We start from the raw sequence: 57,671 nt of genomic DNA, 5'->3' as shown, positions 1-57,671 counted from the left end.
TAGGATGCACGGCTTCGGCAATCCTTGGAGCTTTTGCTGCTGTTGCGGAAGATGCTTTCATGGCTGCTGTGAGTGCCACGTCTTTCATGGGGATATGCGGGGAGATAGCCGTGAGTATGTCTCAAGGTCCCGGGACCTTACAACTTTATCTTTATGACGTGATGTATAACCTGAACCGGGAGCAATTCATGCAAACGGTACGGATATCAGAATAAGACAAATATGAAATTATATTTGGTAACGGACGAGGAATTGTTACTCGGTAAAGATCTGTACCGAACCGTGGAAGCTGCCGTGAGGGGTGGGGTGAGTATAGTACAATTACGCGAGAAAGAATCTTCAACCCGAGATTTTATTGAACGAGCGATACGTTTGAAAGAGGTGTTGTCGCCTTACAGGGTCCCCTTGATTATCAACGATCGGGTAGACGTGGCCTTGGCGGCGGATGCCGATGGGGTGCATGTCGGACAAAGCGATATGCCTTACGAAATGGTAAAGCGCTTGTTGCCGGAGGGGAAAATGATCGGTCTATCGGTTGAATCCCCGGAACAAGTGCTGGAAGCCAACGATTTTGACTTGGATTACGTGGCGGCAAGTCCCGTTTTTTCTACCACGACCAAGACGAACACAATCGTGGAATGGGGATTGGACGGTCTGCGGTGGATAAAATCTGTGTCTAAGCACCCCCTAGTGGCTATCGGGGGAATTCATCCCGATAACGTGGCTTCGGTATTCCAGGCTGGGGCCGACAGCGTGGCGGTGATTTCGGCAATAGTATCGGCTAAAGACCCGGAGGCTGCGGCCCGGGAATTATTGAAAAAATCAACTTGTTTTTAAAATGTGATTATCCTAACTGGCGGCAAGCTAAAATGCCAGTCATCTTTGTGCTTCAAGGCACCTTTTCAGCTCCTGTTTTTCAATAAAAACTAAGAGTAATATTATAATTGGTTAATTTCTTCAAGAGAAAGACCGGTTATTTTAGCAATGTCATTTGGGGCTAAACCAAATAATTTCATATTCCGAGCAATTTGTTGTTTTCCTTCCTCCAGTCCTTCTTCTCGTCCTTCTTTCAATCCTTCTTTCAACCCTTCCTTTAGTCCTCTTTCCATCCCTTTTTCCATCCCTTTTTCTATTCCTTCTTCCATTCCTTTTTTCATCCCATTCTTCCATCCTTTCTGTTCAGCGCTATAATATAGCGTTTTCTCCACGCTGATAATATCCCAGAATTTCTCGTAGCCTAACAATTGAGCCGGGGTAAAGGCTGATTCCTCCACGGCTTTCACGGCCTTCTTAACCTCTGGATTTGCTAGCAATTCTTCCGGCACCTCCACGGTTTTCTCGTTGATTTCGGTCAGGTAGCGTAACCAAAGTACTTGCATTTTCTTCTCTGAGTAATTATGCGGGTGGAATTTTGGGAGCTCGACAAAAATTAGTTGTAGTCCGTCGATCACTTTATCGGAATTCTCCACGTGTACGAGTCTGTAATGATGATAATATCCTTCCAGTTCGGGTTCGAAGATATCGTTGACAATATTAAGCGAGTAGACGGGGTGCAGCAGGTGATAGTTTTCGCCACTGTCTATTTGTCGGGCGTAAGCTTTCGAGGCGTTGAACAGTACCCGTTGTTTGAACTCCGGCGACCAGATCATTTGCATTTCCACGATGAACTGGCGGTTCAGTTTATCCTTACAGCGCACGTCCACGATGCTGTTCTTACGCAACGGATTCTCCGGAACCATTTCCGAGGGGAGGTACTCGATATCGGTGATTTCTTCCCCGGGAGCGAGTGGGAGTAGGGCGTTGAGTAGACTCATCACTAAATCGGGGTGTTCTCCGAACACGCGTTTAAAAGTCAAATCAGCCTTTGGGTTCAAGTATCTCATGATGCATCATTTAATCTTTGGTTCAATAATTACAAATTTAGCAAAATAAATGGGAAGTTGTTTGTATTATGACGCTTTTTCTTTTTTCCTTGGAATCTTCCGTGCTTCATGATTTCTACATTTGATTAAAACAATCCCAGCGAATGTAATAATATCACTAGGATAAACAGCGGGGCCACGTACTTCAACACGAAGATCAGCGGCCGCAGGAACCACAATTTCAACTGGCCGTTATTTGTCAGTTCGGCTTCTAGCAGACGACGGTCAAATCGCCAACCCACGTATATGGATATGAGAATTCCACCCACGGGGAGCAGTATGTTGGAACTGATATAGTCGAATAATCCGAAAATGGACAGATTTCCGATATGAATTTCTTTCAGTGGCCCGAAGGAAAGGGTACACAGGATTCCGAATACCGTGACAATAATCGTGGATATGACGGTTGCCTTGCGGCGGCTGATATGTTTCTCTTCGACGAAGAAAGCCACGATTACTTCTAGCAGGGAGATCGAGGAGGTGAGGGCCGCCATGGTTAATAACAGGAAAAAAAGAATCGCCCATAATTGTCCGAATGCCATGCTTTGGAATACTTGCGGTAGGGTGAGGAATACCAGACCGGGTCCCGAGTCGGGTGCGATGTTAAAGGCGAATACGGCGGGAAATATCGCAACGCCTGCCAGTACGGCGATCAACGTGTCCGCGCAGATCACCTGCAAAGATATAGAAGTTAAGTTTTCATTTTTTTTGATGTAAGAAGCGTAAGTCAGTAGCACGCCCATGCCGATAGACAGGGAGAAAAAAGCCTGTCCCAGGGCCGAAAGTACGCCTTGGGAAGTGAGTTCCGAGAACTTGGGCAAGAAGAGAAAGCGAATTCCTTCCATGGCTCCGTCCAGTGTGCATGCCCGGATTCCAAGAATCACTATAAGCACGAAAAGTAGAGGCATCATGAGTTTGGTATAACGCTCGATTCCTTTCTTTACCCCAGCCAACACGATAAAACCGGTAAGTACCATGAAAACGATTTGCCAGAATACGGGTTTGTACGGGTTGGCGATAAAATCCGAGAATAGGACATTCAAATCAAGATTCGGGTCGGAATGAAACGAGAGGGTAAGTGATTTCACGACATATTCCAACGTCCAGCCGGCAACCGTGCCGTAGAAGGAAAGAATCATAGTGGCAGCCAGAAGCACAAGTACCCCGAAATAACGCCATGCCGTTTTGGGTTCCAGTCGATCGAAAGTGCCGAAAGCGTTTCGTCCCGAATAACGTCCCAGGGCGAATTCCGAAAGCATCACCGGGAGACCGATTGCCACGGTGAAAAAAATGTAAACCAACAGGAAGGCGCCCCCGCCATTGTTCCCTGCCTCGTACGGGAATTTCCAGATATTTCCCAAGCCGACTGCCGAACCTGCCAGTGCGGCGATAGCCCCGAATTTGGAACCGAAATTGTCTCTCGTGTTATGCATAGGTTTAAATTTAGAGTCATAAACAATACGAGTTCTTGATGTGTAAGTTAGTAATTTTTCGTGAAATGTGTTTAAAGTTTTGCTTGTTTTTTTCAATTGTCTATCTTTGTCAGTATCATTTTAATATCGGGTATGCTGGATGCAGGTGAGTTAAAGAATTTGGGTTACAGGATTAAGACGAGGGAAAATGCTGCTTTTCATGTGTTATATGTAGAGTACTTTGCCTCGATGCAAATTTATGCCCAAAGGTTTGTTTATAATTATCAAGATGCCCAGGATATTGTTCAAGATGCGTTTTTTGCATTATGGACGAATGTTCATTTATATGATCCGCGGCAGAGTATTGTTGCTTATTTATTGAGGATCGTGAGGAATAATTGCCTGAATTACCTCCGGGCTTTAAAGATCAGGGATGAACACAAGGATAAGATTATCGAGGCGATGATTTTTTCAGGTATGCAGGACAATAGTATTGATGATGAACTACAAGGTCGCTTGCATAAAGTATTAGCTTCTTTGCCGGAAAAAGGTTATAAAGTTTTGATCGCTCACGTCCTCGAACACAAAAAATTAAAGGAGATTGCCGGAGAGATGGGCATAGCCGAATCGTCGGTGAAAACTCATTTGAAGCGGGCGATCCGGGTGTTGCGAGAGCATTTTTATTTTGTATTATTCGGGATATAATAGTTTTTGAAAAGGTAATATTGAACGGAAAAAGTCCCTTGAATGTTGAAATGAAATTATTATCGCTGTTTTTTTTACACGATTTTGCAAGATAATTCATTGTAATACAGTGGTATATTTGAAATCTTTCGGTGATAACTACAAATTAAATAGAAAATAAATAAAAATCGTGTCCCCTATTTTGCAAGTTCATGTGTATTGTTTCTGAAAAATGAAATAAGATACTTATGGAGAATGAATATGTATCATGGCGATTGATTCTGCGGAAGATTACAGGAGAGAATTTGTCAGAAGCGGAAGAACGACAGTTGCAGGACTGGATGAAAGTTGATGTACGTCGTCGGGAATATGTTGAGAATGCACGGAAAGACTGGCTGGAGCCCGGGGAAGAAAATATACCCGATTTACCTCGGTTGATGGATCGCTTTGATCGTTTTACGGCACAAGCTACTCCCGGAAAGCCCGGGGAACACAAGCGCGGTTTCGTCCGCCTGAAAGTCTTTCTTCCTTATGCAGCGGTGGTTTTAATCCCGTTGTGCCTGATCATGATGATGGTGCGATTTAATAGGGAAGAGCCTCGACCTGTTTTGGCTGCTAAACATACCCCGGAGGTCATTTTACCGGGTAGTAGTCAGGCTAGTATCGTGTTGTCTGATGGTCAACGCTTGGTGTTGGACGGGAAGGTCGATTCTTTACTTTGTGTACAGGAGGGACTCACGATTCGCCAGCAAGCGGGTACGATATCCTATCAAGCGCGGAAGGATGTTCAAGAAGAACGTTTTAACCTGATTGATATTCCCCGGGGAGGAGAATATTGCTTGGAGCTGAGTGACGGAACGCGGGTTTGGCTCAATTCAAGTTCGAAACTCCGGTATCCCGAAAATTTTGTCCGGGAAGAACGCGTGGTGGAGTTGTCCGGGGAGGCCTATTTTGAAGTGGCAAAAAATGATCGAAAGCCTTTTATCGTGAAAACCGGACAACAGGATATCCGGGTTTACGGGACGGCCTTCAACGTGTATGCTTATCCCGGGGAAAAGATTCAGCATACCACGTTGAAAGAGGGGAGAGTGAGTGTCTCCCGGAAGGGAAGGGAATATTTTCTGCAACCAGGACAACAGGCTCGGATTGATACGCTTTCTCCCGGAATCGTGATAGAGAAAGTACGTCCCGAGCAATATTGTTCCTGGTTGACGGGGAAGATCCCATTGGAGAACGAGCGGTTGGAAGATATATTATTGCGGCTTGCCCGGTGGTACAATGTTGATTTCGTATTTAATGACGATCAGTTGAAGGACCTGCATTTCTCGGGTGATTTGGAACGATATGCCGATTTTTCGGAGATATTGCGATTAATACAAATGACAACTTCTGTCGAGTTTGTTATTCAAGGACGGCAAGTCATTGTTCAACCTTTAGAATAAAAAGAAGAACCGGTTATTGAACGGCGAAATTCTGATAGCCGGCTCTTTAAGTTCAATATAAACTTTTTAATTACACAAATGTATGAAAAAAAATCGAAAAACAAGACGTGCCGGGGGCACGTGGCTGGTATTTCTTTTCCTTTTGTTTCCCGCTTTGTCGTGGGCTCAGGAGAAGACGGTTTCATTGCAAATCAAAGATGTGAGCGTGGAGCGAGCTATTCAACAGCTTCGGGAAACTACGGATTACAAATTTCTTTTTAATCATGAAGAAATTACAAATGCTGGAAAAAAGACGTTGGATTTGAAAAATGTTTCTTTAGTGAAGGTGATGGATGCTTTGTTGCAGGGAACGGGCTTGACTTACCGGATTGAAAAGGATATCGTGGTTATCGTGCCTATTCGCAAGAAAGGTGAGAGTACAAAAAAAATCACGATCACGGGAAGCGTGCTTGACGAGACACGACAGCCTTTGCCCGGTGTTGCCGTGGTTTATTCTTCCACGCATCAAGGTACGGCCACGGATGTTGACGGGAAGTTTACTCTGGAAATTCCGGATGACGAGCATGGCGTGTTGGTTTTTTCCATGTTGGGAATGAAAAAGAAAGAGGTTGTCGTGGGAAAGAAGAAAGTGTTTAATGTTATTCTGGAGGAAGATCTTGTGCAACTTGGAGATGTTATCGTGACGGGTTACCAGACTATATCCAAAGAGCGTAGTGCGGGTTCATTCAGCGTGGTGGATGGTAATGATGTCGCTAAAAAGGCGGGGCTTTCCGGTAATATCATCGAGAGTATGGAGGGATTAACTACGGGATTGAGTGTGAATTTCAGTGACGGGCAGGAGAAATACCTGATTCGGGGAACAACCTCGATCAATTCAACCCAAAGTCCGCTTTTCGTGCTTGATGGGGTTCCTATTTCATCTTCTTCTTTCGAGGAATTGGTGAATAGCAATGATATCGAGAGTATCACTTTCCTGAAAGATGCGACGGCTGCATCTATTTGGGGGGCACAGGCGGCTAACGGTGTTGTCGTGGTCACGACCAAACAAGGGAAGAATACGGATAAGAAAGTGAAAATTTCTTACAGCGGCTCGTACACGTACAAGGGACTGCCTGATTACGATTACCTGCAATACATGTCGAGCGGGATGTTTATCAAAAATGCGAAGGAGATTTTTTCCCCGGAATTTTACACGTGGAATTCAATCACTACGACGGCAAATGGCATCAGCGGTAATATACCTATCGTTTATCCCCACGAGCAAATCATGTATAATCAAGAACTTACTGATACGCAACGGGAGGAAGCCCTGCAACAACTGGCTTCTCGTAACAACAGGAAGCAAGTAGAAAAATATTTTATGACTCCGGCATTTTTTACTACTCACAGTTTGTCGTTTTCCGGTGGAGGAGAGAAACATCGTTATTACGGTTCTTTCGGGTACGAGCATAATGCCTCTTCGAATAAAGATGTCTCGGATAAATATCAGTTGAACTTGAAACAGGATTTCACGTTCACGGAGTGGCTGCAAATGGATCTGGGAATAAATATGGCGATTCTGGATTCAGATTACGCGATGACGCCTTACCTGACGGATTTGAACAGTATATTTCCTTACCAGATGTTTTCTGATGAAGACGGCAATCCGTTATCTCACGCGGATTTATTGTATTACGAACCGGATCGTTTGGAGTTCGAGCGGAAGAGTCAGAAAGATTTGAACTTTATACCTTTGACGGATAACAAGGAGGGATTCAGCACGGCATTTAATTTTAATGCTCGTGTCAATGCCGGGCTCTCTATTAAGTTGTTCCGAGGGCTTTCTTATAACGGACGTTTTCAATATCAACGCGGAAATAATGGAACCGAATTGTTTTATGATCAGAATTCTCAACGCGTGAAAGAAGAATTGATTAAATACACTTCTTTTGACGAGAAGACCGGGGTGCCTGTTTACTATCTTCCAAGTTCCGGAGGGTATTATCGCACGACTCATGTTACCACGACAGATTGGACGATTCGTAATCAATTGGCTTTTGATCGGGTATTTGAAAACAGTGAGTCGCAAGTTACCGCGTTAGTCGGTATGGAAGTTAGGAGTAATAAAACAAAGAATCAAACGACAACCCGTCGGGGATATAATCCACAGACCATGGTTTCAGGTAGTTATGACGAGTTGTTCTTGTCGACGACAGGAGTGGCAAATCCGATATACCCGTCTACATCGGGAAATAGCAAATTATCTGGCGTGGGAGCAAGTTTCTCGGAAGTGGAGAAGCGTTTTGTGTCTATTTACGCGAATGCCGCCTATACGTGGCGTGGCAAATATTCGCTGAACGGGAGTATTCGCGTGGATCAGTCGAATTTATTCGGAAGTGATCCGAGCGTGCAGTTTAAACCGATTTGGTCTGTCGGGGGCGCTTGGTCACTTGGACAGGAAGAATTCATGCAAAATATGGAGATACTCAATCGTTTGAACGTGCGTCTGAGTTACGGGTTGGGAGGGAATTCCCCCGATCCCGGGTTAGGTGGTCCTTATGATATTCTTTATCCCGTTAGTAACAATAATTTTGCCTCCTTGGGACAAGGATATGTCGTTATCACGCCTGCAAACGATAAGTTAACATGGGAAAAAACGCGTATTATTAACGCGGGTATTGATTTTGCTTTGTTGGATCAAAGGTTGTCCGGTTCGATAGACGTGTATAGTAAGAAAACGACGGATTTGCTGGGAGAAGTACCCCTGCACCCGGCTACCGGATGGGAGAAGTCTTTGGCAAATTTGGGGACAATGAAGAATTCCGGTTTCGAAATATCGTTGAATAGCCATAATATTAAGGGAAAAGGGTTGAATTGGAGGACTGACTTCACGTTGACTTATAACAAAAATAAAATCACAGAGTTATATATTAATGACGGTTTATCTGCCAACTCTATCATAACGGAGAATTTCGTGGAGGGGCATGCGGCCCAGACTCTGTTCGCTTATCGTTGGGCTGGATTGGATGAATTAGGTGATCCGCAGGTATATAACGAGAGGGGTGAAAAGGTCAAATTGTCCAAAGATATACAGGACGTGAAAGCCGTGAAAGATGCCGGAACAATGCAGCCTCTTTGGTATGGAGGACTTACCAATGCTTTGACTTATAAAGGTTTCGAGGTTTCATTCATGTTTGTTTACAATCTTGGTCATAAGATGAGAAATGACCGGAATACTTTTTATAGTGGACGGTTAACGGGAAATATACACAAAGATTTCGATAAACGCTGGCGAAAAGAGGGGGACGAGAAATACACGAACGTTCCTTCTTACGTGGCAAACGGGAAAGAGTCGGTTGTCCGTCGGGAAATGAACTTTTATAATTATGCGGATGTGAATATTGAAAGTGCTTCTTATGTGAAGTTGAGGGATTTATCATTCTCTTATGCTTTGCCTCAACGCATTTGCAGTAAATTAGCGGCTGATAACATCAAGGTGCGATTCCAGATGGCCAACCTGTTTTATATCGCGGCAAATAAAGAAGGGATTGATCCGGAGGCTTTTAACTTGAAATACGGCAGGCGGACAACAACCTACGGTCCGTCTTATTCCGTGGGACTTACGGTGAATTTTAAATAGTGAAACGAGAAAAATGAATCTTATGAAGAAAAGTTTGAAATATACGTTTCTGGCATTCGCGTTGGTTGTTTCTTTCGGGATTGCCGGGTGTTCCGATTTTTTGGATTTGAAACCTAAAGGGAAAGAGGTTCCGACGAAACTGGAACATTACAATGGATTGTTTAATAATACGTTATTAATTAACCTTGCTTTTTCCGAGCAAAGACCGGACGGGAGTATTTCTCCCGGAACAGAGCCTTTACTCATGATTTACATGGGGGACGAGTTGATCGCGGATGCCTCTTCGTTTGCTTCTATGGACCGCACGGCGTTGGCTGCTTATAAGTTTGAAGCGGATATCTTTAATGAAGATGATGTGTCGGCCGAATGGAATGCGCCCTACCAGCAAATTTACACGTATAACGTGATCGTGAACGGGGTGATGGATGCCGATGACGGGACACGAGAAGAAAAACAACGTTTACAGGCCGAAGCCCGTGTCGGAAGAGCATACATGCATTTTTTGCTGGCTCAGTTTTTCGGAAAACCGTATAACGAGAGTACGGCATCCCAAGATTTATGTGTGCCGATCGTTACAAAAGCAACCTCGGCCGATCGCAATTTTAAGCGGGCTACTGTGGAGGAGGTGTATCGTTTTATTATCACCGAGTTGGAAGAGGCTTGTCCCCAATTGGATGAACAGACAAAACACAAGTTGCGGATTTACCGGGCCGCGGGATATTATATGTTAGGGAAGGTGTATTTTTCCATGGGAAATTACGGGAAGGCCCTTACTGCTTTGAAAGAGTCGTTGAAAGCAACGGAAAATAGCACGGTTCCTCTTGGACTTTTTGATTACAATACTTCTTTGGCAGAGTGGGGATATAATCCTATTATGGCAAATATGTGGGGATTAATGGGAAGTTATCCAAGTAATTTTGATTTGAATAATCAGGAGAATATTTGCACCAAACAGTATAATATCATGACAATCATGTTCGCTATTTATCCCCCGACCGTGTACGTGAAACCCGAGTATATGGCCTTGTTCGGGGAGTCGGATTTGCGACTAGCGTTTTTTAACACGAAAGATTACACGGGAACCACTCTTTGGCCCTATTCCCGTCGGATTCAGCGAATTACTTACTCTCTTGGGGGAGATATGCCTGATTTGTATCTTATGTTGGCGGAGTGTAAAGCTCGGTTAGACGATTTGTCTGGAGCGCGGGAAGACCTTTTAGCTTTGCGTGAGAAGCGTATAGCCGGAGCGGATGCCGCGATACCTGCCGAGGTTGATTCGAAGGACAAATTGATCCGTTATATCGTGGAAGAACGTAAAAGAGAGTTCATGATGAGCGGGATGCGTTGGTTTGATATTCGTCGATTGTGGAATGATCCTTTATTTCAAGAAGATAAACAGAATTACACGCACACGGATGGTCAGAATATCTACACGTTGACCGAAGATCGGTTGGTGTTCCGAATTCCACCCAAAGTACTGAGTTTTAGTACTGATTGGGAGAATAATAAATAATGGTCAAATATTTTAAATGCGATAAATAATGAAGCGATTTTTAATTTTTTCAATATTATGTTTCGGTTTAGGGATTTCTCTACGTGCGCAGGACTCTGTATTTACTATCCGTGGAGATTTTAAGCATTTCACGGGAGATCAAATAGTCGTTCTTTTTAATAGTGCAAACGGAGGTTTCACGATAGACACGATGGATGTCCGCAACGGTAAGTTTGTTTATTCCGGGCAATGTAACGGCAGAGAACGCCGCATGATGATGCTTGTGGATAAGAAACAACAAAAAGCATTTAACGAGAAAGGTAAAGGAAAACCCGTCGCCATGTACGGGAGTTTTGATCTTTCCTTTTTTGTACATCCGGGAGCGGATATCCGCTTAACGGGGGATGCGAGCGATTTTCCGCTGGTGAACCTGAAAGACGATAAGAATCCGATAAATGAGGATTACATATCATTGAAATTGTCAAATAAAAAAGAACAGCAAGAGATCAATCGCCTGCATTATAGTACGAACGAGGCGGTTTGGAATGGGGACAAAGAGACCGTGGCGGCTAATAAAAAACGAATGGATGAGCTTTCCGACATCATGTCGGGAAGAACGGAAACTTGGATCGCTGCCCATCCGGATCGGGAATATGCCGCTTTTCTTTATTTGAATTCCGGGTTGACATGGAAATCCGTGGATGAGCTTCGGGCACAATATAACAAGTTTGCTCTTGAGGTCCGGGAGTCCGAGTATGGTAAAAATTTGCTTTCGATCATCGAATCCCGGGAACGTATCATTCCGGGAGCCGTGGCTCCTAACTTCACGTTGACGGATGTGAGTACCGGAAAAGAAATATCTCTTTCAGATTACAAGGGAAAATACGTGATTATTGATTTCTGGGGGTCATGGTGTGGGCCTTGCCGGGCCAGTCACCCGCATCTCCGGGAAATATATAACCGTTACAAAGGCGAAAAATTTGATATCCTCGGTATCGCTTCGGACCGCAAAAGTGAGGTTATCCGGAAAGCAGCTTCCGAGGATAATATTACGTGGCCGCAGGTCAGTATGTTTGAAAAGCGGGCAGGACAGCAAGAGATAAATAAATTGTATGCCGTGTCTGCATTTCCCACGAAATTCCTGATTAACCCGCAAGGGGTGATTGAAGCTATCTATATTGGAAGTTCCGATGGACTGGATCAGAAATTAGAGGAACTACTCGGGAACAATAGCCTGTAATTTGCTAATTTGTAACTTGTAATTTTTTCCCCGTAACTTTTTAAAATTGTATTCTAAAAAGTTACGGGGAAAAAAATTATCTTTGCAACAAAATAAAATAAGCGATTCACATGCAAGAGAAAATTTTAATACTGGATTTCGGTTCGCAGTACACGCAATTAATTGCGAGACGCGTGCGCGAATTGAATGTCTATTGTGAGATTTACCCTTTCAATCATTACCCTGCACTTGATGCTTCCGTGAAAGGTGTGATCCTTTCGGGAAGTCCTTTTTCCGTACGTGACGAGAAAGCTCCACAGCCGGATTTGTCTTCTATAAAAGGAAAATTGCCGTTGCTGGGAGTATGTTACGGGGCTCAGTACCTGGCTCACTATTTCGGTGGTGAAGTTAAGGCTTCTAACAAGAGAGAATATGGTCGGGCGAACCTGTCATTTGTTAATGATACCTGCCCGTTGTTCAAGCATATCAGCCAGCACTCACAGGTGTGGATGTCTCACGGGGACACGATAGAAGTGTTACCTTCGCATTACACGGTGGTGGCAAGTACGGCGGACGTGGAAAACGCCGCTTATCGCGTAGAAGGAGAGGAGACTTACGGGATCCAATTCCACCCGGAGGTGTATCATAGCACCGAGGGTACGGCATTGTTGAAGAATTTCGTGGTGGATATTTGCGGGTGTAAACAAGACTGGACCCCGGATTCATTTATCGAGACAACCGTGGCCGAATTGAAGGAGAAAATCGGCGAAGACCGGGTGATACTGGGTTTATCGGGGGGGGTAGATTCTACCGTTGCCGCCATGTTATTGCACCGGGCTATCGGTAAAAACCTGACTTGTATTTTCGTGGATAACGGTTTGTTGCGGAAAGACGAGTTCTCGTCCGTGATGGAAAACTACAAGGAACTCGGGTTGAACGTGGTTGGCGTTGATGCCGGGGATCTATTCCTTTCTCGTTTGGCCGGAATCGAGGAACCGGAGAAAAAACGCAAAATCATCGGTGCCACGTTTGTTGACGTGTTCGATGAAGAGTCGCATAAAGTGAAAGATGCCAAGTGGTTGGGACAAGGAACGATTTACCCGGACGTGATTGAATCCTCGTCCGTGAACGGTCCGTCACAAACCATTAAATCACATCATAACGTGGGTGGTTTGCCCGATTATATGAAGTTGAAGGTCGTGGAGCCTTTACGCTTGTTGTTTAAGGATGAAGTCCGCCGGGTGGGTAAGAGTCTCGGATTGGCTGATAAATTCCTGCAACGTCATCCTTTCCCGGGACCGGGATTGGCAATCCGTATTTTGGGCGAGATCACGAAAGAAAAGGTAAGATTGTTGCAAGAAGCCGATCATATCTACATCTCGATGCTTCAAGAAGAGGGATTATATGACAAGGTATGGCAAGCCGGAACCATTCTTCTGCCGGTCAAGAGCGTGGGGGTCATGGGGGATGAGCGTACATACGAGAGTGTGGTTGCGCTACGTGCCGTGGAGTCCACGGACGGAATGACGGCCGATTGGTGCCACCTGCCTTACGAATTTCTGGCAAAAGTATCTAACAAGATCATTAATAATGTTCGTGGGATTAACCGGGTTGTTTATGACATCAGTTCAAAACCACCTGCCACGATCGAGTGGGAGTAACAAAAGTTTTTGTTAGTTGAAAGTCCATAAACTCAGTAAAGTTTATGGACTTTATAGATTTTAGCTATTTTTTGTCAGGAATTTCTCGAAAAAAGGCATATACTGTTTTGTCCTAAAATGACCTTAACGACTATTTACGAATACTTGTATTCATTGGGGGTACATCTTGTAAGTTTTTTAAATAGAGAACTGAAATATTGTACACTTGTAAACCCTAATTGCTGTGCTATAACACTTGGTGATTTTTCTGTTTTTAATAGCATATGTTTTGCTATCTCTAATTGCTTTAACTGGATATATTCCTTTAATGTCTTTCCCGTTTCAAATTTCAACAGGTCATTAAAATAAGCCGCGGATAAATTCAAAGAACAAGCAAAATATTCCGATAATGGTTGTTTACTTCCTTGTAATTTGCCGGAGATGATGTAATTATGAGAAAGCTCTTCAAATTTCATCAAGATAGTTCCATTCTTATCTTCTCGTGTTATGAATTGTCGTTCATAGAAACGAGTACAATAATCCAACATCAGTTCAATATGATGGGAAAGGATGGTGGCTGTATGCGTGTCAATCGGATGATACAATTCTTCCTTAATGTTTTCCAAACAACAGATTATGGTAGATGTTTCTCGTTCGGAAAGATGTAGGGCTTCTTCTTTACGATAGGAAAAAAATGTATAGTTTTTGATATGTTTTTTCAGCGAAGTTTGAAATAATAGCTCCGGATGAAAAGCCAACAACCAGCCTTTGTCTGGTAAAGCTCCAGATTCATCCATGCGGAAAATCTCGTCGGGTTTGAGAAATAGCATAGTGGCATAGGAATAGTCATAATACTTTCGTCCGCAACAGCAACAATCGTCAGCACATTCTTTAATCAATAAAATGGCATAAAAATCGAATTTTATTGCATATTGCAGCAAATCGGTTGTTTCTAAATTTATGATGCTTACTTGTGGATGTAAAGTCTTATTCCCTAAACAACGATTACACTCACACACGTTTTTTATGTTTAGCATTTCTTTTCCCATTGTTCACTTTTTGTTTTAACTATTGATTTGAGTACGATAAACATTAGGCGTACACCCCACTCTTTTCTTGAACAAACGACAAAAGTGTTGTGGATATTGAAATCCCAATGAATAAGCGATTTCACTGACAGTATCTTCAGTATTGGTGATGCGTTCTTTTGCCAATTCGATAACTTTGATCTGAATATATTCTTGCGGAGTTTTACCAGTTTCTTTTTTGAGCATATCTCCGAAATAGTTTGGTGAAAGACATAGTTTATCAGCCAAGTATCTTACTGTTGGAAGCCCTTCACGTTCGGCAGTAGAGCTCTCGAAGTATTCATCTAAAAAGCGTTCAAAACGAGTAAGCACATCACGATTTTGTTTGGTACGTGTGATAAATTGACGCTCGTAAAAGCGCATACAATAACCTAATATAAGTTCAATATAAGTGACTATCAGGTTACGGCTATGTCTATCAATGCCATGTTCTAATTCTTTTTGAATGATATTCAAGCAATCAAGTATAATGTCACGTTCTTCTTCCGATATATGTAGTGCTTCATTTATCTCGTAAGAAAAGAACGTGTATTTCTTAATAGACTTTCCAAGAGAAGTGCCACGTAACAAATCCGGATGGAAAATAATACCGTATGCATTCGTCTGTATATGCTCTGTAATAGGTGTTGTTTCTGCCGTTTGTCCGGGGGCAAAACAGACGATGGTTCCTTCCTCGTAATCATACGTTTGCCTGCCATACTTGATATCACATGCTTTCTCCAATTTTAAGAATAAAGCATAGACTCCATAGTTAAGACGAATAGAATCCACTCCGCGTGTTGCCTTATTTAAGTTAATGACACTAACCAATGGATGAAGCGTTTCGAGTCCATATAAATGGTTATACAATTTAACGCTGTCAAGATTAAGTATCTTATCCATATCTATAATTTCTATTTCATTCATTTTACAAAAGTAGGAAATTATATAAGTTTTACCATTACCCAAATTACAGATAATATAACCTCTGCTACAGAATTATACACTCCCATAGAACATCGGTTGCATACTGTATCAACATTTATTTTGCAACTTCACCGGAAATATGTAATTCGGGTTATAACACCTGTAATTTATCTACTGTATGATATTGGTTATCTCGCTATTTTTGTATTCTGAAAATGAATATGAAATCCTATAAAAATATAAATATGAAGAATGTTTTGATTTTATCTTCCAGCCCTCGTTGCGGAGGCAATTCCGATACACTGTGTGATGAATTTATGCAAGGAGTCATTGAAAGCGGTCATCGTGTAGAAAAGGTTTTTCTGCGAGACAAAACCATTCATCCCTGCACGGGATGTAGCGTGTGCAGTCAGTACAAGAAACCCTGTCCGCAAAAGGACGATGCGGAGGAGATTATCGAAAAGATGCTTGCCGCAGATGTTATCGTGATGGCTACACCGGTCTATTTCTATGCCATGAGCGCGCAGATGAAAATATTGATAGATCGTTGTTGCGGTCCTTATACCGAAATGAAAAACAAGGAGTTTTACTTCATTACCACGGCTGCCGAAGACGATAACAGCATTATGGATCGCATTGTAGCCAACTTTATGGGATTCCTTGACTGTTTAGAGAACCCGACTGTGAAAGGAACGCTGTTCTGCGGTGGTGTATGGCATGCGGGTGAGATTAAAGGAAATCCGGTTTTGAAGCAAGCATACGAAATGGGAAAATTGGTATAAAATGAACGAACTAATGACACTTACTGATTTTTTAATGCATACCGAGCAAAAAAAGCCACTCGATACACCTGATATATATGCTTTTATGAACAGGGCAAGTGATGAAGCACGCCGTATAACCTTTGCGTTGAACAATATCTATCATACTCCCGATGAGATACGTGCGTTGATGTCGCAACTGTTCGGAAAAGAAGTGGATGAAAGTTTTCGCGTATTTCCTCCTTTTTATACCGATTTTGGAAAGAATATAACCATTGGTAAAAATGTGTTCATCAACGCTTGTTGTCACTTTCAAGATCATGGTGGTGTTACACTTGGTGATGGTTGTTTGATAGGACATAATGTAGTGTTCGCCACATTAAATCATGGCATTGCTCCTGAAGAACGGGCTTCGATGAAGCCAGCTCCTATCCAATTAGGTAAAAATGTATGGATTGGTTCAAACTCCACCATTTTGCAAGGAGTGACAATTGGCGACAATGCCATTGTTGCAGCCGGTTCGGTGGTAACGAAAGATGTGCTGGCAAACACTATTGTAGGAGGAGTTCCGGCTCGTTACATTCGTTCCATAGAACAAGGCAATAGATAAAGACTAAAAGTTATTCTTTATTCAGAATGGCGAGAATATCAGGATTGCTTCAATCTTGGTTCTCGCCGTTCTGGCTTATGCAAGAAACGCTGTTTCTGATGGATCGCTATCTTGAAAGAATCTCATATGTCATATTTTCGAGAACTTCAATTTGCGAACCCTGTAATTGAGGTCATAACATCTGTAATTCATCTACCAAACTTTCTTGTAATCTCCTATAACTTTGTGATGTAAAAAGAAAACAAGAAATAATATTTATCAAAATCACATCTATTATGAAACGGATAACCTTTTTGACTACTGCTTTCCTTTGCCTTTTTGGTCTGATGGAAAGTCTGGCGCAAACTCTTCAAAGCAACAAGAATATGGAAGAATTGAAATTAACAAAAGAATGGGACAAAACATTCCCAAAGAGTGACAAGGTGAAGCATAGCAAAGTGACCTTTGTCAATCGTTTCGGCATCACGCTTGCTGCCGACTTATATGTACCGGAAACGACTATCGGGGGCAAATTGCCAGCTATCGCTGTCAGTGGTCCGTTCGGTGCAGTAAAAGAACAATCATCGGGATTGTATGCCCAGACACTTGCCGAACGAGGTTTCCTTGCCATCGCTTTTGATCCCTCTTTCACGGGTGAGAGTGGCGGACAACCTCGTGGAGTGGCTTCACCTGACATCAACACGGAAGATTTTTCGGCTGCGGTGGATTATCTTGCGACACGTTCTGATGTGGATGCCGAACGAATCGGTATTCTCGGTATCTGTGGCTGGGGAGGATTTGCCATTAATGCCGCAACTAACGACACACGCATCAAGGCAACGGTTGCTTCCACGATGTACGACATTAGTCGTGCCACTGCGAACGGTTACTTTGATGCCGCCAATAATGCAGATGCACGCTACAAGATGCGTCAAGAGTTCAACGCACAGCGTACGGAAGATTATCGTACTGGTACTTATCTTCGCACAGTGATGAACCCGAAACCTGCCGATGATGCACCGCAATTCATGAAAGATTATTACGACTATTACAAGACCGAACGAGGTTATCATCCTCGTTCCATAAACTCCGGTTTGGGTTGGAACAAGACCTCGTCACTTGCATTTGTCAATGCACCTATCCTTACCTACAGTGATGAAATCCGCAGTGCCGTATTGCTTATTCATGGCGAGAAAGCTCATTCTCGTTACTTCAGTGAAGATGCTTTTAAGAAACTAAAAGGTGACAATAAGGAACTGATTATTATTCCCGGAGCCGTGCATATTGATTTGTATGACCGCACGGACATTATTCCGTTCGACAAGCTGGAAAGTTTCTTCAAGAAGTATCTGAAATAAATCTGTCAGGTAATGAAACGTGTCCTACCATAACTCTAGGTTGTGTCTAACAAGTCCTTTTTCTACCAAATAACTACCCCCTCCAGCTCCCCCTTACACAGGGGGAGGGTTGATTACCAAGCATTTTCCCCTCCTGTGTAAGGAGGGGAGGGGGTGGTAGTTTCATATTAAGAAGTTTGTAAGCCTCTCTCTTTATAGATTCTTTCTATTTTTTGTCAGGAATTTCTCGAAAAAGGCATCCCGGTAGGTGTTGCCGATAGCGATTTCGTGGGTACGGATATAGACGTCGTTGTTGTCGAATGAGTTGATGTGACTGGTATTGATGATATATGATTTGTTGATTCTGAAAAAGAGATTTACGGGGAGTTGTTCGTGGATGGCTTTGAGATTCATCTTGGTGATGATGCGTTGGTCCTCCAATTGGAGTATCACGTAGTCTTTCAAGCCTTCGATAAAAAGGATATCCTCGAAATTGACTTTAAAATAACGGCGTTCGGACTTCACGAGCAGGTAGTTGTTCTCCACGTTCTCGATGTTTTCTTTCTCGCCTGTGGTTAATAAAGCATGATAATTAACGGCCTTTTTCACCGCTTTCCGGAAGCGTTCGAATTCTATGGGTTTTACCAGATAATCCACGGCATCGACTTCGTAACTATCGAGGGCGTATTCCGTGTAGGCTGTGGTGAAAATAATCAACGTGTTTTTGGGAATGTTCCGGGCGAACTCGATACCCGTGATCCCGGGCATTTGCACGTCAAGGAAAATCAGATCCACGGGTTGCCCGGTCAGGAAATTGGCAGCCGAGGAGGCGTTATTAAACATTTCTACCAATTCCAGTTCCGGAATCCGGGAAACAAGGGATTGAATGCCTTTCCGGGCAATAGGTTCGTCGTCAACAATAATACATTTCATAATTTCAATCGTAAATGAATGCGATATTTAGTTTCGGTTTCGTCAATTTGAAGGGAATGGTTGTCACCGTACAATAACTCCAGACGCCGCCGGATATTAGCTAGCCCCAGTCCCCCGAACTCTTTTTTTGCCGATACCGGGGGTTTTGAATTCTCGCAGGTAAATATCAATTCTTCCCGTTCCACGCGAAAGTAGAGGTAAATGTACGATAAATTCTCGCTATCGGTGTTGTGTTTGATCGCGTTTTCAACAAAGGGAATAAAAAGAAGCGGGGGAATCTTCACGTTATTCACGTCGCCTTCCTTCGAGATCAGGTACTCGAAATGATCCCGGCGCATCTTTTCGAGTTCGAGGAACCCGGTCAGGAAATGGATATCGGCGCTTAGAAATACTTCCTGTCGGGCACTGTCGTTCAACTGGTAGCGGAGCATATCATCGAGCTTGGTCAGGAGGCGGGAAGCCTCGTCCGGGTCTTCTTTCACGAGAATGTTGGCGTTATTCAGCATGTTGAACAGGAAATGCGGGTTGATCTGGTTTTTCAATTGCTGTAATTCCGATTGCATGGTATTCTTTTCGAGTTCCGTGATTTGCCGGTCATAGATCATCCAGCGACGAAATAATTCCACGCTTGTCGTGCCGATCGTGATCATGCCGATCATCACGATCGCGTAGAGAATATTGATTAATGAATAGGGGTTCTCGTTCGCGAGGATATCGGTTAACACCCCGTACTTCTGGAAAATATAATGCACGATCGGGCAATAGATCAGCAGCCCGATGGCAACCGTGGCGAACAGAGCCCACAAATAAAGTGACAATTTGTTCCTCACAAGCAAGCGCGGGATCAAGATATACAAGTTGGTGAATACCGGGAACATGAACATGGAGAGACTCGTGAGGTAGGCGTAGAACCAGCCTTCCCCGATGAAGTTGTCGTACACGTTCTGGTACGCGAAAAAGGAGATAATCAGGAACGTGATGACGTTTCTGACTTGGTTGAAATTGGGGGTCAACAGGAAGCGCGGGTTCTCGTGATTCTTTATAGACATATTTGCAAGCTGGTTATGTTATTTTTATCTCCCCGTTTGGTTTCAAGTGAAAAGTTGTCACCGTATAATAACTGGAGTCTCCGGTAGAGGTTGTCCAACCCGGTTGTTTTTACCCGCGTGTAGCTCGTCGGGTAGATGCAAGCAAAGTACAAGTGCCCGTCTTGCAGTTTGAAAAGCGTGTAGATGTCGGAGATTTGACTAGTGGACGTGCCGGGCAAGTGGCCGAGCGCGTGTTCTATGACGGGAATGAAAAGCAGGGGTGGAACGAGGATTTGCTCTATGTCTTCATCCGTGGTGATGCTAAAATTGAAACGATCGTTGTGAATTTTTTCCAAGTTCATGTAGTCCTTTATAAAAGCGATGTCCGCACTCAACAAAACCTTCTCCCGGGTACTGTCATACAACTGGTAACGGAGTACGTGGCTTAACCGGAACAGCAAGGAAGAGGTCTTCTCCGGGTCTTTCCGGGTCAACACGTTGGCGGTATTTAACATGCGGGACAGGAAGTCGGGCTGTATCTGGTCTTTCAGGCGGGCCAATTCCATTTGTACTTCATTCTTTTCGAGTTCGTGCAGTTGTCGGTTGTGCATGATCCAGCGTTGTAAGAATATGGTCATGGAGAAGGCCGATATATAGAAAAAGAAGCCCAGGAAGTTCATGAAAAAGAACACGAACCACCCACCCTCCGGTTTGACGGCTTCATAGAATATGGGAAAATGGTCTTTGGAGAAATAAATCACGCTTCCCATGAAGGATAGAAGAAACAGGGTGAGTATCAGTAAATAGAAAAGGTAAGTCCCGTATTTGCTTTTATACAGGAGGTTGGGGATCAACACGTAAGTATTCAGACAGATAATTCCCCAGAGCGTGAATATCAAGCCCATGTTGATAAAGGTGAGCGCGTTGAAGCCGAACAAGATGTCATAAGCTTCGAAAAAGCCCTTCATGACGACCACCCCGAGAAATAACAGGATGATCAGGTGTCTGAATATCCTGTACCGGGGATTCATCAGGAATTTTTCCCAGTATTGATTCCCGTACTTGTATAAATTTGGAGTTTGCATGGGTTTGTGAATCTAGGGGTAAAGTTAGCGATTTCTTTTTAGAATTTCCACGTTAGCCCGAGAGAACAATAGAATCCTATCTTGAAATATGGATCGGATTCGTCATCGTCCGAGAAAAGCTCTTTGAGGCTTCTTTTCGAGTAGAAAGCGCTTCGTACGGGCGTGATTCCGGCGGTTGCAGCGAGGGAGAGCGATTTAGCAATCGTGATTTCCGGTTGCAGCCCGACAATGACGTATTGTTGCGTGAAATACATGTCCTTCCCGTCTTTCTCGGTCAAGGCGAGAATCCCGTTCATCTCGGCGATCAGGCTTAATTTCAGGTACTTGTTTAAATGCATTCCCGCGGATACCCGAACAGCGTCGACGAAAGATACTTTTACATCGTAACGTCCCTCAAGGTTCCAGGTGAGATAGAATGCCGGGAGGATCATGGGAAATCCGAAGGTGTTACTCAAGGCGACCCCGGCCCCGAGGTCCAGATTCGGTCGTAGGTGCCGGATGAAAATCACGCCTCCTTGCCCCAGCACGTTGTTCCAACTTGCTTTCGACAGGTTGTCGTTGTCCATGTAGAGCCCGACCCCGACGGTCGCCAGCATCGACCATTTAGCGTTCAACGGTCTCGAATGTATCAGACCGAATTGCAGGTTTAACATTTTCGAGGGACATAGTTCTTTCGGCAGTTTTTTATTATCCATCGTGGCATGCGCCCCGCTGCACCCGATAGCCCAGACCGTGGGGCGTTTGTTCTCGTCCATTTTCAACGAGAGCGGGACGCGGAAGCCTCCTTGAATTACTTTCAAGTTACCTTTCGCGTGTAGGTTGTCTTCCTTTTCTCCCCTGTATGACGAAGAGGTGATGTATTCTGTTTTGAAATAGACCTGGGCATTTGTTTCTTGATAAGAGAGTAGAACAAAGAAGAGGATACAGTATAAGAAAAGTTTCATAAAGAATTGTTTTTTGGTTAACGGTGTAAAAGTAAAATATTACCCGATGGCAAAAACAAATAGTAGACGAAACGGCATTTCGAGTAGATGAACCGCCCGTTTTTGCTCGTTCCTGATCCACTCTCTCGCTTACATCTCTTCGTTATCTCTTCCTTATAGTTTCGATATCTCTTCGTTGCTATACACGGGAGTTTAAGCATAGTATAACGAAGAGATAACGAAGAGATGTAAGCCAATGTATTGATTTAATACGTGTTATTAGTTATTTTGAAGTTTTTTTGAAAAAAGTGGCATTTTCGTATTACACCAAACGGGTAGGTCCCCGTTTTGGTATTAAAAGCGAGAAAAAGATGATGCGAGAAACAAGAGAATATATCGTCCGGTTGATTGCCCTCCACGTGCAGGGGATGTTGGATGAAGCCGGGCAAAAAGAATTACGGGAGTGGAGAGAACGTTCGCCGGAGAACGAGGCTCTTTTCGGGAAGATGACTTCCCGGGCTCATTTCGACGAGAGTCTGAAAAATTGCGAGTTGACCGCAGAAGAGATGCGATCCGAATGGCTATTGATCCGCGGGAAAACGATCGGGCACCGTCGGGTGTGTTTGAGACGAGTGCTTCAATACGCGGCTGTTTTAATCGTGATCTTGTCGGTTGGAGGTGTTTGGATGCTGCAAGACAAAGAGAAAGATGCTCTTGATAATACCTTGATCGCGAAGGCTCGTCGGATCAAAAAAGTGGAGCCGCAAGCCGTGTTGGTTTTACAAGACGGTACGCTGGTTAATTTGAAGGACACGGCTTCTTTGTCGGAATTGGTTTCCACGAAAGTCGCACTTTCGGCAAATAAGGATGTTTTGAAGTACTCGGATAATCGTGTTGATACCGTGGTGGAGTATCACACGCTGAAAATACCCCGGGGCGGGGAGTACGTGCTGGTGTTGGCTGACGGTTCTACGGTCTATTTGAATGCTGAATCGAAATTAACCTACCCGGTTCATTTCACGGGCAAAGAGAGACGGGTTTATTTGACGGGCGAGGCTTATTTCGAGGTGCAACGGGACACGAGCAGACCTTTTATCGTGGCGGTCACCGATTCGTTGAAAATACAAGTCTTGGGAACGGAATTCGGGGTACGTGCTTACTCGGAGGAAGGATGTATCCGCACCACGCTTAAAAAAGGAAAAGTGAGCGTGGAAAATGGGGGATACGGGGTTATTCTTACCCCGAATATGCAGGCTTCTTTTGATAAAAAAACAACCCGGCTGGATGTCCGGAAAGTGAACGTGGATTTGTATCTGGCGTGGAAAGACGGGCGGCTCGTGTTTGATAATCGTCCGCTCGAAGATATCCTGAAAGATTTAGGCAAGTGGTATGATTTCGATGTCCGTTATGAACGTGAAGAAGCCCGGTTTATCCCGTTCTCGCTAAATATAAAGAAACACGACGCTTTTGCCGAAGTGCTTCACTTGATAGAAGATACGGAATGTGTAGAATTTGAAATAAAAGATAACACGGTTGTTGTAAAATAAAAAGTAGCGCGGGAACGCTACTTTATGTCTCTCCCTGAGCCAACAGGGATCGAATAATTATAAATTTGATTTACAAAGTTATGAAGAAAAATTGTAATCTTGTAAGGAAGAGGTGGTTTTTATTTCTCCTTTTCCTGGTATTTACCACGCAATTCAATCAGCGAGCCTACTCGCAGGAGATGAAGTTGTCCTTTAGTTTGAAAAACGCCACGTTGAAGGAAATTATCAACGAAATCAAGCGGATATCTGCCTATGATTTCGTGTACAGCGATCCCCAGTTGACCTCCTTCAAGCAAAGAGACGTATCGTTTAAAGAGGCCACGATCAAGCAGGTTCTGGACGAATGTTTGAAAGATACCCGACTGACCTATGCCGTTAACGGGAACACGATCGTGATCAAGTTAAAAGACTCGAAAACAGACGAAGAGAATCTAAAGTACGTGTCGGGAGTCGTTACCGACCTTGGAGGTAACCCGCTACCGGGAGCAACCCTGTTGATCAAGGGGACAACAACGGGGATGGCGACTAGTGTAAAAGGGGAATATAAAATCGGGGTACCTAAAGACGGGGAATGCACGCTGATTTTCTCTTTCATGGGAATGAAAACACAGTATATCAAGGTGGGGAATAAAACGAAGATTGACGTGAAGATGGAGGAGGATTTGGCCGAGGTGGGTGAAGTGGTGGTAACCGGTTATCAGAATATTGATAAAAGACACTTGACGAGTGCGGTTACTTCGGTTAAAGCTTCAGATATATTGACTCCTGGTATGACTAGTATTGATCAAGCATTGGAAGGTCGGATTCCGGAACTCGTTTTGATGACTAATTCCGGGGAAGTTGGAGCAACGCCTAGAATTCGGGTAAGAGGAACTTCCACGTTGTTAGGAAATCGGGAACCGTTATGGGTGTTGGACGGTTTCATCCTGCATGATCCCGTGGATGTGAGTAATGATGATTTGAATAATCCGGATTATATTAATATTATCGGTAACGCGATCGCCGGGATCAACCCGCAGGATATTGAGCGTATTGATGTTTTAAAAGATGCTTCGGCCACGGCTCTTTATGGAACAAGAGCGGCTAATGGTGTGATCGTGGTGACCACGAAAAAGGGGGCAATCGGTCCGGCTCGTTTCTCGTACAACCACTCGTCAAAGTATACCCGTCGTCCCCGATATTCGGATCGGAATATTAATTTGATGAATTCACAAGAACGAGTTCAGTTTGGAAAAGAACTCTGTGATCTACATTATAAGTTTCCTTCTGACATGACAATGGTGGGATACGAGGGAGCTCTGAATAGTTTTTATAAAGGATTATCCACGTATGATGAGTTTGTTGAGAATGTGAAAAGAAGCGAAACCGTGAATACGGATTGGTTTGACATTTTAACACGTGATACTTATTCACATGATCACACGTTTGGAGTTTCGGGAGGTAATGATAATATCCGTTATTATGTATCGTTGGGTTATAATAAAGAGAATGGGGTTTCCAAGACAACTTACACGGAACGTTACACGACCCGCGTGAATTTGGATATGACATTTTCAAAGCAGATCAAGGTGAATTTCTCGATCAATGGGAACGTGCAGAAGAAAAATCATTTGATGTCCGAGATTGATGCCATGGATTACGCTTATAACACGACGCGAGCATTGCCTTGTTTTAATTCCGACGGGACTCTTTATTATTATGACAAGGTCGCTTACGGGGGGATGAACAAAGCTTATAATAAATTTAGATATAACATTTTGAACGAAATAGATAACAGTTCTAACGAGTATGACGGGAATACGATCGGTGCCATGCTTGACATGAAATTAACCCCGATTACGGGATTAGATATTACGGTATCCGGAAATTATAACAGAAGCAACACTTTACAAGAGCAGTGGTGGGGAGAAAAATCGAATTACGTGGCACGTTTGAAGAATAGTGAATACGAAGAACTTCCCATGATTGGTACGGCTGGATCTTGTGTTTTGCCTTATGGTGGAATACTGAAAACTACAAATTCAATATCGGAAAGTTATACGTTTCGTACACAAGTGGATTATCGTAAATTTTTGGGCGAGAGTGATCAGCACATGATTATGGTTATGGGTGGATTTGAGTTAAGCGGGAATACTAGCCGACAAATCAGTGACGAGAATCGGGGATTCGTCAAAGATAGAGGGTTACAATTTATTGATGATTTACAAAATTTAGATGATTATCCTGAATATAAAAAATGGTTGAATAAGAATCATCGAAGCATAAGTCATGGAATTTCTCATCAGATATCCGGGTATTTTGTGTTGAGTTATAGTTATCAAAATCATTTCACGTTGAACATGAACGGTCGTTTCGATGCTTCCAACAAGTTCGGGAGCCGAAGTAATGAACGATTCCTGCCCGTGTGGTCTGTTTCTGGAAGCTGGAATTTGCAAGAGAATATATTAAAGAATGTCAAGTTTATCAGCGAACTCCGATTGAGAACTTCTTACGGTGTACAAGGAAATATGTTGGAGGACCAAAGTCCTAATTTGATTATCCATCAAGGGACGATCGACCCAATATATAATGAAAATGTATCCACGATAGCCCGTTATCCGAATCCGAATTTACGTTGGGAAGAGACGAGGCAGTTAGATGGGGGACTTGAAATCGGGTTCTTCAATTCTCGGTTAAGTGTAGACTTTTCCATTTATTCCAAGAAAACAACAAATTGCTTTACAAACGTGAAGGTGTCTTCCGTAAATGGGGTCTCGGGTCATACTTACGTGATGAATGGGGGAGACTTGGATAATAACGGGTATTCGGTTTTGGTTTCTGCAACACCCGTGAAAACAGAGAATTTTCAGTGGAAATTGTCCACGAATTATTCAGGCAATATTAATAAAGTTAGATCCGAGTCGGTAGAGAGTTATACTCTTGAGAATTATTTGAATGGAACTGCGCTAATAGATGGAAAGGCAATTGGTAGTTTCTACTCTTACAAGTATATGGGTTTGAATCCGGCAAACGGAACTCCGATGTTTGATGATTACAACGATCGACAACATCTGTTGGAGTACAAGTCTTTGGAAGAAACGGTTTTAATGACCATGGAGAAAAGCGGGCAACGGGATCCTATTTTTAGTGGAAACCTGTCAAACAATCTTACTTATAAGAATTTGTCTTTTTCCATGAATTTGTCTTATAGTATCGGTTCAAAGGTTAGATTATTCGCGTTATACGCTCCGGTCACTTCAGGCATCAGTTCTGAAACTAATGTAAGAAAAGAGTTTCTGAATCGCTGGATGGCTCCTGGAGATGAGAAATACACGGATGTTCCGGTAATCATGAGCCCGTCGGATCCCGATTACAGTAGATACTTCTCTCATTTTTCTCAATCTCCCACGATCGCTTCACACATACAAGCTTTTGCCAATAATATTTGGAATATGTATGATAATTCTAATCTGCGTGTCGTGAGTGGAAGTTATTTGAAATGTTCTTCCATGACAATCCGTTATAATTTTAATTCCGAATGGCTGAAAAGAACTCCTTTTTCTAATATTTCACTAAGCTTGAACGCGTTGAATTTATTCACGATATCAGCGAAAGAATTAAAAGGACAGGATCCTTCACAAGCAGGTTTTGCTAAGCCGAATCTGTCTGTGCGTCCTTCCTACACGTTTCAATTTAATGTAACCTTTTAATATGCACGAATATGAGAAGTTTTTTTTATACAATTGTTTTAATCTTATTCACCGGGTGCGGGCATTTTCTTGATGATTATTCGCAAGATTTGGTTGTTCCCAAAACGGTGTCGGATTTGAATGAAATTCTGTTGGGGAATGGGTATATACCTTCGTGGGAAGTTAAATATCTGAGGAATGGAAGTATTGGTTGGCAATTAAATATTTTGGATGACGATGTCAATACCGTGATTGCTTATAATGCCATGAAAGGATCGCCCGAGATGGATGGGACCTATTACGGGTATACAAGCTGGCAGATGGAAGTCGGGAGAAATCATAGTGGGAATAATTTGGCTGCAGATAATGCAAATTGGGATGGTTTATATCAACGGATCAATTCGATGAATATTGTTTTGCATGAACTTGGTAATGTGAGTCAAAATACGGAGCAGGACAAGTTAGATGCCCTTCGGGTAGAGGCCGAGTGTCATTTTTTGCGTGCTCAGTTTTATTTTTTACTTGTAAATATGTATGCTAAAGCTTACGATCCAGATAATGCTGCTTCTGAATTGGGGGTTCCTTTGAAGTTGACTTATTACGTGGAACATGATAAAGAGAAAGATACTCAATTTGAACGTACTCCAGTCGCGAAAGTTTACGAACAAATAGTAAAGGATTTGAATGAGTCAATAGTTTGTTTTGAGAAAAGTCCTCAAACGAAATCTTTTTATAGAGCTTCAAAAGAAGCTGCTTTATTGCTGTTAAGCCGGGTATATTTGTATATGCAAGATTGGAAAAATGCAGAGATCACGGCTAAAGAGTTGCTAGCTGAAAAGAGTTCTTTGTTAGATTACAGTAAGCTGGTTAATAATCCGGTAGAATATGCCATATCCGAAAGTAGTCCGGAGCTTTTGTTTTCTCAAGGTTCTTTAAGTTTGGAAAACGATTTCACGGGAGCGGGTGGAGATTTCTGTATATCGCAGGATTTGTTTCAACTATATGACACGATGGATTATAGACGGGATGTATATTTTGGTAGGTCTGTACAAAGTGATAGCATAGGATTGAATCGTAAATACAAAATGGGTGAACATCGTTCCTCAGTTTCAGATCTCTTCACTTTACGCACGGCAGAGGGATATTTGAATGCCGCTGAGGCTTGCGCCATGCAAGGGGATGCGCAAGGAGCTTCCGATTGGTTAAACCAGTTGCGGAGTAAACGTATTGAAGGTTACGTGAATATATTGTATAGTGCAGATGAAGTTATTGATCAAGTGCGAACAGAAAGAAGGAAAGAATTATGCATGGAAGGACACCGTTGGTTTGATTTGAGAAGGTATGCTGTATGTAAAAAAGCTCCTTTTAAAAAGGTAATTGAACGCGTGTATGCAGTTTATGATTGGGATCATAAGAATGTATTCAAATATGGAGAAGTATATCAATTATTGGAGGATGATCCGGCTTATGTTTTTGCGATTCCTAAATCCGTGTTGGAATTTGATACGGGAATGCCGGATAATCTCCGGGAAGATCGGGAATACGTTAGATTAGTATACAGGAACACGTTAGATTAGTATGTAGATAAAATGAATTAGTTATGAAATACGTGATATATTTAGTTCTGGTATTCCTGTTTTTAGGATGCGAGAAAGAAGATGCATTAACATCCAAAATTAAACTTGAAAATTTATATGTGATAGAAGACGATCCGAACAATCCGGTAAAACATCGCATATACGATATATATACTCAATACGGTGTACCTGTTTATTTTAACGATACGATTGGAAAAGTATTTGTAAAAACAGATGTGACGGGTAAAGATGTTTATCGTTATGAAACTTTGGATTTAGCGTGGGGATTTACTTCTTATAGTGATGTCAAATACAATTATGAATATTTGATTGATCCCGACGAACAATTAAAGGCGTTAGGCATAATTGAAGAGTATTTAAGGGTAGCTTCAAAACTTCTTTATCCGTTTAATTTTTTTGTTACGAAGTCAGCAACGATCGTGGATCAGAAAGATTCCAAAAAACTATACGAGAAAGGAGCTTATACGATAAATTATCGAACTGTATTGATGACAGGAGATTGGACAGAAGATCTCGTAGCTAGTTTGCCGGAAACGATGATGCGGGAAATGGTAAAATCTAAGATACTGAATTATAAAGATCAGTTAGCAGCTTTTAATGACGTATCAGATAAAGTGTGGTATGGTGAGATGTGGACTGATCTTGATCCACATTGGTATGATTATGTAGACGGGACTGATAAGCCTAGATGGTATTTTTCTCCAAGTGCCTTGGATGATTCTTGGTTTGGCGTGGCAAGTATGGAACCGGAAGAGTTAGCTGAATTTCGAGCTGCAATTCGTTTGGCTATCGGTCAATTTGGTTTTGTGTCAGCGGGTAAGTTTACCTCTCTATCATCTCCTAGTGATAGCGAAACAGATTTAGTTGCTTATATCTCGGAAATGTTGAATCATTCGAAGGCGGAATTTGAGAAATTATGGGGCAATTCGCCTTTAGTAATGGAAAAATACAACATTCTATACGAGATTGTGGCCAATGAATTAGGCGTAAAATTGTAAAAAGAAGAAGTATGAAAAAGATAATTGTGATATTATTAGGTATTATCGTGTATTGTGCTTGTGATGACGATAATAATCATGTATTGGTGAAACCGGATGTCAGTTTTTCTGATTTTCAGGATTCACGGGATATGAACACGTACAGGTGTATTACGATTGGAGGACAAACATGGATGGCCGAAAATCTTAGATATCGCTCCCCGCAGGGAGCTTTAGACGGGTGTTATACTTATGGAGAGGAGGGTATTAGAGCTCAAGATATTCTTGTTAATCCAGAAGTATGGGCTGATTCTATACGTGCTGGGATTGACCGAGGAGAATTTGAGGGGTCTGTAGGATCTTTTACCATACCCGAAGTGTTCGAAATGTGGTTGGAAGGCGGAACTATTCCGGAGAATTTTCTCGGAAATTTTGATCGGTTTTACGGGGCGACTTTCCCGGATGTATTGATCGCGTTGAATCGAATTTATGATAATCTTTACCCGGATGCAATAAAGGAGGTTGCCCAACAACGACTGGAAAAAGCAGAAAGTACGAATGGTAAGTATGCTACTAAGTATGGATACCTGTATACTTACGAGGGGGCTTTAAAGGCAATTCCAGAAGGATGGCGTCTTCCGACGGATGATGATTGGAAGAAGTTGGAAGAGACATTGGGAATGTCTATATCTGAAATAAATAAGTTGGACGAGTGGCGTGGGAATTACGAGGGAAGTTTATTGAAAGGAGGAGAGGAGGGGATCGGTTTCAATGCCACTTATGGAGGAGCCAGATTATATGGGAAATATATGTATGGGGATAATTTTTATAACAAAGATGTCAATACTTATTTCTGGTCGTCCACTCACAAGGTGGAAAGTGATTCGGTTGATATTGGGATTACACGCGTGCTTTTCCTGAAAGAAGACCGGATTATGAGAGGAACTTCCAATTTGACGGCAGCATATAGTGTTCGTTGTATAAAAGAATAAATTGTAAAAAAAATCACATGAGAAAAATTGTATTGTTTGTAAGTATGGTGTTTATTGCTTTGGGCGAAACCGCCCAAAGCATGTACGGGGATGCTGTTAAGGCAGATGTAAAAATGAAATATGTTTACTCTTTCGAGGAAGCGTTGAAAAAAGCGAAGAAGGAGCGTAAGTTGATATTTTTCAACTGTTTTGCGGACTGGGCTGTCCCTTGTCATTCAATGAATAAGTTGGTGTTTAGTGATCAGGAATTTGCCGATTGGATGGACAAGCATTTTGTGAATTTCTTTATTGACGTGACCACGCCGGAAGGACGTCCGTTGGCAGAGAAGTACAATGTTAGATTTCAAGCCCATTATCTTGTATTGGATAGTGATGGACAAATCGTGCATCGAATCGTGGGAGGGCATCAGATACCTGAATTTAAAGCTATTTTGGAGAAAGCTTTAAATCCCAAAACTTCTTTGGCCGGGATGAATAAAAGATACGCGGCAGGGGAAAGAAGCGTGAAGTTTTTAAGTGCTTATGCCGATGTGTTAAGTGTCTCCGATGAAGGAGGAGAAGTGTACATGAAAATTATTCATGAACTTTTCGGTAAATTGAAAAAAACGGATTGGTCGAAAAAAGAGTATTGGAAATTCTTCAAGCGTCAGCTGACAGATGCGGATAGTGAGATGTTTAAATACATGGTCGAAAATAAGGAGAGTTTTGTTAAATCAAATGGTCTGGAGCCTGTAAATCGGATTATTTCTAATCTTTATTTCAGACAACTTTATCCCTATGCAAGTGGAAAGGAGGCGTATGACGGTAAAAAGTTATTGAATATTTATTTGGATATTCAGAAAGCCCAACTTCCGGAGAAGGATATCGCCTATTCGATATATGAGGTTGCTAAATATCGTGGAGAAGGGCCGTTTGATAAAATGATGGATTTTTTTGAAAAACAGGTGTCTACATGGGATGAGCAAACCGCTTCAGCTTTAGATTTAACCTTACCGGAAATAAAAGATCTGGATAAAAAAGAACAAGAACGATTGGTTACCTATTTAAAAGGAAGAGCCGAAAAATCCAGTTACAAAAAGCATTATTTGGCAGCGATTAACGATATGGTGAACACGGATGGTATTGAATTCGAGGATTCTTCTTTTGCTGGAGCATTGAAAAAAGCCAAAGAGCAAGGAAAGCTTCTTTTCATGGATTGTTACACTACTTGGTGCGGTCCTTGTAAGATGATGAGTAATCAAGTGTTTAAACAAAAGTTTATCGGTGATTTCTTTAATCAGAATCTGGTGAGCCTGAAAGTAGATATGGAAAAAGGAGAAGGGAAAGATCTACAAAAAAGATTCAATGTTAATGCTTTCCCGACCATGTTTTTGCTGGATGGAGACGGGAATATTGTTTACAAGATTTTGGGAGGGCGAGATGCCCGTTCATTCATGGAGTCTATAAAAAGAGGGATGGAACAGAAAACTCCTTACTACATTTTGAAGAGTAAATACGAGGCGGGTGAACGGTCGGTTGAACTGATGGCTGATTATTTTCAGACCATGTCGGATGCCGGGGAAATGAAAAATGCGGATGGCGAAGCCAAGTCTTATCTCGCAACGTTGAAAGCCCCTGAATTGTATAGTGTGTCGGCTTGGGCTTTGTATGACAAATTCGTGAATGATGTTTCTGGTGCAGAATTCAAGTTTTTGGTAAATAACCGGAAGGAATTCGCCAAAGTGGTTGGTGACAGCGCGGTTGACAAGAAGATCGAGCAGGTGATTTTTCCTGTTGCGATCAATTATTTGAAAGGTTCTGTTTCGAAAGAAAATATGAATCAAGTCTGGAAACTGGTAAATGCTGCAAAATTCACACCTGATTATTCTTTGGTGTTATTGAGCAAAATAGTCTCCTTGTATGATCAAAAAGAGTGTGATAAGATGCTGGATTTTTACGAGAAAACGGTAGCATCAAATCCAGACGCAAAAGTTCGTTTGAACTTGGACGTGATTCTTTACCGATTACTGAAATCCCCCTCGTCTGAGCAAAAGGCCAGAGCTATTGCCTATGCCCAAAAGTCAATGGAAAATGCTGCTCCCGGAGCAAAAAATAAGTACAACGCATTGATTGAAATGTTGTCTGAATAGCGGTTGTGTTTTTAATTATTCTCCTCAAAACCCGATGCGGTAATGAGGAGAATTTTTTATTGATAAGCTAGCTATTCGGGGCATCAACAAGATGCTTCGCTGTAATATAATGAGTCATAATTATTTATCTTTCAAATTGTAAATCTCTGTGGCTCAATTCTCGTATTGTTGCATACAACAATCTACGGTGGTGATTTATTCCTTAAAAGGTGAATAACTTCTCATGAAATAATGCTTACATATTGGCCGCTTCGATTTAAATTCGTATATTATATTCCTCCACCAAGCGCATGATAGAGCGAAACGACCCCCTGCAATTCGGACAGGCGGTCAGCGATGGCGGAGAGTCGGGCATCCAATAATGTCTGTTGCGCTGTCAGTACTTCGAGATAGGTCGTCGAACCGTGCAGCATCAGGAGCTGTGTGCTTTTTACCGCTCGTTCGAGCGAACGGAGTTGTTTCCTGCGAGTATCTGTTTTGGAGCGTGCAGTCTGTACCTGAGTCAAAGCGTTATTCACCTCTGCACCAGCATTGAGTAGGGCTTGCTGAAACGCAAGTTTCGCCTCCTCCTGCTGTGCCTTTGCGATTTTTATGCGAGAGCGGTTCTGTCCAGCATTGAAGATTGGTTGTAAGAGCGATCCTGCCGCTGAAAACAACAGTTTTCCCGGATTGGCGACGATAGCCCCTGCGCTGTTCGTCCAGCCTGCCGACCCGCTCAACGTCAGCGACGGATAGAGGGTAGCATGCGCTTCGGCCGTCGCATAGTAAGCCTGCACGAGAGCCTGCTCTTTTTGGCGAATATCGGGACGACGGGAGAGCAGTTGCAACGGAATACCTACGGCTAATTCCATCGGAACCGACTGCGCCTCCAACGTCGAGCGTTCGATCGTGTTCAGCGTATCGCCCAAAAGAAGCGTCAGCGAATTTTCCGTTTGCCGAATCGAGTACTGCAAATCGTGTAGTGTTGTTTCGGCGGCATATAGCATTGCTTCAGTTTGGGCAATACCCGCTTCGTTTGCGCCTCCGGCCGCTTTCAATGCTTGCATTACTCGCCTCTGTTCCCGATAGCGTTCCACTGCCTGCTTCGTAACGGTCATTTGTGCATCAAGGCTCAGCAACCGATAGTAATAAACAGCAACGTTGGCTATCAACTGTGTTTGCACCGCATCGCGGTAGGCCTCGCTTTGTAGGAGGGCCGCATGCGAACGCCGTTTGGCATTGGTCAAGCGACTGAAAATATCGACCTCCCAACTCGCCGCAACGGGAACACTGTACGTCCACGAGGTTTTCGCACCGTCGAAGTTGCTTATACTACCCGACGGAGCGAAGTTGAACAATGGCAGATAGGCCAATTGCGCTGCATTCAGTGTGGCTTCGGCCTCAGTGATGCGAAGTCGTGCAACTTGCAAATCGGTATTGTGCACCAATGCCGTGTCGATCAGCCGTTGCAGGTGCTGATCGGCGAACAGTTTGCGCCATCCGATGTTGGCGATTGACGTGGTGTCGCTGGTTGCGTACTCCACTCCGTAGAGATTATCGGTTCGCACTTCAGGACGGGTATAGGGTTTATAGATACCGCATGCGGTAAACAGCGATACGGTTATTACTATTATGATTGTTTTTTTCATCATTCCTCCTTTTTTCGATTTTTTAAATCCTCTATTTCAGCTTGTATCGACCACTCGTTGGTGTACTCAAACTGCACGGGACGTATCTTCTCCTGCAACCATTGAAAGGCGACGAACAGCACGGGTACGATAAAGAGCAATGCGAGTGTTCCGACCAGCATGCCGCCAACGGCACCAGAACCAAGCGTGCGGTTACCGTTGGCTCCGACTCCTGTTGATACCATCAGTGGTAGCAGACCGAAAATCATTGTTAGTGCGGTCATCAGAATCGGGCGCAGACGTACTTTGGCGGCTCCTACCGCAGCTTGAATTAGCGACATGCCCGCCTTGCGGCGTTTAACGGCGTATTCAGTAATGAGAATCGCCGTTTTTGCCAATAGACCGATCAGCATGATGATACCCGTTTGCATGTAGATGTTGTTTTCCAGTCCCATCAACTGGGCGAAAAGGAACGAACCGAACAAACCGAACGGTAGCGACAGTACGACAGCTAACGGGATGAAGAAACTTTCGTAGAGTGCGCTCAAAATCAAATAGACCAGCACGAAACAGATGGCGAAAATCATCACCGTATTGCTCGTCGAGGTACTCTCCTCGCGCGTGATGCCTCCGAACTCGTAGCTGTACCCTTTGGGTAAAGCCGTTGCTGCCGTTTCACCAATTGCACGGATGGCATCGCCTGACGAATAGCCATCCGCGGCAGCACCGTTCACGGCAATCGAAGTGTAAAGGTTAAAACGGTTGAGTGACTGCGGGCCGTAGGTCTTGGTCAGCCGCACGAACTGCCCGATAGGAGCCATTTCGCCTCCAGATGTACGGATATAGAGGTGATTCATAGATACTGGTGTCACGCGGTATGACGGGTCAGCCTGAATCATCACGCGGTAGAGTTTCGAGAAACGGTTAAAGTTAGAGACGTATTGGCCGCCGTAATAGCCTGAAATGGTAGCCAGCACATCCGACGGAGAAATGCCCGCCCGTTCGCACTTGGCTGCGTCGATGTCGAGTGTATATTGCGGATAGCCTGACGAGAACGACGAGTAGGCTGCACCGATTTCGGGACGTGTCGAGAGTGCTGCGATGAATCCACGTGTGGCCTCATCCAACTCTGTGACGGGTTTGCCCGCTTTGTCCTGCACGTGCAGCTCGAAACCGTTCACCATGCCGTACCCCGTAATCATCGGAGGTGCGGCTGCGAAGATCTGCGCATCGGGAATCTTCGTCGAGAGAGCGTTGATGCGGTCAATGACCGACAGCACATCGTCGCCCCTTTTGGAGCGTTCCGACCAGTCTCGGAGCGAAAGAATGATCATGCCGGCACTTGCTCCTGAGCCGCTAAACGAATAACCGCTCACGGTGGCGTAGTGCTCCACCTGTGGCATTTGCTGGGTTTCTTTTTCGATTTGCGATAATACTTTAGTCGTTGTGTAAAGCGACGTACCGGGCTTGGTGGTAATACTTACCATAACCGACCCCGTATCCTCGTCCGGAACGAGTCCCGTCTGTGTGTTCTTCATAAGAATGACAAGGAGCACGATAGCTGCAACAAGTGTTCCCCATGCCACGATACGATGGCGCACGAACCAAATGACGCCTCGTACGTAGCGTTGCACCATTACCGAAAAGGCGGCATTGAACGCTTTACGGAAACGGGCGGTGAAATTCTTACGCACGTTGCCATCCTCATCGACATAGGGTTGCAGCATCAGAGCGCATAATGCAGGCGAGAGCGTCAGGGCATTGACAGCCGAAAGACCTACAGCAACGGCCATCGTGATTCCGAACTGCGTATAGAACACGCCCGATGTTCCGCCCATCATCGAAACGGGAATGAACACAGCCATGAAGACGAGTGTTGAGGTGATGATCGCTCCCGTTATGCCCTGCATGGCATCGTTCGTAGCCATATATGCCGATTTGTAGCCCACGTCGAAACGCGCCTGTACCGCCTCGACCACCACGATAGCATTATCGACCACCGTACCGATCGCCAGCACAAGGGCGAATAGAGTCAGGAGGTTGATCGAGAAACCCAGAAGCGACATGATGGCGAACGTGCCGACCAGCGAGACAACGATGGCAATGGTTGGGATGAGCGTCGAACGGATGTCCTGCAAGAAGACGTATACCACCAGAACAACCAGCAAGATTGCTTCGATGAGCGTCCACAATACGTTTTCCATCGAGGCGTAGAGGAAACGGTTTACGCTCAGCAAGTCGGCGAACGCCAGTCCGTCGGGCAGTTCTTCGGTCAGCTCGGTAATCAGAGCATCGATGTTCTCCACGACTTCCGTGGCGTTTGATCCGGCACTCTGAAACGCCTCACCGATACATCCGGCGTGGCCGTTGGTGAGGGCACGGTAAGAATACGCTTCGTCACCCATCTCCACGCGGGCGACATCTTTCAGACGTAAAATATCTCCATTCACTAGGGAACGGATGACGATTTGTTCGAACTGTTCGGGGGTTGAAAGGCGGCCACTCCACTTGATCGTATATTGGTATGCGTTTTCGTGGTTTTCACCGAATGCTCCTGTCGCCGATTCGAGGTTCTGCTTTTCGAGAGCAGACGTCACATCCGAAGGAATCAGTTTATATTGCGCCATGACGTCGGGTTTGAGCCAGATCCGCATCGAGTAGTTCGATGCTAGCACGTTGAACTCACCGACGCCAGCGATACGCTTCATGCGTGGCTCGACGTTGATCTTCATGTAGTTGTTGATGAACTGCATGTCATACGAGTCGTCGGGGCTGTACAGGGCCAGCACTTTCAGCAGCGACTTTTGCTGTTTGAGGGTCTGCACGCCAATTTTCGTTACCTCGGCGGGCAGCAGTCCTTGTGCCTTCGATACGCGGTTCTGCACGTTCACAGCAGCCATGTCGGCATCGACACCCTGACGGAAATAGATGTTCACTGTCACGTCTCCCGTATTGGAGGCTTCGGAGTGGATGTACGACATGTTTTCCACACCATTAATCGCCTCTTCGAGCGGCACGATGACAGCCTTTTGCACGGTCTCGGCGTTGGCTCCGGGATAGGAAGTCGTTACTTGCACCGTCGGCGGTGCGATGTCGGGATACTGCTCGACTGAAAGGGTTGTCAAGGCGATGATGCCCAGTAATACAATTGTAATCGAAATGACGATTGAAAAGATCGGTCTATCTATGAAAAATCGCAGATTCATACGTTACCTCCCGCATTATCGTTTATCTTGATTTCGTCCCCGTCGTTGAGCAGACCGATACCCGTTGTAACGATCACATCGCCCGCCGCAAGGCCTTTCGTTACAGTGTAGTTCACTCCGTCGTGTATCGGGCTGACTTCAATACGTGTGGCGACAGCTTTACCGTCAATGATACGATAGACGAATATCTTGTCCTGTAATTCATAGGTAGCTTCCTGCGGAATGGCGATGGCGTTTTTCAACAGTTGCGGAATCACCACATTACCAGTGCCGCCACTGAACAGCATACGGTTCGGATTGGGAAAGACTGCACGCAGTGACCCGCTACCCGTTTCGGCATTTAACACGCCACTAATACTCTCGATACGTCCTTCTTCCGCGTAAAGGGTTCCGTCGTTCATACGCAAGCGCACGGCGGGAATGTTCTCGATCGTTCGGTCGAGAGAACCGTAACGCATGACCAATTCCTGCAATCGGTTTTCAGACATCGAAAAATAGACGTACATTTCGGAATTGTCAGCAACAGTCGTAAGCGGTTGTGCCGACGTCGGCCCGACCAATGCGCCCACTCGATAGGGAATCGTACCGACTACACCGTCAGCAGGACTTTTTACCTCCGTATATGAGAGGCTGTTGCGGGCATTGGTCTCCTCCGCCCGAGCCTGCTCCAACGAGGCTTTGGCAACGGCCAATGCGTTGCGAGTGGTCGAAAGATCGAACTCCGAAATCACATTTTGTCGGAACAACTCCTGTTTACTCTCGTAGGTGATTCGTGCCGTTTCGACCTGTGCTTCTGCGGCATGAACATTGGCCACAGCCGTGCGTAGGGCCGATTCATACGGCACTCTGTCAATTACGAATAGCTGCTGCCCACGTCGCACTTTTTCTCCTTCTTTGACACAGACGCATTGGATAGTTCCCGATACTTGTGGATAAATTTCGATGTCCTGTCGTCCGCGTATCGAAGCAGAGTAGGATTCCGTAAGAGTTACATCGGTTTCAGCAACCGTTTGTACCGAATAATCGATCTGCTGCTGAGAAAGAACGGCCTCTTTGCATGATGCCAGACATACGGACAATAAGATCGTCGCACTTAATAATTTCTGTTTCATAGTTCCTTTTTATTTTTCTGGGTGCAAAATTATGTTTTCCCCGACGTTCGGTCGGCATACAAATCCAAACAACAAGGATACTTTTGAAAACTACCGTGGCGATAATGTCGGATTTATCCTACATTTGCAGAAAAAACAGAAACGATTATGCAAAAGCTGGATAGAGATTATACGATAGAACCGACCGATTTGAGGAAATCCGTCGGTTCTGCGATCCGCCCATTAGGAGGGATGATACTTTTCTGTGAAGAGGGGTGTGCTATTGTTTCAGTAAATTTCAAACGTCGCCCGTTACGATGTGGCAACATTGTGCTCGTATTCCCGGACACCCTGTTTGTTGTTCATGCCGTCAGCAAAAAGTTTCGAGTACGAAACCTCGAAATGTCGCCCGGACTGTTCGATGAAACGACGTTTTCATTATCATCCGCTTTTTTCGACAGGGTATATGACGATCCTATTTTTCAGACCTCCGCAGAACAACGGATATTACTGTATTCTTGGCATTGTCACAATGATTATTACATGCACGTGCTTGTCGGGAAACCGGTTCGGATGATGATACGGAATCAGATTCAAAATCTGTTCATGGCAATAGAAGCCCTAACGATGCCCGAAATTCCTGCGAAAAATATAAAATCGATCAGCATTGTACGACAACAGTTTAACCGTTTTTGTCGGTTGTTGGTGGAACACTGTTATTCTCAGCACGATGTAAAATTTTATGCAGACAAATTGTGCATCACTCCATATTACCTCTCGAAAATCACATTCAAAACACTGGGAATATCGCCAAAGGAACTTATCGACAGGCAAATCGTTATGGAAATGAAACGTTTGCTCGTTTCCACAGATCTGTCAGCCAAAGAGATTGCTGATCGTTTCCATTTTGACAGCACATCATATATGGGGCGCTATTTCCGTCGGCATACGGGTATGACGCCTACCGAATTTCGGGAATAGAAGAGCTTTTGCCTTGAGTTGAATTATACACCTGCTAATGATAGGAATGCGATTGAGTTAACTGTAATGTCTGATATTGTTATTGTTTACGAAAAAGAACATTAAAAAATGTCCAGTTCTATGATGCTAAAACTGGACATTTAAATCTATCTTGGGGGATAATGTTACTTGAACACTTGCAACGTGTTCAAGTTTTTATTCACTAAAATACCGTCAATAGCTTTCAAGTCAAATCTGACTTTACGTTTTGCTTTTAGCTTTATGACGAATAGTTTCATGGAGCCTTCGAGGGGTTCTTGATCTCCTAAGTTTACAAAAGTAGGGTAGATGGCTTTTTGACCGTTTGAATGCAAGCGATCCCGGGTCAGGTTTTCCATCTTTTTCATGTTGATCGGTTCAACGGTGATAAATTCGTAGTCGTCCTGATCGTAAGGTAAGGCGAAACTGAGAGCGTTCACGGCTTGGAGGTTCACTCCGTTCACGTTGATTTCAATGACTTCGCCCTTGTTGTACGCTTGTTTGGATGTACTGATTTCGATATGACCGTTTACTTTCGGGATTGATGGTTTTACACCGCCATCTAATTGTGTGGCCACGACGGAGATATCGTAGGCATCAATCAAGTTATTCTTGTTGATGTCGCCATTACTGATGTAGCCTTCGAAATCCGGGTCGCCTTTTCTCAGACCGGTGTAGTTCATGTAGGATGTCAGGTCATTGTGATCTATCAGCCCGTCATTGTTGATGTCTCCCGGTAGATAACTTTCCGTGCCGGGTACTTTAAAGACATAAAGCTCACGACCGGAACCGTAGTTACCGACACTCTCGTTCACGGATAGTCTGATATAGCGAGCGGAGGGATGATCCGTGAACTTAAACTGTTTGACGGCGTTGTCCCGAACCCATTCAAATGACCCGGCTTCTATCCAGTTTTGTTTGTCCATGCTGTAATATACGGAACCTTTCAACAGAGTACCGTTTCCGGCATCCATGCGGGGTAGGTAGTTGAATTTATCTAATTGATTGATCGTCTGTAAATCCATGATGATATCAAATGGAATGGCTTTCATACCGTAGCGGGTGTGCCACGTGTCCCCGGATTCGGCAAAGTCGAATAATTTATGAATACCTGCACCACCTTGGTTGGGGACAGAGGTTTCACCTTTAATATTGGGGATGGCAAATTCCAACGGGTTGGATAAGGTGGTCACGCTAAATTCCTTCCAATCGGAGAACCCGTCCTTGTTGACGGCCCGGATTTTAAAAGAGTAGCGGGTTTCGGCTTCCAAGTTTTCAAAGAGGATTTCCGTATTCTTGATCGTGGTGTATAACATATCATTAAACTCGATCTCGTAATAGTCTGCATGCTCCACCTTGTTCCACGTGGGTTTCACGGTATAAGGAGCTACATTTTCTTCGGTCACTTGGGCGACTGGGGTTAGCAGTTGTCCCGTGGATCGTTTGTGACTATCGGGGACGTCAAATTTGAAGCCGTTAATATTCACGATGATCTCGTTTGCCGTGATGTCCGTGGATGCTAGTTTGATTAATAGTTGGGGATTCTTGGTAATCGAGACGTTCGCAAATTCGCTACCTTCGGTTGCATACTTGTTCAAGTTCGGGGTGGCGTCATAGAAATAGGTGTTTGTGCTGTTCATGAATTCATCCATGGATCGGGCTTCTGTCAATCTTACTTTGCCGGAACCGATTCTGGCGGTAATCTTTTTGGGGCGCTCTGTCACGTTGATCTTGAACAGGGTTTCTTTTTCTTTGATGAAACCGTCAAAATCTCCTCGTGTCGGGTAGATGTGAAGGGTAACGTTGTTTTTTGAATCCGTGTCTGATTCTATCAAAGTGATTGTTTCCATGCCTGATTTATATGCTTCGGTGATTCCGTCATCGTCATATTCCGTGAAGCTGGTATGCCCGTCGGGGTATACTTCATACAGGCGAAGGTGTCGGTTGATTTCGTTCACGTTGTTGTTCGCGGTCGTGAGGGGAATAATAGCCCCGCTTTTCACGAAAACGGGAAGTTTCCACAGGGGAGAGGTGAAATTGTTTAATATACGGTTCCCTTTATATTTTTCACCCGTGAAATAATCAATCCAAGTACCTTCCGGAAGATAGATACCATCCCGGATATCGTTTCCTTCTTTATCCGCGCGGGTTGCCTGATAGATAGGTGCCACCAGGAAGTAAGGGCCGTACATGAATTGATATTGGGTGAAAATGCCTAATGTATAAGGATTCGGGTCTTCTAGTAGCATGGCCCGAATGATAGGTAATCCGGTAACGGCTTCTTTGGCAATGCTGTACGTGTAGGGGAGTAATTCGGACTTCATTTTTAAATACCAACGGTTGATGGAAGTTGCCGGTTCTCCCAAGGCATGCGGGTATTTCTCGTTAGCCCCCCAACCATCCATGTTTAATTCCATGGGAGTGAATGTTTTCCATTGAAAATCCCGGATGTTGACAACCGGATTTTTCCCCCCGAAAATACCGTCCATGTCGGAAGTGATATTCGGCTGACCGGATAAACCGGATCCTATATAGGTTGGGATATGAAAGCGAATGTATTCCCAATTGCCCCCGGTTTGGTCTCCCGACCAGATTGCGGCGTAACGTTGTGTTCCGGCCCAACCGTCGAGGGAAATGATAAACGGGCGACTGTTATCACCATAATACGTCATGATCCGGGCTGCATCCGCCACGCCGTTTAGCCCGAAGGAATAACCGGCACCCACCCAGGCTACATCGGTCTTTAGTACTCGTACTCCCGCATCTCGTACTTCTTTTATGATATTCCTTTGCAACAAGGCGGTTATTCCCGGTTTCGGGTACAAATCGGATTGGGTCCATAACCCGATCTGAACGCCATTTTGATGAGCGTATTCCGCCAGTTCTTTCAAGTTTTGAATGTTACCGTCGAGGGTTTCCGTTTGACCGTACCCGGCCCCGTACCCGTCGTTCGGTAGTAACCATCCCAAGGGCATGTCATGACTATTATAGCGATCGATCACGGCACGGGCGGAGAATTGATAGTTATTTTTCTCCCCGTTCAATGATTCTTTAATTCCTCCATTGTCTTTTTGGCTTTCTTTATATCGTTTACCATCTTCGAAAAGAATACCCTTTTCGTCTTGTTTCCAATAATCCCGGTTATAAGCGTTCAAGTGACCTTGGTAAAAACCGAATTTCGGCAGTAATACCGGGTGTCCCGTGAGTTGATAAAAGTCATTCAACAAGGCTGCTACCCCGTCATTTATCATGTAAAATACATCCAAGTAATCGGTTTCGTGAGAGAGTTTAACCATGCTTTTATTAGTAGCCCCGAAGTCGTAAGTCCCTTTTTTAAAGGTGTACCACATGAATCCGTATCCACGTGTAGACCAGTAATAAGGGGTGGGTGAGGCGACACCGCCATCTGTCCAGCTATTTTGATTTTCTATCGCAATTTTCTTGCCTTTGTGAGAGAAACGACCGTTTTGAACGCCTCCTCCGTAGAAATATTCATCGGGATTTTCTTTTAACGTCAGGACGGTTTTCCCCTTTTCGAAAAGAACTGGTTCGGTTTCTTCCAGAACCGTGATCCCGGTTGATAGGTTGACGACTTTCAGCAAAGCGGTTTGTTTATCCAGAATCAGTTTTATTTTACTGGTTGTGATGGTGATTTGGTTGTTGGTGTCGTTGATCATCAAATCGGAAATCGTCTTCCGGGGATTATCAACCAGAATTCGGGCCTCCGGTTCTGCTGCGGGAGCTTGCATGTTTCCTCCCGTGTTGTTCTGGAAGACTCTAAAAATGTTTTCTCCGTAAAAATCAAATGTCATTCTTTGATGATTAGAGAACAGGATGTCGACAGTCGTGGGATTGACTTTTTTTACCCCGATAATTGTTTCTTGTTTTTGTTTGACCGAGCCTACTGTTGCAGCCTCGGAGGACATTAGCGATATAAACAATAAAACAAGTAAAAATATCACTTTCTGTTTGTTGTAGATCATGCTATAATGTATTAAGTCGGACTATTTTTTTGTAAAGATCGTAAATTTTGTTTTTAAATGCTGAATCCTGAAGTTAAAATTATTTGCAGAAGATATTTTAATCTTTCTTTCATGTAATGATTCGCATTGTTCTTGTGTTTTTTCACGGTGTTGATCGTGATATTCAGTTGTTGTGAAATCTCTTCGTGGCTTTTTCCTTGTAAACTCAACAAGTATACTTCTTTGCAGGCGGGAGGGAGTTCATTAAACACGGTTCTTAAAGCCTCGAATATTTCGGCTTCAAACAAGTTGTCTAAGAATGATTTTTCTTCTTCGTTCTCGGACACGATGTGTTGCACGTATTTTTCGGTAACTTCATGATGCCGGATCAGGTCGATGCACGCATTTTGTACGACTTTGTACAAGAATGCTTTGGCTTCATTTTCATCTTTAAACAGGTGTAATTTTTCCCATAACCGGACAAAGGCATCTTGAATGATATCAGAGACAATCGTTTGATCATTAATGTATTTGACGGCAAAATAGCGTAAGAGTACCACGTATTTTTCGTATAAATAGCGAAAAGTTTTTTCTTTGTCCGTGAAGTTTACTACAAAACTATTCTGCATGATTTTTGAAATGCTTTTTAATCATTAAGTTAACGGTATTGTAATCAGTTATTTCCAACCAAATATTATAGTTGCTTTTTTGTATCATAAATGGAACGTTTATTAATATACTTCGTTCATGATTGAAAAGAAATTCGAAAAGTCAACTTCCATATTTGTTGTATGTTGGGAATGACAACGTTAAACAAAATGTGATTAGATGCGAAAATATCAATAAATAGCCTATATTTGTCGTATTAATTAACGTTGGTTTTTTCACATATCATTTCTTTTTTTAGAAGCTAGAAAACAGACGTAATTATTGGAAAGTGAAGGTGCGATAGTTGTTTTCTGAATGTTTTGCAATTCGGAATAAAACATTTTCTTATTTTTGCACAATTCAAAAACGTGGATGGTGGAATACCATCGGAATAAAGTTAATTTAATGTACGAAGCAATCATAGAAAAAATAAAGGAAAGACTTTCCGCTCAGGATTTGAAAGTGGTAATAATACCTCATATTTCACCTGACGGTGATGCTGTCGGGTCGTGTTCAGCCTTGTGGCAGGTGTTGGATAAAGTGGGAATACGTGCGCAATTGATGACATGTGATTATATCCCGGATTACTTGCGATGGTTGAAACGAATTCCGGATGCAATTTCTTTTCAGAACAGATCGAAAGAGTGCCGCCATTGGCTTCGGGAAGCGGATGTATTGTTCATGCTGGATCATAACACGGTGAGCCGGGAAGGGGATTTAGAACCTTTGGTTAAGGAGTTTAAAGGTGATGTTATCATGATAGATCATCACCCGGACCCGGACAATGTGACTTATCGCATTTCGGATACAAGTGTATCTTCGACGTGTGAATTGCTTTATAATGTCATTTCCGGCGTGTGGGGTAAAGAAATCATTGACACGGATATAGCTAATGCTATCTATACCGGAATTTCAACTGATACCGGGGGATTAAGTCACAATTCTTCTCACCCGGAAACTTATCGGGTGATAGCCGATTTACTGGCTTTAGGTTTGAACAAAGATTACGTGCACGAGCAACTTTACCAGCGAAACACGCTTTCCCGGTTACGTTTGACGGGGAATTGTCTGTTGAATAAATTGGCGATAGATGAACATTTCCCCGTGGCCGTGATCCCGATTACATTTCAGGAATTGGAATTATATAATTATAAAGACGGGGATTTGGAGGGCTTGGTAAACGTGCCGTTATCTATTGAGGATGTGCTTGTTTCCGTGCAGATCACCGAGCGAAAAGACAAGGTGAAACTTTCTTTCCGTTCGAAAGGAAATATTCCTGTAAATATGTGGGCGAAGGAGTTTTTCAATGGCGGCGGACATCTGAATGCCGCGGGGGGACAAATGCCGTTACCTTTAGAGAATGTTGTGGAAAAAGTGCGAGACACGGCAGAATGGTTCTTCAAGCAATTGGAAATTGAAAATTGACAATTATTACTTCACGAGATATTAAAAAGAGATACTTTAAATAATATGATGTATAACCTTGCAGGAGAGAAGATCATTTTCAATTCTGTATTTTCAATTAATAACATGCCTTTTTTAAGATTTCATGCGATAGAAAAAGATAAATTGGCCCGGGTGGGAGAACGGTTGATTTCAGGGATTGTCAGCACCTTGGGATGCCCGAGGGAAACGGTTGTTTTAGAGGTGATGAATTCATCTTTTGTTTCAGGAGACGATCATTTGCAAGCGTATCCTTTCGTGAAGGTGGAATATTTTAAACGTCCTGTAGAACAGCAAGATGCTTTGGCAAAAATAATATTCGAGTGTCTGAAAGAAGCCGGGTATCCGGATAGTGATGTTTATTTCTCTTTCTTAGAGAAGGAACGATATTATGAAAACGGGGAAGTGATAAAATGAAAAAAAAGCGGTAATATTTTAGTTGATATTACCGCTTTTTAAATTAAAATAATTAAGTTTGTGCATAGTATAAAACGCAACGACTATGACAGAAGTAAGTGAATTAGTAGCTCTCTTGAGCAAGGCGGAAAGAGGTTACACGAAAATTTTGAATCGCAGTTTTCTGAATGCCGGTTATGATCTCAGCCGGGAGCAATACGAGCTTTTGCAAGTGTTGTGGGAACAGGATCACGTGAATCAACAAAACATCTCCAAACGTCTTCAAAAAGATAAGTACAATGTCACGAAATTATTGAATACTTTGCAAAAACGGGGATATGTTCAGCGGAAGATGGATAAAGAGGATAAGCGGAGTAATTTTGTCGTACTCACGGAAAAAGGGGTGGAAGCCCAGCATGCCTTGCGTCAAATCGTGGAGCAGGTACACACGGATATGAGTTTTACCTTGTCTTCGCAAGAATTGAAGTCCGCGATATGGGTTTTGAAGAAACTCAATGTCAACTAAAAATGAGGGCTGTAAAGTCCATAAAGTTTATAAAGTCCATAAGGTCTATGGACCCCTGTGGGGCGAGGAAGATAAAAGTTAAAAGAGAAAAACTAAAAATGAGAAGGTTCAGTGATTATGAAAAAAGAGTGTTGTGAGAGGAAATCACTTAATCGGAAATCATAAATCAAAAAATTGATTGGATCATAAATTTAAAATATTTGTTATGGGAGTTTTTCAAGGATTAAAACCGGAAGCTGTTTGGGGATATTTTGAAGAAATATGTCAGGTCCCCAGACCGTCAAAAAAAGAAGGAAAGATTATCGCTTATTTGTTGGATTGGGCCAAGAAGCACAATCTGGATGCTAAGCGGGATGAAGCGGGAAATGTATTGATTAAAAAGCCAGCCACGAAAGGGAAGGAAAATACCCCGACCGTGATTTTGCAGGCTCACATGGATATGGTGTGCGAGAAGAATTCCGACACGATTCATGATTTCGACAAAGACCCGATACAACCCTACGTGGATGGAGAGTGGGTGCGAGCTAAAGGAACAACATTAGGAGCTGACGACGGGATCGGGATGGCAGCACAAATGGCTATCTTGACATCAACAGATATTGCTCACGGACCGATTGAATGTTTGTTCACCGTGGATGAAGAGACCGGTTTGACTGGGGCTTTTGCTCTACAACCGGGATTCCTGAGTGGAAATATTCTTTTGAACCTGGACTCGGAGGATGAAGGAGAATTGTTTATCGGGTGTGCCGGAGGTATTGATACCGTTATAAATATGGGATACAAGACGGAAAAGACACCTGCAGATTCTTTTGCAGTGAAAGTACAGGTGAAGGGACTTCAAGGAGGACATTCCGGTGATGATATAAATAAAGGTAGGGGAAATGCGATCAAGATTTTAAATCGCTTCTTGTGGGACTTGAATGCAAAATACGGGATTCGAGTTTCCGTGCTTGAGGGAGGAAATTTGCGTAACGCTATCGCCCGGGAGGCATTTGCCGTGATCACGTTTGAAAATCAACACCGGGAACACGTGAGAGCGGATTTCAATATATATACCGCCGAAATGGAGAATGTGTGGAAAGTTACCGAACCGGGATTACAGTTGGCGTTGGAATCCATTGAAGTCCCGGAAAACGGATTGACGGAAGAAAGTACCAAGGCGTTGTTGAATGCCTTATACGCTTGTCCTCACGGGGTATTCTCGATGAGTTATCGTATGCCGGGATTGGTTGAGACCTCCACGAATCTGGCTGCTGTAAGATTTAACGAGCCCAATAATATATTGATCACGACATCACAACGTAGCGATATTAATTCAGAGAAATTCAATATTGCCAATATGGTGGAATCCGTGTTTACGTTGGCCGGGGCAAAAGTGGAACACGGGGAAGGGTATCCCGGTTGGGCTCCGAACCCGAATTCTCCGGTAGTGAAAGTGGCCGTGGACTCTTATAAGCGTTTGTTCGGTAAAGAACCTATCGTGCGTTCAATTCACGCCGGATTGGAGTGCGGTCTGTTCCTGGAAAAATACCCGAACATGGATATGGTCTCTTTCGGCCCGACACTGAGAGGCGTTCACTCTCCGGATGAGAAAATAAATATCAAGACCGTAGAAATGTGGTGGAGTCACCTGGTGGATATACTGCAACATCTATAATGAGTTAGAAAGTTTGTAAGGTTTATAAAGTTTATAAAGTCTATGGACCCCTGCGGGGCGCTTTGTTTACGGCAGCTTGGCTGCCGATAAATATAGTTCTAAGGACTTTTGCAACTTTATAAACCTTATGAACTTTATGAACCTTATAAACTAATTTGTATATGGAAACTTCAAAAAAACTGGCAAAATACGATCGTTTGTATGATCAGATCAAGCAATATATCCAATCCACGGAAGATATTTGGGCACGTTTAGCGACCATGGAAGCCGTGTTGCACCACAAGATGCAGACCTTTTTCTGGACCGGGGTGTATGTGTTGGTCGATGGCGATTTGATAGTTCGTTCCTATCAAGGCCCCGTGGCCTGTCAGAAACTCCGAAGCGGAGGTGTTTGTTGGGCTGCCATTAATTCGGGAGAGACGGTTATCGTGGGTAACGTGGAAGAATTTCCGGGGCATATAGCCTGTAACGCCGCATCAAAAAGTGAAATTGTAATTCCTTTAAGAGATCAGGAAGGGCGCATTTTCGGCTGTCTGGACGTGGATAGCGATCAATTAGAGGCGTTTGACCGGGAAGACGAGGCGGGTTTAAAGAAAATATTGTCTCTTCTTTATCAGTCAGATAGCGTGAAATGATTCGAGAAATGTGAAAAATAAGTTAAGATGCTTTTGATATTTCTTAAGAGAGTGTTATCTTAGTGGGCATAAACAACGATTTTATTCATGTTAAACAAAACACGGAAAATATGAAGAAACTACTTTTATTTGTTCTAACGAGCTTGTTTGTAGGAGGAGCTCTTTTTGCGCAAGAAGATGAGTCTGGTAAATTAAAAAATGCCGGGAATGCGGCATACAAGGCAAAAAATTACAAGGAAGCTGTCGAGAATTGGGAGAAGTATTTGAAAGCCATTGATTACAAGGATGATGCTTGTGTGTATAATGTCGCCCTTCTTTCTTATAAGTTTTTGAAGAATTATCCGCAAGCGGAGAAGTATTTTGATATGTCAATCAAGAATAATTATAAGGTTGCTTCTTCTTATCAAGGAAAAGCTGATGCTCAAGAAAACCAGAACAAGATAGCAGAAATGCTTAAAACTTTGGAAGATGGAATTAAAGCTACCCCGGGACAGAACGTGAAGTTGGAAAAGATGTATTCCGATTATTTCGCTAAAGAGGGACAAAAATTCCAAAAAGCGAATAATATCGCCAAGGCAGCCGAGAATTTCACGAAGAGTTCTCAGGTTTCCAACAAACAATTGAAAGCCCGCGGTTTATTGAGCTTGGGTACGCTTTATTTTAATAATGGTGCTTCTATTCTCCAAAAAGCAACTCCTTTCGCTAATTCTGAGAAAGAAAAATATGAAGCAGAAAAAGCAAAAGCCTTGGCTGATTTCAAAAAAGCTCAGGATTATTTGAATCAGGCTGCAACTGTTGAGCCGGCAAACGAGAGCGTGAAAGAGACTTTGAAACAAGTGAAAGAAGCTATTGCCCCGTTAGTTGAAAAGAAATAACGAATTTACACCGATAGATAAAAAGAGGGTTAAGTAAAACTTAATCCTCTTTTTTTATGCTTCGTGCATGGCTTTTGGAATTATTTTTTGTAATTTTGAGAAAAGCAACAATGTAGGAGGTGTAATAACTTAAAATGTGCGGATATGGAACTAGCATTTGACAAGGGAAAATTACCGTGGGAAGGCAGACTCTCTCTATTTGAATACGTGAAATTACTTCTTGGGCTTGAAACTCAAAAGGGGTTCGAGCCGGAAGAGGATAACGAGTTACCCGACCACGCTCCGTTGAGAGGAGAGTGGGGTTTCTACGATCCGGGATGTGACGACTACTGGGATCTTTATGTTAATCCGATAAAAGATGTAAAACCTCAATTTATAAACAGATTGGTAGATCTTTTTATGGCATGTGCTATTGGCGAAGACTTAAAAGCCAAAATTGCCTTTTACAAGATCGTGAGAGATAATCCGATCGTCGGTTATTACGAGGCTTTCTTTAAGGAAATGGAAAATAGACAAATACCAGTCAATACTAAAATTCTTGAATTTGCCTACTGGATGGTTCGTAAGGCTCCTGATCGGGAAGTCGTGAAATTAGGTATCATCCTTATGGGAGGAACACATCATCCGATGTTTTTACCAACCTTGAAAACGATAGGTCGACACGGGGAATTCGTTTTCTATGTAATATCGTCTTTGAGTGAAATTACCCCGGATTGGGAAAGTATATCAATGGAATTAGTAAAACCTATGTGGTTTTTCGGTAGACAACTTTCCGTGATGTTTTTAATTCAATATCATCAACGGGAAGAAACACGAAGATGGTGTATCCGACACGGTTTCCAGAATCTTTATGACGTGGGGTTTATCATGTCTGAATGTATAGATGAACTAGATGTTGTCAAGGATTTGTATGAAGAAAATTGGGATGAACCGTTGGTCAATGCCGTGCAAGTGATGATCAGGGAGATTTTAAGATCTCCAATCTTGAAGACAAAAGATGGAGGAGAGATCATTTATTTATACGTGAAACAATTTGTCAGTAGGAAAAAAGGATATGTGCATTATCTCGTGTTAAAGGATTTGTTAGTTTTTTTTGATCAAGTTGCTAAAGATAAAAAATTACTTGATACCATAAATCTTTCGGAAGACAAGTATAGTGATATTTGGATAGATGTTAAAAACGAAACTCAAAAACCGTGGTTCCAAAATATACGAAAAATGCAAGATAAAGAATTCAAGACATATCCCTACACAATAGAGGATCGTTGTAGCAAGGCTTATGATGAGTTATTGTGCGAGAAAATTAATTATAATATTGTGAAATGACTTCCGCCGCTTTCGGGTAACCCAAACGTTTCGAAATTTCCAGATCTTCAAGAGCTTCTTTATAGTTATCAACGATTAGCTTCGAGATCGCCCGGTTGTAATAGGCTTTGGCGTTCGAGGGATCGATCTCGATCGAACGAGTATAGCTTTCAATAGCGTTGCTGAGTTGTCCCTTTTGATGAAATATCACGCCCCGGTTGAAATACACGGCACTTGATTTCAACCCGAGCGAAATCGCTTTATTATAATCAGCAAGCGCACCCTCCAAATCTTTCATCCCGTAGCGAACGATCCCGCGGTAATGATAGGCTTCCAGCAAATCCGGCTGCAGGTTGATCGCGTGACTGTAATCTTTGATTGCCTTTGTCGGTTCTCCCAGATTTTCATAGATAATACCCCGGTTGTAATAGGCCATAGCATGATCGGGAACGTTGGCGATCACGTAGTTGATATCCTGAAGCGCTTCTTGATTCTGTTTCAGGTTGGCCAGAATAATTGCCCGGTTGTAATAGGCCGAAAAGAAGTTAGGATCCAGAGAGATAGCGTTATTAAATTCCTGTAAGGCTTTTCGTGGTTGCTCCCGGGTAATGTAGTCCATGCCTCGCTCGTTGCTCTTTACAGCCTTGTGGTGAGCACATGAAGTAAATAGAAAAAATAACATTATCCAAGTATAATAGCGCATATTCGTTTGTAATTACGTGATTCAAAGTTAATGATTAATCATGAAAAAATGAATATTTATTTATTTTTATTTGAATATAACCGTTTTACGAGATCACTTCTTTTCAGTTTCGACAATATCCCGATAATTTCATTCTTGAATTCCCGCTTGTACCAGAAGAAAAATATATTCTGGCGTTTTTTCTCGGCTTCCGTTTTGGCTGATTCTATCTTGCTGAGAGAGTAGGGATGAAAACCTGAATAATACATATCGGTGGCTAGCGTCATGGGGGTAGGGGTAAAATCCTGAACCTGTTCTAGCTTGAAATCCAATTCTTTCGTGTCGATCGCCAATTTGGCCATATCTACCAGGCTACACCCGGGATGTGACGAGATAAAATACGGGATAATTTGTTGTTTCAAATGTTCTTTTTTATTGATCGCATTGAAACGGGCGGTCAATTCCTGGAATAATTTGAAAGAAGGTTTACGCATCAAGTGCAGGACGTTGTCGGAACTGTGTTCCGGGGCCACTTTGAAACGGCCGGACACATGATGCTTGATAACGGTCTCCAGGTATTCCCTGTTGACCGCATCAGTTTCCTTGTTCCCCGTGCGATGCATAGTCAGGTCGTAGCGTATACCGGAACCGACGAAGCAATGTTTTACCTGGGGATCCCTTCGAACCTTGTTATATAGCTCCAAAAGATGCGAATGGTCGGTATTTAGGTTTTTACACACGGTCGGGTGCAAACAGGAGGGACGTTTACACTTCTCGCAGATACCCGAATCTTTGCCTTTCATCATGTACATATTGGCCGAGGGACCTCCTAGATCGGTAATTGTTCCTTTAAAATCGGGCATTTCGCAAACCCGTTGTACTTCTCGCAAGATTGATTCTTCGGAACGGGAAGCGATAAATTTTCCCTGGTGGGCGGAAATCGTGCAAAAGGCACATCCCCCGAAACATCCGCGGTGCATGGTGATTGAATGCCGGATCATGTTGTAGGCGGGAATCTCTTTTCCCTTGTACTTCGGGTGCGGCAAACGAGTGAAAGGTAAATCGTAAATCGCATCGATTTCGGCCGTGGTCATGGGCGGGTAGGGTGGATTCACGATAATCAATTCATTCCCGACAGCCTGCACGAGCTTAGCGGCATGAATACTGTTGGATTCTTCTTCTATATACCGGAAATTGGTAGCATATTTTCGCTTGTCCGATAAACACTCTTCATGTGAAGCCAACGTGATGGTCTGCCATTTTTTATTGGTAGCGTATTTTTCGTCCTTATGCCTGATGACGGAAGTCTGGGGTATATTCGTGAGACTTGCGAAAGGTATACCTTTCTGCAACATTTTGCATATCTCCGTGATCGGTTTTTCTCCCATACCATACACTAGCATATCCGCCTGACTTTCATATAAAATAGACGGTCTAAGTAAATCTTTCCAATAATCATAATGGGTAAGGCGTCGCAAGGAAGCCTCGATACCGCCAATGATGACGGGAGTATCCGGGTAGAGTTCTTTTAATATTTTCGTGTAAACGATCGTGGGCATATCGGGACGTGCGCCACTACGGTTGTCCGGAGTATAGGCATCGTCCGAACGTCGCCGCTTGGCTGCCGTGTAGTGGTTTACCATGGAATCCATACAACCGGGACTGATACCGAAAAACAGATTCGGTTTACCCAGTTTCTTGAAATCCCGTAAATCATCCTGCCAGTTGGGTTGTGGCACGATGGCCACATTCAGGCCCAATGATTCCAAAACCCGTCCGATCACGGCTCCCCCGAAAGAGGGGTGATCCACGTAAGCATCACCGGTGAAAAGGATAACGTCTATACTTTTCCAGCCCCGTTGTTCAACTTCTTTCTTGGTTGTCGGCAACCATTGTTGTATATTATAGTTCATAAAGCTCCTAAATTTATAAAGTTCATAAAGTGCTTGTGTTGCGGATACACTTTACGAGTCTAAGCGTTTCGCTTGAATTCCAGCACAAAGATACGGAAAGTCAATGAAGATACAGAATTTATCAGAACTATCTTTAGCCGACTTCCGATGAATATCAAATATGATAAGTATAAATAGTATCCGGTAAAGTGACTTCAACGTGTTTATGCTTTCTACGATTACATCATGATTTTGCAATCCTGATAGAAGGTAAATAGAAGAAAGATGGAAGCTAGAGTAAGTAAAATATAAAGTATGTGATTTTATCAAATAAGATTCAGGTATGATTTGCTTTGGAGTGGGGGTGTTTATTTTGTGCAATGAAATTAGAGGAATTTTCGTTCGTAAGCGTTAACTTTGCACCCAAATCAGGAGCCAAGATGAAGAAAGTAAATATTATAAGTTTGGGATGTTCCAAGAATCTAGTGGATACGGAGTTGTTGATGAAGCAATTGGAAAAAGCCGGGTACGGTGTTGAAGTGGATGTTGAGAATTCGAAAGCCAAGATTGTCATTATCAATACTTGCGGTTTTATCGGGGATGCGAAAGAGGAGTCGGTGAACACGATTCTGGAACAGGTGGAACGAAAGAACGAGGGGAAAGTTGAACGAATATACGTGATGGGGTGTTTGTCTCAACGCTACGATAAGGATTTGAAAAAGGAAATCCCGGAGGTTGATGCTTATTTTGGGAAATTCGATTGGAAAGGAATTCTCGCGGAATTGGGTAAGAAGTATGACGAACAACTTCGTAACGAGCGTCACCTAACGACTCCAAAGCATTATGCTTATCTAAAAATATCCGAGGGATGTAATCGCGGATGCTCTTATTGTGCCATCCCGATCATGACAGGTGAGTATAAATCACGTCCTTTTGAGGAGATCGTGGACGAAGCGGAGCGTTTGGCCAAGCAAGGAGTAAAAGAGTTGCTGGTATTGGCACAAGATATCACGTATTACGGGATTGATAAATACGGAAAGAATCGGTTGGCGGAATTGGTGGATCGGATTGCGGATATTCCCGGGGTAGAATGGATTAAATTGCATTATGCTTACCCGGCCGGGTTCCCGATGGAGTTGCTTACCGTGATGCGGGAACGGAAAAACGTGTGCAAATACTTAGATATAGCCTTGCAACATTGCAGTGATCACATGCTCAAAATGATGCGAAGAGGGGTGACCAAGCAACAAACCTTGGATCTCATTCACAAAATACGGAAAGAAGTACCCGGAATCGCCTTGCGCACGACGCTCATGGTGGGACATCCCGGGGAGACGGAAGAGGATTATGAAGAGTTGAAAGATTTTGTCTCGATGATGAAATTCGAGCGATTGGGCGTTTTCCCTTACTCGCATGAGGAGGACACTTATTGCGACAAGCATTATCAGGACGATGTGCCCGAAGAGACGAAAAACAAGCGGGCAGAGGAGTTAATGGAGTTGCAGGCGGGGATTGCGGCCGCTTGGAATGAAGATTGTGTTGGGGAAAAATTTGTAGTTTTGATAGACCGGGTGGAAGGAGATTATTTTGTAGGGCGAACGCAATATGATTCGCCCGAAGTGGATCAGGAAGTGTTCGTGACGAGTGACAAACCCTTACAGGTCGGGGAATTCCATGAAGTACTTATTACCGATGCGGGGCCATTCGAGCTTTACGGGAAAAATCTAGTTATAAAAAAATAGCAAATAGAGAATATTTTTTCGTTTTTATTTGTACTTTTACTCATCAGGGTTCGTTTAAATCTTGACGAGTATTTTTTTGTATGACTTTTACTAACTACAAATATATAATACCATGTTAAACGATCTATTTTGGATAGTACCCGTGTGTGCTATTATCGCTCTCCTTTTCGCAAGGATTTTTTTCAAGGGAATGATGAAAGAGTCGGAAGGAACCGACACCATGAAACGTATTGCCGGACACGTCCGCAAAGGAGCTATGGCTTATTTGCGACAACAGTACCGGATCGTGGCGATCGTGTTTCTCGTTTTGTGCGTACTCTTTGCATGGATGGCTTATGGCCCGAAATTACAAAACCCGTGGGTGTGGTTTGCATTCTTAACGGGAGGTTTCTTTTCCGGTTTGGCGGGTTACATCGGGATGAAAACGGCTACTTACGCTTCTGCAAGAACGGCTAATGCGGCTCGTAGAAGTATGAATGACGGGTTAAAGGTTGCCTTCCGTTCGGGAGCCGTGATGGGATTGGTTGTCGTGGGCTTGGCTCTTTTAGATATTTCATTGTGGTGGTTATTGTTGGATTATTTCGTGGAAGAGGCGACTGCCAGTGAAAAGGCGATCGTGATTACGACAACGATGTTGACGTTTGGAATGGGTGCGTCCACTCAGGCTCTTTTTGCGAGAGTGGGGGGAGGTATTTTCACGAAAGCGGCAGACGTGGGTGCGGATTTGGTAGGTAAAGTTGAAGCCGGAATACCGGAGGATGATCCTCGAAATCCTGCAACGATCGCGGATAACGTGGGAGATAACGTGGGGGATGTTGCCGGAATGGGTGCGGACCTTTACGAGTCGTATTGCGGTTCTATCCTGGCGACGGCGGCATTGGGTGCGGCAGCTTTCAGGTTGGAACCGGAAGTTCAATTTAACGCTATTCTGGCACCTATGTTGATCGCGGCTTTCGGGGTTGTGTTATCATTGCTAGGTATATTTTTAGTAAAAACAAAGGAAGGTGCAACTCAACAGCAGTTGCTGAGGTCGCTGGACCGGGGAATTAATGTCAGCTCGATTCTGATCGTGGCAGCCAGTTTCCTCGTGATTTACCTGCTTGGTTTAAGTTATTGGATTTGTGGATCTATTATCGTTGGGTTGCTGACGGGAATTGTTATCGGGAAAGCGACCGAGTATTATACTTCTCATGCTTACAAACCTACGCGGGATATTGCGAAAAGTTCGGAAACGGGCCCCGCTACGGTGATTATTAAAGGTATCGGTACGGGAATGATCTCGACGGCTATACCCGTGTTCACGATCGTGGTGGGGATTATTCTTTCTTTCTTGTTCGCCGCGGAATTTAGTTTTGCTAATATGTCAATGGGGTTGTACGGTGTCGGTATTGCTGCCGTGGGTATGCTTTCCACATTGGGTATAACGTTGGCGACAGATGCTTACGGGCCTATCGCGGATAATGCCGGGGGAAATGCGGAAATGAGTAATTTGGGCGAAGAGGTCCGCCATCGTACGGATGCCTTGGATGCGTTGGGAAACACGACGGCTGCCACGGGTAAAGGTTTTGCAATTGGTTCCGCAGCCTTGACGGGGTTAGCCCTGATCGCTTCTTACATTGAGGAGATCAAGATCGGATTGTTGCGTATGGAGCAAGTGGTTATACCGGTAGGGGAAAGGATGGTTAAAACGGCCGATGCCACGCTTTCCGATTTTATGACGCATTTTGACGTGACGTTGATGAACCCGAGAGTGTTGTCCGGTATTTTTATCGGTTCCATGATGTCGTTCGTGTTTTGCGGGTTAACGATGAATGCCGTGGGACGGGCAGCCCAGAAGATGGTGAACGAGGTACGTCGTCAATTCCGCGAAATTAAGGGGATCATGACCGGGGAGGCAGAACCGGATTACGCTAGATGTGTCGAGATTTCCACGAAAGGGGCGCAACATGAAATGGTGTTCCCGTCTTTATTAGCGATTATCGTACCCGTGGTGATGGGACTTATTTTTGGCGTT

42 protein-coding genes and 1 pseudogene (2 of these 43 running past the window's edge) are annotated in these 57,671 nt (G+C 43.5%); 28 read left to right on the top strand and 15 right to left on the bottom strand.

The window, feature by feature from the left end; genetic code table 11:
* Both thiM and thiE read left to right on the top strand, forming a co-directional pair.
* Positions 1-215, top strand: the 3' portion of a protein-coding gene (gene thiM, locus DWW52_RS04185) for a hydroxyethylthiazole kinase (RefSeq protein WP_118714181.1). It extends 580 nt beyond the left edge of the window; the window shows 215 of its 795 coding nt (coding positions 581-795); its start codon lies off the left edge, out of view; its stop codon occupies positions 213-215.
* Between the two features lie 7 nt (positions 216-222).
* A complete protein-coding gene (thiE, locus tag DWW52_RS04180) occupies positions 223-837 on the top strand; it encodes a thiamine phosphate synthase (protein ID WP_118714180.1) in 615 nt (204 codons plus the stop codon).
* Between the two features lie 101 nt (positions 838-938).
* Here the strand turns inward: thiE and DWW52_RS04175 are convergent, their stop codons facing one another.
* Positions 939-1,883, bottom strand: coding sequence for an Rpn family recombination-promoting nuclease/putative transposase (locus DWW52_RS04175; protein ID WP_118714179.1), 945 nt, complete (start codon positions 1,881-1,883; stop codon positions 939-941).
* 125 nt (positions 1,884-2,008) lie between these two features.
* Positions 2,009-3,355, bottom strand: coding sequence for a sodium-dependent transporter (locus DWW52_RS04170; RefSeq protein ID WP_118714178.1), 1,347 nt, complete (start codon positions 3,353-3,355; stop codon positions 2,009-2,011).
* Positions 3,356-3,487: 132 nt separating this feature from the next.
* Here DWW52_RS04170 and DWW52_RS04165 point away from each other — a divergent pair, with 132 nt between their 5' ends.
* The 6 genes from DWW52_RS04165 (at position 3,488) to guaA (ending at position 13,451) form a co-directional block, all read left to right on the top strand.
* A complete protein-coding gene (locus DWW52_RS04165) occupies positions 3,488-4,039 on the top strand; it encodes an RNA polymerase sigma-70 factor (RefSeq protein WP_118714177.1) in 552 nt (183 codons plus the stop codon).
* Between the two features lie 227 nt (positions 4,040-4,266).
* Positions 4,267-5,460 carry a FecR family protein gene (locus DWW52_RS04160; protein WP_118714176.1) on the top strand — a complete coding sequence of 398 codons (1,194 nt, stop codon included), beginning with the start codon at positions 4,267-4,269 and terminating at the stop codon, positions 5,458-5,460.
* Positions 5,461-5,542: 82 nt separating this feature from the next.
* Positions 5,543-9,079, top strand: a complete 3,537-nt coding sequence (locus tag DWW52_RS04155) for a SusC/RagA family TonB-linked outer membrane protein (RefSeq protein ID WP_118714175.1) — start codon at positions 5,543-5,545, stop codon at positions 9,077-9,079.
* 22 nt (positions 9,080-9,101) lie between these two features.
* A complete protein-coding gene (locus tag DWW52_RS04150; RefSeq protein ID WP_158582474.1) occupies positions 9,102-10,592 on the top strand; it encodes a RagB/SusD family nutrient uptake outer membrane protein in 1,491 nt (496 codons plus the stop codon).
* Between the two features lie 28 nt (positions 10,593-10,620).
* Positions 10,621-11,811, top strand: a complete 1,191-nt coding sequence (locus tag DWW52_RS04145) for a TlpA disulfide reductase family protein (protein WP_118714173.1) — start codon at positions 10,621-10,623, stop codon at positions 11,809-11,811.
* Between the two features lie 110 nt (positions 11,812-11,921).
* The gene (gene guaA, locus DWW52_RS04140) at positions 11,922-13,451 is read left to right on the top strand and encodes a glutamine-hydrolyzing GMP synthase (RefSeq protein WP_118714172.1); all 1,530 of its coding nucleotides are present in this window, start codon (positions 11,922-11,924) and stop codon (positions 13,449-13,451) included.
* Between the two features lie 134 nt (positions 13,452-13,585).
* On the opposite strand, the gene DWW52_RS04135 is transcribed toward guaA, so the two are convergent.
* Both DWW52_RS04135 and DWW52_RS04130 read right to left on the bottom strand, forming a co-directional pair.
* On the bottom strand, positions 13,586-14,467 hold the full coding sequence (locus tag DWW52_RS04135) for an AraC family transcriptional regulator (protein ID WP_118714315.1): 882 nt from the start codon (positions 14,465-14,467) through the stop codon (positions 13,586-13,588).
* A 27-nt stretch (positions 14,468-14,494) separates the two neighbouring features.
* Positions 14,495-15,400 (bottom strand): AraC family transcriptional regulator, encoded by a 906-nt coding sequence (locus tag DWW52_RS04130; RefSeq protein ID WP_118714314.1) that lies wholly within the window; start codon positions 15,398-15,400, stop codon positions 14,495-14,497.
* 269 nt (positions 15,401-15,669) lie between these two features.
* Between DWW52_RS04130 and DWW52_RS04125 the strand changes: the two genes are divergently transcribed.
* From DWW52_RS04125 to DWW52_RS04115, 3 genes are all read left to right on the top strand, one after another.
* Complete coding sequence (locus DWW52_RS04125; protein WP_118714313.1) at positions 15,670-16,206, top strand: flavodoxin family protein; 537 nt, start codon at positions 15,670-15,672, stop codon at positions 16,204-16,206.
* A gap of 13 nt (positions 16,207-16,219) precedes the next feature.
* On the top strand, positions 16,220-16,795 hold the full coding sequence (locus DWW52_RS04120) for a sugar O-acetyltransferase (RefSeq protein ID WP_118714312.1): 576 nt from the start codon (positions 16,220-16,222) through the stop codon (positions 16,793-16,795).
* 275 nt (positions 16,796-17,070) lie between these two features.
* On the top strand, positions 17,071-18,132 hold the full coding sequence (locus DWW52_RS04115) for an alpha/beta hydrolase (protein WP_118714171.1): 1,062 nt from the start codon (positions 17,071-17,073) through the stop codon (positions 18,130-18,132).
* Between the two features lie 192 nt (positions 18,133-18,324).
* Here DWW52_RS04115 and DWW52_RS04110 read toward each other — a convergent pair whose 3' ends face one another.
* The 4 genes from DWW52_RS04110 to DWW52_RS04095 are packed head-to-tail and all read right to left on the bottom strand — an operon-like array spanning position 18,325 to position 22,101.
* Positions 18,325-19,044, bottom strand: a complete 720-nt coding sequence (locus tag DWW52_RS04110; RefSeq protein ID WP_118714170.1) for a LytTR family DNA-binding domain-containing protein — start codon at positions 19,042-19,044, stop codon at positions 18,325-18,327.
* A complete protein-coding gene (locus DWW52_RS04105; protein ID WP_118714169.1) occupies positions 19,041-20,093 on the bottom strand; it encodes a sensor histidine kinase in 1,053 nt (350 codons plus the stop codon). Before DWW52_RS04105 ends, DWW52_RS04110 begins: the two co-directional genes overlap by 4 nt.
* Positions 20,084-21,157: a sensor histidine kinase gene (locus DWW52_RS04100; protein WP_118714168.1), complete on the bottom strand. Its 1,074-nt coding sequence runs from the start codon at positions 21,155-21,157 to the stop codon at positions 20,084-20,086. Before DWW52_RS04100 ends, DWW52_RS04105 begins: the two co-directional genes overlap by 10 nt.
* A 38-nt stretch (positions 21,158-21,195) precedes the next feature.
* The gene (locus DWW52_RS04095) at positions 21,196-22,101 is read right to left on the bottom strand and encodes a DUF6268 family outer membrane beta-barrel protein (RefSeq protein ID WP_118714167.1); all 906 of its coding nucleotides are present in this window, start codon (positions 22,099-22,101) and stop codon (positions 21,196-21,198) included.
* A gap of 350 nt (positions 22,102-22,451) precedes the next feature.
* On the opposite strand from DWW52_RS04095, the gene DWW52_RS04090 reads away from it, so the two are divergent.
* From DWW52_RS04090 to DWW52_RS04065, 6 genes are all read left to right on the top strand, one after another.
* The gene (locus DWW52_RS04090; protein WP_148315325.1) at positions 22,452-23,627 is read left to right on the top strand and encodes a FecR family protein; all 1,176 of its coding nucleotides are present in this window, start codon (positions 22,452-22,454) and stop codon (positions 23,625-23,627) included.
* Between the two features lie 80 nt (positions 23,628-23,707).
* On the top strand, positions 23,708-27,316 hold the full coding sequence (locus DWW52_RS04085; protein ID WP_118714165.1) for a SusC/RagA family TonB-linked outer membrane protein: 3,609 nt from the start codon (positions 23,708-23,710) through the stop codon (positions 27,314-27,316).
* Between the two features lie 11 nt (positions 27,317-27,327).
* Complete coding sequence (locus DWW52_RS04080) at positions 27,328-28,872, top strand: RagB/SusD family nutrient uptake outer membrane protein (RefSeq protein WP_118714164.1); 1,545 nt, start codon at positions 27,328-27,330, stop codon at positions 28,870-28,872.
* 23 nt (positions 28,873-28,895) lie between these two features.
* Positions 28,896-29,891: a hypothetical protein gene (locus DWW52_RS04075; RefSeq protein ID WP_118714163.1), complete on the top strand. Its 996-nt coding sequence runs from the start codon at positions 28,896-28,898 to the stop codon at positions 29,889-29,891.
* Positions 29,892-29,902: 11 nt separating this feature from the next.
* Positions 29,903-30,862, top strand: coding sequence for a fibrobacter succinogenes major paralogous domain-containing protein (locus tag DWW52_RS04070; protein ID WP_118714162.1), 960 nt, complete (start codon positions 29,903-29,905; stop codon positions 30,860-30,862).
* Positions 30,863-30,879: 17 nt separating this feature from the next.
* Positions 30,880-32,991, top strand: coding sequence for a thioredoxin family protein (locus DWW52_RS04065; RefSeq protein ID WP_118714161.1), 2,112 nt, complete (start codon positions 30,880-30,882; stop codon positions 32,989-32,991).
* Positions 32,992-33,260: 269 nt separating this feature from the next.
* On the opposite strand, the gene DWW52_RS04060 is transcribed toward DWW52_RS04065, so the two are convergent.
* From DWW52_RS04060 to DWW52_RS04050, 3 genes are read right to left on the bottom strand one after another with little or no spacing between them, the layout of a single operon-like run.
* Positions 33,261-34,619: a TolC family protein gene (locus tag DWW52_RS04060; RefSeq protein ID WP_118714311.1), complete on the bottom strand. Its 1,359-nt coding sequence runs from the start codon at positions 34,617-34,619 to the stop codon at positions 33,261-33,263.
* The gene (locus tag DWW52_RS04055; RefSeq protein ID WP_118714160.1) at positions 34,619-37,804 is read right to left on the bottom strand and encodes an efflux RND transporter permease subunit; all 3,186 of its coding nucleotides are present in this window, start codon (positions 37,802-37,804) and stop codon (positions 34,619-34,621) included. The genes DWW52_RS04060 and DWW52_RS04055 overlap by 1 nt, the downstream gene beginning before the upstream one ends.
* Positions 37,801-38,916: an efflux RND transporter periplasmic adaptor subunit gene (locus DWW52_RS04050; protein ID WP_118714159.1), complete on the bottom strand. Its 1,116-nt coding sequence runs from the start codon at positions 38,914-38,916 to the stop codon at positions 37,801-37,803. The genes DWW52_RS04055 and DWW52_RS04050 overlap by 4 nt, the downstream gene beginning before the upstream one ends.
* A gap of 147 nt (positions 38,917-39,063) precedes the next feature.
* On the opposite strand from DWW52_RS04050, the gene DWW52_RS04045 reads away from it, so the two are divergent.
* Both DWW52_RS04045 and DWW52_RS21355 read left to right on the top strand, forming a co-directional pair.
* Complete coding sequence (locus tag DWW52_RS04045; protein ID WP_118714158.1) at positions 39,064-39,876, top strand: AraC family transcriptional regulator; 813 nt, start codon at positions 39,064-39,066, stop codon at positions 39,874-39,876.
* Positions 39,864-39,978, top strand: a pseudogene (locus DWW52_RS21355) (transcriptional regulator); the annotation flags it as partial. The gene DWW52_RS04045 and the pseudogene DWW52_RS21355, both read left to right, overlap by 13 nt.
* Before the next feature lie 62 nt (positions 39,979-40,040).
* Here the strand turns inward: DWW52_RS21355 and DWW52_RS04035 are convergent.
* Entirely contained in the window at positions 40,041-43,820 is a 3,780-nt protein-coding gene (locus DWW52_RS04035; protein ID WP_233556700.1) for a TIM-barrel domain-containing protein, read from the bottom strand.
* Between the two features lie 110 nt (positions 43,821-43,930).
* Positions 43,931-44,485: an RNA polymerase sigma factor gene (locus tag DWW52_RS04030; RefSeq protein ID WP_118714156.1), complete on the bottom strand. Its 555-nt coding sequence runs from the start codon at positions 44,483-44,485 to the stop codon at positions 43,931-43,933.
* 424 nt (positions 44,486-44,909) lie between these two features.
* On the opposite strand from DWW52_RS04030, the gene DWW52_RS04025 reads away from it, so the two are divergent.
* From DWW52_RS04025 to DWW52_RS03995, 7 genes are all read left to right on the top strand, one after another.
* Positions 44,910-45,929: a bifunctional oligoribonuclease/PAP phosphatase NrnA gene (locus DWW52_RS04025; protein WP_118714310.1), complete on the top strand. Its 1,020-nt coding sequence runs from the start codon at positions 44,910-44,912 to the stop codon at positions 45,927-45,929.
* A gap of 45 nt (positions 45,930-45,974) precedes the next feature.
* Positions 45,975-46,364 carry a DUF1904 family protein gene (locus DWW52_RS04020; protein ID WP_233556688.1) on the top strand — a complete coding sequence of 130 codons (390 nt, stop codon included), beginning with the start codon at positions 45,975-45,977 and terminating at the stop codon, positions 46,362-46,364.
* A gap of 85 nt (positions 46,365-46,449) precedes the next feature.
* Positions 46,450-46,869, top strand: coding sequence for a MarR family winged helix-turn-helix transcriptional regulator (locus DWW52_RS04015; RefSeq protein ID WP_118714155.1), 420 nt, complete (start codon positions 46,450-46,452; stop codon positions 46,867-46,869).
* Positions 46,870-47,074: 205 nt separating this feature from the next.
* Entirely contained in the window at positions 47,075-48,526 is a 1,452-nt protein-coding gene (locus tag DWW52_RS04010; RefSeq protein ID WP_118714154.1) for an aminoacyl-histidine dipeptidase, read from the top strand.
* A 161-nt stretch (positions 48,527-48,687) separates the two neighbouring features.
* Positions 48,688-49,161: a GAF domain-containing protein gene (locus DWW52_RS04005; RefSeq protein WP_118714153.1), complete on the top strand. Its 474-nt coding sequence runs from the start codon at positions 48,688-48,690 to the stop codon at positions 49,159-49,161.
* A 110-nt stretch (positions 49,162-49,271) separates the two neighbouring features.
* Positions 49,272-50,036, top strand: a complete 765-nt coding sequence (locus tag DWW52_RS04000) for a hypothetical protein (protein WP_118714152.1) — start codon at positions 49,272-49,274, stop codon at positions 50,034-50,036.
* Positions 50,037-50,180: 144 nt separating this feature from the next.
* Positions 50,181-51,362: a hypothetical protein gene (locus DWW52_RS03995; protein WP_118714151.1), complete on the top strand. Its 1,182-nt coding sequence runs from the start codon at positions 50,181-50,183 to the stop codon at positions 51,360-51,362.
* Here the strand turns inward: DWW52_RS03995 and DWW52_RS03990 are convergent.
* Both DWW52_RS03990 and DWW52_RS03985 read right to left on the bottom strand, forming a co-directional pair.
* Complete coding sequence (locus DWW52_RS03990; protein WP_233556686.1) at positions 51,340-52,023, bottom strand: tetratricopeptide repeat protein; 684 nt, start codon at positions 52,021-52,023, stop codon at positions 51,340-51,342. The two genes, DWW52_RS03995 and DWW52_RS03990, sit on opposite strands and share 23 nt — an antisense overlap.
* Positions 52,024-52,100: 77 nt before the next feature.
* The gene (locus tag DWW52_RS03985) at positions 52,101-53,936 is read right to left on the bottom strand and encodes a YgiQ family radical SAM protein (RefSeq protein ID WP_118714149.1); all 1,836 of its coding nucleotides are present in this window, start codon (positions 53,934-53,936) and stop codon (positions 52,101-52,103) included.
* Between the two features lie 419 nt (positions 53,937-54,355).
* Here DWW52_RS03985 and rimO point away from each other — a divergent pair, with 419 nt between their 5' ends.
* Both rimO and DWW52_RS03975 read left to right on the top strand, forming a co-directional pair.
* Positions 54,356-55,657: a 30S ribosomal protein S12 methylthiotransferase RimO gene (rimO, locus tag DWW52_RS03980; RefSeq protein ID WP_118714148.1), complete on the top strand. Its 1,302-nt coding sequence runs from the start codon at positions 54,356-54,358 to the stop codon at positions 55,655-55,657.
* Positions 55,658-55,769: 112 nt separating this feature from the next.
* A protein-coding gene (locus DWW52_RS03975; RefSeq protein ID WP_118714147.1) for a sodium-translocating pyrophosphatase crosses the window boundary here: on the top strand, positions 55,770-57,671 show its 5' portion. The gene runs 282 nt beyond the window's last position; the window shows 1,902 of its 2,184 coding nt (coding positions 1-1,902); its start codon is at positions 55,770-55,772; its stop codon lies beyond the right edge, outside the window.

The sequence above is a fragment of the Odoribacter sp. AF15-53 genome, from assembly GCF_003479425.1.
Lineage (GTDB): Bacteria > Bacteroidota > Bacteroidia > Bacteroidales > Marinifilaceae > Butyricimonas.
Note: the sequence above shows the minus strand (reverse complement) of the source record. Positions and strands in the feature narration are given on the sequence as shown.

Bases quoted from the DNA above. Each gene is read 5' to 3' on its own strand.
- thiE (WP_118714180.1), top strand. From the start codon at position 223: ATGAAATTATATTTGGTAACGGACGAGGAATTGTTACTCGGTAAAGAT.
- DWW52_RS04175 (WP_118714179.1), bottom strand. From the start codon at position 1,883: ATGAGATACTTGAACCCAAAGGCTGATTTGACTTTTAAACGCGTGTTC.
- DWW52_RS04170 (WP_118714178.1), bottom strand. From the start codon at position 3,355: ATGCATAACACGAGAGACAATTTCGGTTCCAAATTCGGGGCTATCGCC.
- DWW52_RS04165 (WP_118714177.1), top strand. From the start codon at position 3,488: ATGCTGGATGCAGGTGAGTTAAAGAATTTGGGTTACAGGATTAAGACG.
- DWW52_RS04160 (WP_118714176.1), top strand. From the start codon at position 4,267: ATGGAGAATGAATATGTATCATGGCGATTGATTCTGCGGAAGATTACA.
- DWW52_RS04155 (WP_118714175.1), top strand. From the start codon at position 5,543: ATGAAAAAAAATCGAAAAACAAGACGTGCCGGGGGCACGTGGCTGGTA.
- DWW52_RS04150 (WP_158582474.1), top strand. From the start codon at position 9,102: ATGAAGAAAAGTTTGAAATATACGTTTCTGGCATTCGCGTTGGTTGTT.
- DWW52_RS04145 (WP_118714173.1), top strand. From the start codon at position 10,621: ATGAAGCGATTTTTAATTTTTTCAATATTATGTTTCGGTTTAGGGATT.
- guaA (WP_118714172.1), top strand. From the start codon at position 11,922: ATGCAAGAGAAAATTTTAATACTGGATTTCGGTTCGCAGTACACGCAA.
- DWW52_RS04135 (WP_118714315.1), bottom strand. From the start codon at position 14,467: ATGCTAAACATAAAAAACGTGTGTGAGTGTAATCGTTGTTTAGGGAAT.
- DWW52_RS04130 (WP_118714314.1), bottom strand. From the start codon at position 15,400: ATGGATAAGATACTTAATCTTGACAGCGTTAAATTGTATAACCATTTA.
- DWW52_RS04125 (WP_118714313.1), top strand. From the start codon at position 15,670: ATGAAGAATGTTTTGATTTTATCTTCCAGCCCTCGTTGCGGAGGCAAT.
- DWW52_RS04120 (WP_118714312.1), top strand. From the start codon at position 16,220: ATGACACTTACTGATTTTTTAATGCATACCGAGCAAAAAAAGCCACTC.
- DWW52_RS04115 (WP_118714171.1), top strand. From the start codon at position 17,071: ATGAAACGGATAACCTTTTTGACTACTGCTTTCCTTTGCCTTTTTGGT.
- DWW52_RS04110 (WP_118714170.1), bottom strand. From the start codon at position 19,044: ATGAAATGTATTATTGTTGACGACGAACCTATTGCCCGGAAAGGCATT.
- DWW52_RS04105 (WP_118714169.1), bottom strand. From the start codon at position 20,093: ATGTCTATAAAGAATCACGAGAACCCGCGCTTCCTGTTGACCCCCAAT.
- DWW52_RS04100 (WP_118714168.1), bottom strand. From the start codon at position 21,157: ATGCAAACTCCAAATTTATACAAGTACGGGAATCAATACTGGGAAAAA.
- DWW52_RS04095 (WP_118714167.1), bottom strand. From the start codon at position 22,101: ATGAAACTTTTCTTATACTGTATCCTCTTCTTTGTTCTACTCTCTTAT.
- DWW52_RS04090 (WP_148315325.1), top strand. From the start codon at position 22,452: ATGATGCGAGAAACAAGAGAATATATCGTCCGGTTGATTGCCCTCCAC.
- DWW52_RS04085 (WP_118714165.1), top strand. From the start codon at position 23,708: ATGAAGAAAAATTGTAATCTTGTAAGGAAGAGGTGGTTTTTATTTCTC.
- DWW52_RS04080 (WP_118714164.1), top strand. From the start codon at position 27,328: ATGAGAAGTTTTTTTTATACAATTGTTTTAATCTTATTCACCGGGTGC.
- DWW52_RS04075 (WP_118714163.1), top strand. From the start codon at position 28,896: ATGAAATACGTGATATATTTAGTTCTGGTATTCCTGTTTTTAGGATGC.
- DWW52_RS04070 (WP_118714162.1), top strand. From the start codon at position 29,903: ATGAAAAAGATAATTGTGATATTATTAGGTATTATCGTGTATTGTGCT.
- DWW52_RS04065 (WP_118714161.1), top strand. From the start codon at position 30,880: ATGAGAAAAATTGTATTGTTTGTAAGTATGGTGTTTATTGCTTTGGGC.
- DWW52_RS04060 (WP_118714311.1), bottom strand. From the start codon at position 34,619: ATGAAAAAAACAATCATAATAGTAATAACCGTATCGCTGTTTACCGCA.
- DWW52_RS04055 (WP_118714160.1), bottom strand. From the start codon at position 37,804: ATGAATCTGCGATTTTTCATAGATAGACCGATCTTTTCAATCGTCATT.
- DWW52_RS04050 (WP_118714159.1), bottom strand. From the start codon at position 38,916: ATGAAACAGAAATTATTAAGTGCGACGATCTTATTGTCCGTATGTCTG.
- DWW52_RS04045 (WP_118714158.1), top strand. From the start codon at position 39,064: ATGCAAAAGCTGGATAGAGATTATACGATAGAACCGACCGATTTGAGG.
- DWW52_RS04035 (WP_233556700.1), bottom strand. From the start codon at position 43,820: ATGTCCTCCGAGGCTGCAACAGTAGGCTCGGTCAAACAAAAACAAGAA.
- DWW52_RS04030 (WP_118714156.1), bottom strand. From the start codon at position 44,485: ATGCAGAATAGTTTTGTAGTAAACTTCACGGACAAAGAAAAAACTTTT.
- DWW52_RS04025 (WP_118714310.1), top strand. From the start codon at position 44,910: ATGTACGAAGCAATCATAGAAAAAATAAAGGAAAGACTTTCCGCTCAG.
- DWW52_RS04020 (WP_233556688.1), top strand. From the start codon at position 45,975: ATGATGTATAACCTTGCAGGAGAGAAGATCATTTTCAATTCTGTATTT.
- DWW52_RS04015 (WP_118714155.1), top strand. From the start codon at position 46,450: ATGACAGAAGTAAGTGAATTAGTAGCTCTCTTGAGCAAGGCGGAAAGA.
- DWW52_RS04010 (WP_118714154.1), top strand. From the start codon at position 47,075: ATGGGAGTTTTTCAAGGATTAAAACCGGAAGCTGTTTGGGGATATTTT.
- DWW52_RS04005 (WP_118714153.1), top strand. From the start codon at position 48,688: ATGGAAACTTCAAAAAAACTGGCAAAATACGATCGTTTGTATGATCAG.
- DWW52_RS04000 (WP_118714152.1), top strand. From the start codon at position 49,272: ATGAAGAAACTACTTTTATTTGTTCTAACGAGCTTGTTTGTAGGAGGA.
- DWW52_RS03995 (WP_118714151.1), top strand. From the start codon at position 50,181: ATGGAACTAGCATTTGACAAGGGAAAATTACCGTGGGAAGGCAGACTC.
- DWW52_RS03990 (WP_233556686.1), bottom strand. From the start codon at position 52,023: ATGTTATTTTTTCTATTTACTTCATGTGCTCACCACAAGGCTGTAAAG.
- DWW52_RS03985 (WP_118714149.1), bottom strand. From the start codon at position 53,936: ATGAACTATAATATACAACAATGGTTGCCGACAACCAAGAAAGAAGTT.
- rimO (WP_118714148.1), top strand. From the start codon at position 54,356: ATGAAGAAAGTAAATATTATAAGTTTGGGATGTTCCAAGAATCTAGTG.